Genomic DNA, 57,671 nt, shown 5'->3' with positions numbered 1-57,671 from the left:
CTCGAAGAAGCTTCGGGTGTCGGACGTGGCGACATCGCCTACGACAAAACGACCGACCAGTTTACAGTTAGCCGTGACATGATCGTTGATCGTAATACGATCGACCAATACATTGACACAGAAGAATCGGCCAATGGCAGAACAGAGCAACGCATGCACAACATTCTGTTGACAAATGCCCAGGCTACAAACTTTAAATACTACATACAGCCCGCGCTTACGCAAGGATGGCGTGATGCCGTCGTGGGCGCCATTGCACAATGGAACGGAGTAGGCGGCTCAAAGCTTCGCCTGGTACGGGTAGGCACACAGGCAGAGGCCAATATCAATGTATTCGTGGGCGCATATGACGCGGCAAACTGGGTGGCCCGGGCGACGCTGCCTTCCGGCAGCGGAAAGGGTACCCTCGAAATCAACCCACGCTTCAATGACATGGCCGCCAATCAAAAGCTGTTTGCCATGGCACACGAAATGGGTCACAATATCGGGTTCTGGCATACAGACCAAACTACCGGAACGATCGTACCCGGTACACCGGCAACTGATCCTAACTCGGTGATGAACTCATTCGTATTGCCCTGGAATGGCTTTACCAACTACGACCTTGTCGCGGTACGTTACATGTATCCCGCTGGTTCCTTCACCCGTACGATACAGGCCGAAAATTATTCAGCTATGGCTGGCATAAAGGTGGAAGCGTGTACAGATTCGGGCGGAGGCTCAAACATAGGGGCCATAGAAACGGCAGACTGGCTGGCTTACAACAGCATCAATATACCCACATCCGGCACATATCGGGTTGAATACAGAGTAGCCAGCACCAACGGCGGCGGTCGCCTCTCGCTCGACCTCAATGCCGGCACTACGGTGCTGGGAGCTATTAATATCCCTTCAACTGGTGGCTGGCAAACGTGGACAACCGTGTCACACAACGTTACCATCAACGCTGGCACATACAACGTCGGCATCTATGCGCAGGCCGGTGGTTGGAACATCAACTGGTTCCGCATTACTAAAATTTAGTCGATCCGGTACGCGAAGCATACCCAGACCCCACGTCTTCGAGGCGTGGGGTTAATTATTATATATCCCTACGATGAGCTTATGCTTTAGACGTATTTATGCTCAGTCTCTCTACCAAAAAAGAGCAGCTCGTGATTATTCTTTCGGTACTAAATAGTCAACGGGGATGTCTAAGAATTCTTGATAGCTTGCGCTATTTGCCGGACCTTCATTTATTGGAAGGTGGTCGGCTATTCTAATCGTGATGACCCCTTTGCTTTTCTTAGCGCCGACAACAACGTCGCCGATTTCAAAGCATTTGTCATCCACACCGACGACTCCTCCGACAGTTATCTGGGCACAATACTCTTTTATAAAAGTATAATCCTGCTTTTCTTTTGCGTCGTCTTTGCAGCCCCAGGTTACAGATAGTGATGCTGTAATAGCTACTGTATAGATAATTTTCATGGCTCGATTATTATGTATTTAGACACCGTTTAGTGGAGTGAAGTTGTAGCGGGGATCTGCGAAATTATTTGTGTTTAGCCTCTGGCAAGCCGATATAATAATCCGGGCCCGGGAAAATCAACGTATGAAGTTTAATTTGCCCCATCCATAGGGGTACGCCGCGCGTTCGTTGTCATACTGCAAATAGCAAGAATATGAAGAAGCATTTTACAATCATGCTGCTGTTAACGGCAGCCGGGAATCTTTTTGCGCAGCAAGAGACAACAGAACAGCAACCTCAGACCGTATTTTCATTCAAATCCATTCAGTCGTCTGGATTTTACGGCGCACTGACCAACGCCTCGACTTCGATAAACGGCGAATATGCAAACCTCGGTGGCCTTTACCTCGGCTATTTTATCAACCAAAGACTACTTATCGGCGTCGGCGGCGCAGCCACCAATACAAGCTTGCGTGTACCCGAGGCTAACAAAACTATATCCGGTGCCGATCTGCGTTACCAATACGGTCATTTCGGACTAATGACGGAATACGTTGTGAATTCCAATAAAAAAGTACACTTCGCTTTTAACCTGCTGTCGGGCGCCGGCTTTACTGCGCAATACCTGGATAATGATAGAGATGAAAAACGGTATAAAAACTACAGTCACGATACCGATTTCTTCGTGGTGCTGGAACCCGGCGCGCAGGTTGAAATAAATCTCACCAAATGGATGCGCCTTAGTCCTGGTATATCGTATCGCCAAACCATCGGCAGTAATGCAAAGGGACTCGGTGATAGCGACTTAAGTAATGTGTCAGGAAACGTTGCCCTTAAATTAGGTCGCTTCTAATGCAAATTGTGTAAATTTCAAGGTGCCTCGGCTGCCCTTAGCATCGTGAAATCATGGAAAAAGCAACGATAGAAACCTTTTGCCCGACAAGTCTTAAAGATTGGAGAGAGTGGCTGCGTAAGAACCATAAGACGAAAGAATCTGTCTGGCTTATTCTCTATAAAAAGAAAGCGAATATGCCATCCATCGATTGGGATGAAGCCGTTGAGCAGGCACTATGCTTTGGATGGATTGATGGTAAAAGACTCTCTGTCTCCGATGAGCAATTCAAACAATTCTTCAGTAAAAGAAAAGCAAAAGGCACATGGTCTAAGATAAACAAAGAAAGAGTTGAACGATTAATCCAGCAGCGGCAAATGACAAAGGCCGGGCATGAGGCAATCGAAGTGTCCAAGAAGAATGGTGCCTGGACGATTTTAGATGACGTGGAGAAACTGGTCATTCCAAAGGACCTGGAAGAGGCTTTTAAGAAAACACCTGAAGCAAAAAAGAATTTCAATTTATTGGCGAAATCGATAAAAAAGCTCCTGTTAATGAATCTAAAATTTGCCAAGCGTCCCCAAACACGCGCGGCTAGAATTGCTGATATCATTGCACGCTCCCTGCAGAAAAAGGCTTCGTAACGCTGTCGCGGTGGAGCACGTTTGCCTGCGGAATTATGAAACAACAGGCTGCTGTAAATCTGCCGGTGTTTGCGTCAGCAACGAGAAGATATCGGCGCGGGATAGTGCCGACAGATTGCCGTCCGTCAGGACAAGGCCCTTTGCAATGTCGTCTTTCGCGTGCTTCAGGGTCATGATTTTTTCTTCGATAGTGTCCTTGCAGACAAGTCGCACAGCCACTACATTTTTTGTCTGGCCAATGCGATAGAGCCGGTCGATCGCCTGGTTCTCCACGGCAGAATTCCACCAAGGGTCAACGATAAAAACATAGTCGGCAGATGTTAAATTCAGACCGGTTCCTCCCGCCTTGAGGCTGATGAGGAATACCCGGATGGAGTCGTCTGTCTGAAAGTTGCCGATAATTTTTTCGCGCTTAACGGTTTTGCCGGTGAGCATCGTGGACGTAATGTTTTCCGTTTCCAACCGTTCCCGGATGAGGTCCAGCATCGAGACGAATTGCGAAAACACTAAGATCTTATGGTTTTTATGGAGGCTCGAAATTCGCTCGATCAATGTATCAAGCTTGCCGGAGGCTTCCTCGGAGGCGCCTTCGTCTTTAGCCAGCGCGGGTGAATTGCAGATCAGGCGCAGCCGGGTTAACCCTTTCAGGATGTTTAACGCATGCTTTGGAATATCGTCGTCGGTAAATGCGGATACTCTATCCCGAAACTTCCGTTCTTCTTGACTGTATAGCGCCCGTTGTCCGGCACTCATCGTACAGTAGAGTACCATTTCGGTTTTTTCCGGGAGCTCTTGCGAAACTTCTTGCTTGGTTCTCCGGAGGATGAACGGGGCTATTTTTTTGCTGAGGGCATCGATGGCACGTTTGCTTTTAAATTTGCCAATGGGGATCGCGAAAATGTCGCGGAAGTATTGTCGGCTCCCCAGTAAGCCGGGACACGCAAACGCGAATTGGGCATAGAGGTCCCATACATTGTTTTCGAAGGGTGTTCCTGATAGCGTGATCTTATTCTTCGCGTGGAGAAGCTGCGCTGCTTTAAAGCGTTGCGAGGAGGGATTTTTGATGTTCTGCGACTCGTCCAGAAAAATATAGTCAAACGTAAAGGCTGTTAGTGAAAGTATATCCGAGACCATGTTGCCATACGATGTCAGAACGATATTATAGGCGTCGAACGCTATCGTTGAAATTTTAGAAGTGCCGTGTTGGATGTGTACAGCGAGTGTAGGTGCGAATTTGGCGCATTCGTCTTTCCAGGCCGTGAGAAGCGTCGTGGGGACGACGATCAAATGTGTCTGTTTACCTTTCTTCTTTTTCAGGAGAAGTACAAAGGCAATTACCTGGAGCGATTTACCCAGGCCCATATCGTCGGCAAGACAGCCACCAAACCCCATGTCGTCCAGAAGATTCAACCACGACAAGCCGTGCGCCTGGTACGGCCTCAGCTCGGCCAGCAGCGCAGCCGGTGCGGGGACAGCCGTAATGGATGCCAGCTGCCTGAACTTTTCTTCTATGCCGGCTATTTCGTCTTTCACCGCCGGCATCAGCTCATGTGCATGGTAGAGCTCGTCCAGGGCGGTGTAGTTCACTTTGCTGAGTCGCAGGGTGTTATCATTTTCAATTTCGCTGATGCGGAAATAGTTTTTGAATTTTTCAACCCATTCTTCCGGAAGTATCCCGGTTGTCCCATCATCCAGCGAAATGTAATGGCTCCTGTTTTTTAGCGCCCGTTGTACCTGGTGCAACGATACCGTTGTATTGCCGAAGCGAATATCGAACTGACTGTTGAACCAATGCAAGCCGCTGATCACATCCACGTGTACATGGATGCGGTGGGGTGTAAATTTGTTGCCGGTCAGCTCCCGAAACCCAAAAACCTGGATGTTGCGCCGGGTCCACTCTTCCATGAGGGCCAGGAACCAGTGGAGGTCCAGAAAGGCATGGCGTGACACATAGAAATATAAGAGAGGATTGTCAAACTGCTCCATAAAATGATTGCCTTGTCTAAGCAGCAGCCCCATAAATTCATCTTCCAATGCACCGTCTCGTGCAATGTGTATTTCCTTTCCTTTTTGGTCGCGCGTATAGACCTGCCTTTGTGAACGTATCGGTATTTCGGTGTCACCGTATTGAATTACCGGAGTGATCGTGACGTATTGCTGCAGGTCGGAGAGGTAAATTTTTAGTTGCACCTCCAGCTTCGGTTGGAGCAGACCGACAGGGGGTGTTGTGACGTGCTCGTAGATAACGGGTAGATACAGATCGATCTGTGCTAATACATGTTGTCGGAAGCTTTCAAAGTCAGGCTTGGCGACACGCATCACGGGGCCATGCGTTTTAAAATAGGCCAATACGTTGATTACCTGCGGATCGCCCGGTAAATACCATTGGTTATCGACCACCACAAAGTAGTCGAATAGAATGGTGAGGGCTTCGATGTCGTACGCATGCTCGCCGACCACGACGTTGCACGTTACCGTTGTCAACTGGCCCTCATGCCGGACGACTACAGATGCTTTCAGGTTGACGTTCATGACATTCACGCGACGAAGCGATCGTGCCGTGATCTTTTCGGACACCCGGCTGTCGTGAAAATAGAACTCGTACTGCGCAGGGTTCCGTACCAGTGCCTGGAGGCTTTCGAGATCGTGCGCGGACTTTTGGTATACGGTCTGGAACTTTGTGACGGCGAGGTAAAATTTGAGAATGTCCGGATTGGTTTTCTTCCAGGCGTGCTGCAGCGGATTGATCGGTGCAAATGGCCCTTTGAGGGTGGCACGCGACGTATTCGCGCAGCGGGTGAGTTGTACGTTGAAAAGGTTATAGTATTTGTGTTTGCCAAACACAACAATGATTTGCCCCTCACCGTTGTCCAGGTTGTCGGGCGGAAGCATGGCGAGGTTGCCGTTGGTATCGAAAGGAGGAAATGACATCGCGTCCTAAATTTTAGCCTTTTTTCTGACATTACCTGAGTTCCTTTTTAAGGACTTTTCCAGGTATCTTGCCGTTGAATCAATTGCCCCTATCGTGTTGGATTTTGACATAAATTCATGCATCCGAAATTAAAAGAACATATTGAAAAGATCGTACCGCTCACCGCTGACGAGTTCGCTTTCGTAAGCAAGCACTTCATTCGAAAAAGTTTCAAAAAGCACCAGTTCATGGTGCAACGCGGGGAGATGGTGCCGTATAATTATTTTCTTCTGTCGGGACTTACGAAACTGGTGTATACAGACGATGCCGAAAAGCAGCATATACTGGCATTCGCCATGGAGGATTGGTGGGATAGTGATCTTCAGGCCTACTACACCCGGACGAAGGCCACGTTGTCTATGGAATGTTTGGAGGATACGGAGGTACTTTGTTTGTCGCTCGAAGATTATCGTGCACTGTGTGCAGGCCTACCCAAAATAGAACATTTTTTCCTGGAGAAAACGATTTTTGGGTTCCTGGCGGCCCAACGTCGTATTCTGTCGTTGATGACCGCCAGTACACAGGAGCGTTACGAACAATTGATCCGGCAACATCCGTCGCTGCTGCAACGCGTGCCCAAGACGCAACTGGCTGCTTATTTAGGCGTTACACGAGAGACGCTAAGCCGGCTGAGCTCACAGGCGTGATCTGGCGCACACCATAAACGTGCGGTAGATCACGGTCTCGCTACAAATGCTGTTTATAGCTTTGCAGAAAATATGCCATAAATGAATATGGCGACATAAATCTAAAGCAAAGCAAAAATGGAAACAAGAGTTATCAACCCCTGGAAATGGCAAAATGGACGTCATTATGTTCAGGCTGTAGAAGTAAAACAAGTTCAAAGCACCTTGTATTGCGCCGGCCAGGCAGCCGTACACGCAGATGGCACATCAAGCTCAGCGGACATGAAAACGCAATTGCAGCTGGCCATTCAGAATCTGGAACAAGTGATTCGCGAGGCCGGGTATGAATGTAAAAACATTGTTCGCCTGAATGTCTATACTACTTCGCACGAAGAATTTTTCCCCTGTTTTGATCTGTTCGGCGAATGGATTGCTAACAATGGGATCAAGCAAGCCGCTACCTTCTTTGAGGTGAAAACACTTTTTGAAACATTGAAAATTGAGCTGGAAGCGACTGTTGTAAAGTAGAGCCGTCGGGGATAGCGTCTTTTATAAACCATGCTCAAGTTTCTTGCGCTTAAATGCAAGAACTTGAACATGGTTTGCGATATGGTATTTTCGGACTGACCGGGCGTGTCAACAACGCCGCGAAAATTTGCCTTAATTCATACTTCTAAATTCAACCGGAGTCTTCCCGGTTTTTTGCTTAAAAAGCTTATTAAAATATTGAGGATACTCGAATCCCAATGAGTAGGCTATTTCACTCACCGACTTATCGGTACTTAATAGAATGCTTTTGGCTTCTTCCATCAAATAAAAGTGTATATGGTCTTGTGCGTTTTTACCGGTTTCTTTTTTAAGAAGGTCGCTCAGATAGCTTGGTGACAGGTGTACTTGTTCCGCTAAATGCTTTACAGTCGGCAAGCCCTGTCCGTGGATGTCATTTCTTTTGAAATACTCTCGTAACATTTTTTCTATCTGTGCCACCACGGAATTATGTGTGCTTTCCCGGGTGATAAATTGTCTTCCATAAAACCGAGTGCAATAGTTCAGTAGCAATTCAATGGTTGAAACGATAATGTTCTGGCTGTGGGTGTCGATGTTCTCCTGTAATTCGTTTTCGATTTTTAGAACACAATCGCATAGCGTAGCTTTTTCCTTCTCGGATAAATGAAGGGCCTCCGACACTTCGTACGAAAAGAAATTGTAGTCGTTCATCTTGTCGTTCAACGACGTAGCCCGGATCAGATCCGGATGAAAAAACAAACCCCATCCGCGCAGCGCAGGAGTTCCTTCCGTTTCATTATCCATTTCCAGGGCCTGATTGGGCGCTAAACAGATCAAACTTCCATCTTGAAAGTCAACCGGTTTGCGACCATACTTTACGTTGGTGCGGTTGTAGTTCTTACAGATCAAGGAATAGAAATCGGTGGACACTTTAGTTTCACCGTATACTTGCTCATTCACCTGACTGAAATCGACTACGGCAATTAACGGATGCAGAATAGGACGATCCAATTGAAAGAATTTGAACAGATCGGAGATCGTCTGCATGTGGTAGTATACACTCATACAATGATAGGGTTAAGTATAGTGTCGTAGCACCTGCTACGACACTATACTTAAAGATAGATAACTTTCGTCTCGGTGGTTAAAGTCCGAACTGTGTTTTTATTCCTTTTATAAAAGATTCATCGTCAGTTTGTTGACGGCTGGCCAGTATGGCTATGGCATCTTCTCCCGCCGCGTAGCGCAGTTGATGGCTGCCATCGGTTGCAGCTTCATAGATAACCCCGGCCACCACACTGGCGGGGGAAGCGTTGGCAAAGAACGCCGGCATGCCCGTGAGTACGTTTCCGACAATGCGTTGGTATTCTGTTTGGGCCTCATCGTGGCTAAAGTCTAACGAGCGCCCCGCGAAATCGGTGGCAATAGCACCCGGCTCGATGATCTTTACTTTCCCGCCAAACTCTTCCACTTCGTAGCTTAATGCTTCGGAAATGCCCTCCACGGCAAACTTTGTTCCGTGATACAAAGCACCTAATGGAAAGGTCATCTTGCCACCAATGGAAGAAATGTTAATGATCACACCACTTTTGTTCTGACGGAAATGTGGAAGCACCTCCTTTGTAACGTCCAACAGCCCGATCACATTCGTATCGAACTGGCGAGTGATTTTTTCTCTTGAAAACGACTCTATTGTGCCGAAGGCACCATACCCTGCATTGTTCAGCAAGGCATCGATTTTTCCAAATTTCCGAATACCCTCGGCCACGGCGGTGCGAATAGAGTCCAGGTTCAGAACATCCAACGCAGTCACCAGGACATTGGGCAGTGTCCCGAGTTCCGTATCGGTTTCAGGCTTCCGCATCGTAGCGATTACATTCCATCCTTTTGATTGAAACAGTTGGGCCGTTGCTTTTCCAATACCACTGCTTGCACCGGTAATTAAAATTGTCTTGTTCATTTCTTTTGCGATTAATGATGATGCAAAGTTGGCGTGCACGGTTCGCCTGCGGATAACACGAATTCGGGGAAGTTGTATGCTTTTTCGGGATTCCGGGAATAAGCCGACAAATGTCAGGCTCCAGGCTGAGGGGTGTCATGGGCAGTCCTGCGCATGAGTAGTTTATTTAAGTATTAAATCAATTCGCCATGAAAACGATTGTAGTCGCTACCGATTATTCCGCCACCGCCAATAATGCGCTTCAATTTGGAGCCAATTTGGCCCGTACATTTAATGCTGAACTGGTGCTGTTGAATGTTTATCACCCCAGTGTTCATGTTAGTAATTCGCTCGTAACTCCCGATGCTATCGACCAGATCATTCGGAATAATGAAAATCGCCTGCGCGAGCTGGCCTTGGTGACGGCCTTCCAATACCAGGTACAGGTAAGCGGCGTGAGCAAAACAGCTGATACCGTCGAGGCACTGGCGGAATACGTAGCCAGCCGTCCCGTAGATTTGGTCGTCATGGGCATGGATAGCAGCCTCCTGGAATACAAGCTCTTTGGAAACACCACTACCGCCGCGATCCGAAGCCTGAAGTTCCCCCTGCTGGTCGTACCGAATGACATTCCGTTTCAGGGTGTCAAGCGGATCCTGTACGCATGCGAGTACAGCTACCTGAGCGAGGACAACCATCTGGAGCTACTGAAAGAGCTCACCCGGAAATTTGAAGCCAAGCTTCAGATACTTCACGTCGAGACAAAAAAGGAACCCGCGTTGGCCGCGGTCGGGGATCAGATTCTGGCTGTGGACATGCTGCTGGAAGATGTAGATCATACATATAGTGTGATCGATAACCCCAGCGTTGGGAACGGCATCATGCAAGGTGTAAAGGCTTGGAACGCGGACTTGCTGGTGATGGTGCCCCACAAGGCTGGCTTTTGGGAATTGTTCCTGAAAGGCAGTGCCACGCGTGAGATGGCATTGCGGACGCGTGTGCCGTTGCTGGTATTGCCAAATCTCCATTAAAACTCGATTTCCACTTTTATCGGTAATGAAAAAGAATCGCCTGCGCTGCGCGCGGGCTTTCTTATTTTGACCTTTCCCGTCTCAGCATCTTTGGGCCAGAGCGTGGCATCTGGTAGTAGGATTTGAACTACTACAAATGATCTACACAACCGCTAAAACACCCGGATAACGACGGTAGATGTGTAGTTTTGTATCATTGTGTATGGTTTGTAGATACTACATGCCATCGTCGTGCTCCATAAACAAACCCTTTCATTCGTATACAATGTATATACGGTCCATTTTTGTAGTTGTCGCGCTATTGGTTACTGTACTGCAACCGGCCAGCGGCCAAACCCTGCTCATAGACTCATTACGCCAGGCATTATTACGCAACGACCTTTCGCCCCAGGAGCATATTGTCACCATGGCGCTACTGGCGCGGGCCCATTCCAGGACCGACGCAGCCGAGGGGCTGGGGATTGCGCAGGACGCCGTGCAACGTGCCTGGAAATTGAAAGACCCGGCCACTACATCGTTTGCATATTCAATCCTGTCGATGTTGCGGTATTACAACGGTGACGGCGAGCCCGCCGCCTACGCCACCCTCGATAGTGCGTTTTATTATGCGCGGCAGTCCCGCCAAAAACGGCCGTTAGGAATTGCCTGGTTCCGCAAAGCCTGGCTTCAAAATATAGAAGGAAAATTTCAGGAGGCTGTAGGCGGCTTCATGGAAGCCCTGAGGAACTTGGACGGTACGAATTCTTTCAACTACGAATCCTCGATATACTATGCCCTGTCCACGGCGCACGGCAACTGGAAAGATCTGCCGCAGCAAGGTAAATATGGCAGGCTGTGCCTGGAAACTGCCCGGAAAAGCGGCGATCTGGATAACATCGCTTCAGCCCACCAGGTGCTCGCCAGCTATTACTTAAACATGTTTCAAAAGGATGAGCGGAAACTACCGTTGCTGGATACAGCGTTGCTGCATTTTCGTAAAGGCGTGGAGGTTTACCTGAAGCATGGAGACAAAATGGTATTTCAAAAGATGCTGCCGATCGTTGCGCTCCACGTCGCAGGGTTGTACCAGCAGTACCCGATCGGTCATCATGCTCAGGATTCGATCGATCGTTATGTTGGGATTGCCATGAAGTCCTCTTCGGCAACCGGGCAGTCGGCGGTAACCTCCATGTGCTATGGCATGTTGAGCGAGTATGAGCTGGGCCGGGGCAACTTCAAGAAGGCAGAGCAGATTCTACTTTCCGGTCTGACGGCCATACAAGAGGCCGACAGCGTGAAGCGGAGCAGGCTCAAGAGCAAGGTGTTGGAAAAGCTCGTGGAAGTAGCCGAGAAACAGGGCGACTATCAAAAGGCATTTCGATACTATCACGACTATCACAGGGTATACGAAGCGTTGTTCGATGCCGAACGATTGGGCATCGTAAAAAAACTGGAAACACAATACCAATCTGAAAAAGATCAGGCGGCCCTGGCATCGCTCCAGCAAGCCAATGCCCTGAATGAAAGGCTCAACCGTGTGTACATTGCATTGTCGGTTACCATAGCGCTGGTGTTGCTGCTCTTGTTGTGGTCGCTCCGCTCGCGCTTGAAGGTAACGTTGCAACAAAAGAAATTGCTGGAAGTAGAAAAGGAGGACGCCGCGCTCATGGCCCAGCTCAAGCAACAGGAAAATAAACAATTGGCCCTCGAGAAACTGGAGGCAGAATTAAAAGCCCGGCTGAAAGAAGAAGAGGCCCTGCGCTTGCAGGCTGAGCAAAAACTGATGCATGAGCGTCAGGGACGGTTACAAAAAGACCTGCTGGCCGGCAGCTTGCAGATCGAGCAGAAAGACGAGCTCTTACAGACCGTGCAAAAGAAGATCGAGGCATCGACCAAAGATCAGACCATCGTGCGGCAGATCAACAGCATCATCGATCAAAACAAAAAAACAGACGAATCCTTTGCCGCCAACCGGGCCGAGTTCGATTCGGTACGCCCGGAGTTCTTCGAGCAACTTAGACAGAAGTCCAACGACACGCTCTCCCGCCTCGATCTCAAGCATTGTGCGTACATCTCCATCGGTTTAACGAACAAAGAGATAGCGCAACGCCTGGCCGTTGCCCCAAAGAGTATATTAATGTCCCGCTATCGCATCAAAATAAAACTGGGTCTCACCAAAGAAGAAGACCTGGATGAGTTTATCGGGAAACTGGGCTGATCTTCCTGCCGGACACCTGGATGGTAATTCTGATAGAGCGATAGTTGAGGATTGATTTTATTAACTTTACCGAATGACTACAGGCACGGTATCGAAAGGTGCAGGATTGCACGCGTCGGATTTAAACGTAAAGGGATTTAAAGTCTACAGGTTTTCCGGCTCCAGCAGCCCGCAGCAGTCTCATAGCCGTCGTGATTTTTATAAGATCGTGTTCGTCACGGGCAAAATGACGATTTCCTACGGCGACCAAACGATCGAGGTGAACGACACGTGCCTGATTCTGATCAATCCGCGGGTACCCCATTCGGTCATTCACCACGCCGAGCGCAAAGGCTACGCCTGTGTTTTTTCCGAAACCTTTATGGCCGGCCGGGAACGTAAGCGATTGTTACAAAGCTCGCCGCTCATGCGCTTTGGCGCCATGCCCGTGGTACACCTGAATGCCGAGCAGGCTGCGTTTATGGCGAGCCTGTACCAACGCATGCTGACCGTTTACCGCGGCGACTATACACAAAAAGCAGAATTGCTCAAGGCCTGTATTGAGCTGGTTGTACACGAGGCATTAACGATTCAGCCACTGCCCCCCGAACCCACGCAGGAAAATGCCGTTACGCGCATCACCCATTTGTTTATGGAACTGTTAGAACGGCAGTTCCCGATTGAAAGCGCCGATGCCCCGCTCAGGCTACGCGCACCACAAGATTTTGCCGAAGGCCTGTCGATACATGTCAACTACCTGAATCGCGCTGTCAAAGCAGTAACAGGCAAACCGACCTCCGTAGTCATCGCCGAGCGGATCATAGCAGAAGCCAGGGCACTTTTGCAACACACCGACTCCAGCATAGCCGACATTGCCTACAGCCTGGGATTTGAATACCCCACCTATTTTAACAACTATTTCAAACGCATGACCGGCATCACACCCAAAGGCTACCGTATCGGCAAGGTTTGAAAATCATACTTCTTGGTTTGATTGTCTTTACCAGTGACCCTTCTTTTCGTCAGAGCTTTGTAAGCATAATCATTCTACAAAGAATATGAAGAAGAGAAAATTAAACGGGCTGGAAGTATCAGCTATTGGTTACGGCTGCATGGGCCTCAGCATGGGCTACGGCACCGCGCCGGATAAGGAAGAGGCCATCCGCCTGATCCATCGCGTCTACGATCTGGGTTGCACATTCTTTGACACTGCCGAGCTCTACGGCATGGGCGCCAACGAGCAGTTGGTGGGAGAGGCGCTGAAAGATCTTCGCGACAATGTTGTGATTGCCACTAAATTCCTACTGACAGAAAAAGGCACCGAATACAATACGACGGGACGATTGATGCAGGAATTAAGAAGTCGGCTGGAGAACTCGCTGAAGAGGCTGGGCACAGACCACGTCGAGTTGTATTATCAACACCGCGTGAACAAAGACATTCCCGTAGAAGACATCGCCTACTGCATGGGCGAGTTCATCAAAGAAGGGAAAATAGTAGGTTGGGGGCAGTCGCAGGCGACTGCGGAAGAAATACGACGCGCACATGCCGTAACGCCATTAACGGCTATACAAAGTGAGTACTCCATCATGGAGCGCAAATTTGAGAAAGACGTTATCCCGGTATGTGAAGAGCTCGGTATAGGTTTTGTGCCCTTCTCGCCTTTGGCCAACGGATTTTTATCCGGCAAGGTCGACCCCGAGACAAATTATACCGGCATGGACGCCCGCCGCGTCATCACCCGCTTTGACAAGGACAACATGATCGCCAACCAGCCGCTGCTGGACGTGATTCGTCAATACGCCGCGACCAGACATGCCACCCCGGCACAGATTTCTCTCGCGTGGATGCTGCACAAAAAAGATTTCATCGTACCCATTCCCGGCTCACGAAACGCCGCGCGCATAGAGGAGAACCTCGGTGCTGCATCCGTTACGTTGACCGATGCCGAGTATGCCGCCATCGAAGCAGAACTGGAAAAGATCGAGGTCCATGGCAACAGGACGGATGAAGATATCGCCAAGCTGAGGTCGATGAAATAAAATGTATAAAAAAGCCTGGAGTCGCGAAGACTCCAGGCTTTTTTATACTTGACTGTATTTCCTATTGCTTATCAAACCACAACCGGGTAGTCAACGCATCGGTGCCCTGTACATTCACCGCATCGCGATAACTTTTCCCATTCAGCGACTGCTCACTGCCCGGATAAATAAACCGTACGGGGATTTTTCCACTCAGCACACCATTCACCGCGGGCGTTAGCTGCGGATAATCCAAGCGTCGCCACTCGCAAAAGGCCTCGGTGCCCTGACCGAACAAGGCGATCCACTTCTGCGTGCCGATAGACTCGCGGTAATTTGCCGCGTTGTATTGTACCGCCGGTTGGTCCAGGTAATCGTTGATGACCGTTGTGTTTATAATGCCAAACTGTTGCAACGACGCGGTAATAGCCTGTTCGTACAACGCTTCGGCATCACCGGTAATAAATTCGCGTTCTACCGCTTCGGCTTGGTTGAACAATACTTCCGAATAGCTCAGCACGACTCCCGGCGCTTCCGATCGTAAGAAATAAGAACCAGGCTTCGATGTTTTGGCCAGGCCAAGGTCACTGGCGGCATCGTTCGTCAAGCCGTTCGGCACACCGATATAAACTTCGGCTGTTGCGGTCTCCGTTGGGCTGGCGAACACCGGCAGGCGCGGATCGCCCAGCGCACGCAGTGTCTCTATCATCGTGCGGCTGACGCGGTAGTCGTTACGCGTTTCAAAGTTCAGGGCGATGGGATTCTGGTTCGGCGAGCTGGAATATACCAGGCGGGCAAGTTCGTCATTGCTGCTGATGATCGGTTTACCTTGCAGGTCGGTGATCACCTCGCGTGCTTTATCTTCCGCCTGATCGGCAATGCGCAGGGCGTAACGCAGGCGTAAGGCGTTGCCGAACTTGATCCAGTTGGCAATTTTGCCGTTGTATAGAATGTCACCGGCGATAGCGTCACCCTCTGGATCGAGAAGCTCCACCGCAGTCTTCAAATCATCCAGGATTCCCGCGTATACAACGTCCTGGCCATCGTACCCCGGTGCCAGTTGATCCGTTATTTGAAGAGCTTGTCGATAGGGAACCGCGCCGTAAAGGTCGGTGAGGTTGGCGAACAGCCACGAACGCAAAATAAGCGCCACGCCTTTGTAGTTATCGTTACCGGATTCTTCCGCCAGCGTGGTAATCTCGGCCAGGTCGGCGAGGCCGACAGAATAGAAACCCTTCCAGGTCGATTCAAAGCTGGTGTTCGTGTACCGGTATCGGTCGGGGTCTGTGTACTGAATCTTGGCAAAGTGCTGCACAAAGAGCAATGTGCTGTTCATGTTGTTGTCAACGCCCCAGTAGGTGTCTACCGACGCCTTGATCGCGTTTGTTAGCAAATAGTCGGGTTGAGGGTGCAACGCCTCGTTTGGGTTAATGTTGGTGTCCGTCAGGTCGTCGCCACACGCCACGGCCAGCGCCGCGACAACAACAAGGGATATAAGGTTTTTGATATATCGGGTATTCATAGAGATCGTCAATTAAAAGTTCAACGTAATGTTAAAACCATAGCTGCGGGTAGTCGGCAGCTGTAAGTCTTCCAGGCCTTGCGCGTTGCTGGTGCTAAGCGCTGTCTCCGGATCGATGTGTGGCGCGTCTTTGTGAATGATCCACAGGTTGCGACCGACGAGCGACACCGTGGCCGACTGCAACCCCACACGGCGTGTGAGCGAAGACGGTATAGTATAGCCGAGCTTTACTTCGCGCAACTTTACAAAGGTGGCATCAAAGGTATTGTACTCACCATTGACAGCCAGCGTTTTGTAATAGAGCGGTGCCGGCGCAATAGTCGTGTTGGGGCTACCGTCGGCCGTTACGCCGTTAAACAATATACCGTCGTGATACACTGTCTCGCCATTCGGCGCCGAAGCGCTGTGATCGGGCAGCGCCACGGGCGTCGTGCCGGTATCGTCGCCTGCAAAGTAGTAGGGCAGGCCGCCGTGCTCAGCATCGCGCCCGTTCAGCGTTTCTGCCAGCACGCCGGTTTGGAGACCCGTCGAGCGTGTGCCCGAGTATATCTGGCCGCCCATGCGCACATCCACCAGGAAGCTCAGGCTAATGCCTTTATACGACACGGCGTTGTTGATGCCGCCGATCCAATTTGGTGTAAACCGGCCCAGCACTTTGTTACTCGGATCGATCGCCGGCGTGCCATCCGCGCTCACGACGATCTGACCTTTATCGTTACGCAGGAAGCCCGGGCCAAACAGCACGCCGTAAGGCTCGCCTACACCTGCGCGCACCTCTACGCCATCCGAGCCCAGACGATATGACTGTAAAAATCCTTCTTTGTCCAGCTCCACCACTTTGCTCACGTTCTTTGCCCAGTTTACATTCACCTCCCAGCGAAAGCCGCCCGACGTAATGACCGGCACACCGGTAAGCTGCAATTCCACACCGCGGTTCTCGATCTCGCCCGCGTTGATGAGTTTGGAAGTATACCCCGTGCTGGGGCTCACGTCAACGTTCAGGATCTGATTCTTACTGCGCGTGAAATAGTAGCTGGCGTCTACGGTGATGCGGTCGTCGAGGAAGCTGGCTTCAACACCGGCTTCTGTCGATGTAGTGGTCTCCGGCTTCAGGTCGGCGTTCAGGTATTTGTCCGAAACCGTCAGGCGCGGACTGCTGCCAAAGGGAACGCTAAACGGATAGGTATTCAGCAGCTGATACGGATCGGCATCCTTCCCTACTTTAGACCAGCCGGCTCGTACTTTTACAAACGACACCGTGTTGCTGGCAAAGCCCAGCGCTTCAGACAATACCACACTGGCGTTAACAGAAGGATAGAAATACGAATTGTTATTCGAAGGCAGGGTACTAGACCAGTCGTTGCGCGCCGTCAGGTTCAGGAACGCATAATTGCGGAAACCCACCTGGCCGGAAGCAAACAAGCTATAGATCTTTTGGCGGCTATAGAAGTTGGTAGACTGCAGCGGGTCGCGCGAGTTGTTCAGCGTATAGACATCTTTCACCGCCAGGCGTGGCGCGAACTGGTTGTTCTCTTCCTGGAATCGGTATTGATAGTTGGCACCGCCCAGCACATCCAGGTTAAAGTCCGGTGTAAGGTCTTTTTTATAGTTCAGGGTAAACTGCGTGTTGTTTTCATTTACCGCGTAGCCAATCTCCTGGTACGAACCAAACGGCGTACCGTTGGTGCCATAGGCTATCCGGATCTTGCGTCGGTCGTTGTAGAGGTCATTGCCCGTGCGGAAGTTGGCGGTAAGACCTTCCACAATCTTATAGTTCAGGTTCACGTTACCAAAGAACCGATCGCGGCGTTGGCCTACAGTGTTTTCATACGCTACCCAATACGGATTGCTGTAATAGCTGTTATTCCAGTTAAATGTGTTGCCATCGGCGTCTTTATAATCCTTCAGGCGGTTGATATCTACCTGCCGCCCAAACCAGGTAAACTGCAGCATCGTGCTGGTAGCCCGTCGGCCAAAGGTGCCCGGTAAGTTGTCCGACTCCGTCCGTATAAAATTCGCACTGGTGGATAACACTAACTTCGGGTGCAGCGTATAGCTGGCGTTGACGCTAAACGAGTTCTTGGTCTGATCGGTATTCGGCACAACACCTTTCTGCTTGGAGTTGTTATACGAGAATCGATAGTCGAAACCTTCTTTCGCCCCGGAAATAGCGACGCCGTTGTTGATCGTATGTCCCGTGACAAAGAAATCCTTTACGTTGTCGGGGTGCGGTAAAAATGGTACAGCCTCACCGTTGGAATAGAATTGCGGGATCAGTCTGCCGTCCATCTTCGGGCCCCAGCTTTCATCAACACCGTCGTTCACACCACCGCCTTTGCCGTCCACATACGAGAACTCGCCGCCGGCTCCCTGGCCATAGACATTCTGATAATCGGGCAATACCAGCAGGCGCTCAAACGTAACCCCCGATGTAACCGCTATACCCAGGCCACGTTTGCCGCCCCGTCCTTTTTTTGTATTGATAATGATCACGCCGTTAGCCGCACGTGAGCCATACAACGCCGCGGCATTAGGGCCCTTTAACACACTGATAGACTCGATGTCTTCCGTGTTGATATCGGAAATAGCATTCGGAAAATCACGTGAAGCGTCGGACTTCGTGAGCTGTGAGTTATCGACCGGCAGACCGTCGACCACAAACAACGGCTGGTTGTTACCGGCGATAGAGGTCTCGCCACGGATCACAATACGCGACGAACCTAAGTTCCCCTGGCTATTCGTAACACGCACCCCGGCAACTTTGCCCGACAGCGCATTCACCAGGTTGTTTTCGCGCGCCTCGCTCAGCTGGTTGGATTTTACCTCTTGCACGGTATAGCCCAGCGACTTCTTCTCCTTGCTGATGCCCAGGGCCGTCACGACGACTTCTTCGAGCTTGCCCTCGTCATCTTGTAACGTGGTGGTAATCGTCGACTGATTTCCTACCGGCACTTCGACATTTTTATAACCGATATACGAAAACAATAATACATCCGACGGGGTGACTTGAAGGACGAACTTACCATCGGCGTCCGTCTGAACACCCCGGGTAGTACCCTTCACAATAACGTTAGCACCGGGCAACGGCGTGCCGTCGGTACCAATAACAGTCCCTTCCACGGTCTTGTCCTGTGCCCAGGCAGAGGTCGTGACCAATAAAAAAAAGACAATACAAATCCTTCGTACAAATTTTTCCATTGCACTTGCTTTAAGTAATGAGTGTTACGTTTTAAAAAATAGGTTAGGAGCCCAGGTGGTGGGTAAATGGGTGGGACAAAAGTATTACATTTCTAATGCCTACCAAAATTGTGGATTAATAAATAAGGAGAAGCCAACCCCGGGGCATTGATAATCAGTAAGATGAATCATGAAAAAAAATATCAGACGTGCACGCGCACGAGTCGGGATATAAATTTGGCGCGAGTCGATCTCCCCCAGAATGGAGTAGCCATAAGACTCGCGCCAGAGAATAGATTTAAATCACCATCAACGATCCCATTCCTTCACTACTCGAATAGAATAATCTAACGCGCACAATATACTCACGCCCCTTAATCAGTCGTAAATGAAGCTTGGAGTTTAGGTTTGTTCCGCTATCGTCGTCTCCTGCGATATAAACTTCTTCGCTTCCTTGTCGTTCGAACAATACCATCACAGTATCCAGCGCGCCAAATGTTTGGATCTTATACCTCCTGTTGACCGTGGGTTTAAAAATGAAATTCTTCTGCTCACCCGGCTTGATGTCGAGCGTCGCCGATTTGCCAACCGTCAACTTCGTATAGTCCGCCGGCGCCAGGGGTGGATAAAACTTCTTGACAAATTCTTTATCCTTCGCCGACAGACCACCTGCCGGGAAAATTCCATTTTTGAAGGCAGCAGGTTCTTTGATCAGGCCCGCTTCAAAAGGATAGTGCATGACCGAGTTCGGATCGTGTGTAGACCCTTCCACTTCGTTCACCGGTAACTTTCGAATGATGTTGTGAAAGGTCGTTTCGCGGCTCCAATTATTCGGCGGCGCTGCCAGTGCGGCATAGACCGCATCTTCGTCCCATACAATGCCGGCGTTGGGGTTTTGGTGTTCGTGCGGTGCGCCCAGGGTGTGGCCAATTTCGTGAATGGCGGTGTCGATGTCGTTGGCGATGCTCCAGCCAAAGTTCATGGTTCGCTCATTCGGCGAACCGGCCACGTCAATAATGTCGCGGCCCACATACGACCACGAGCCGTCGCCGCGCATAAAGCCGATTCGGATCTCTGCATCTTCCTTGTTGCTCACCTCTTCGAACTCCAGGCCGATGCCCTGTTTCTTCCACGTAGCAAAGGCCTCTTTGACAACATTCTTTTGTGTCGCGTCGCCTTTCCACGAAGCAGGCGAGCCATCGCTGCCGGTAAAGAAATAATACCGCAGCTTGGTGCCGTTGACCCATTTCCGGTCCGACACCAGGATCATCGCCGCCCGGAAACCGCTTACGTCCGCGGCGAACGTCCGCGGCGGTGTTAATACAAGTGTACAATACTTAGGATGCGCGACCGCGCTGCCATTACTGGCTGCTGCGCTCTTAACAGAGGAGGAGGGGGAGGTTTTTTTGACCATACATGTAGGGGTTAAAAATAAAAGCCCATCCATCTGCCGGTGATGACAGATAGATGGGCTCGTCAATAAGTATATGAAATTCCAGAATTACCGTTGCAATTGCAAGTGGCCGGAAACGAAACGGGATTTTTCCTGTACTATCTCCGTGAGAAAGTATAATTATACACGTATGGTTCTGTCATTAACATCCTATCGGCACTTCAAAGACAATAAATCTTTCCACCGTAATACCCGAGGTATATGTCAGAACAACTTTCAGATTAATACGGCTGATGGAAACACCGCAAGGAATCCCCCGCGGGCCAGTACACTTCGCGGCCGACTCCGTCCACGTATTTGTCTTACCGCCAAAGGCATCTTTGACAGCCTGGACGATTTCGTCACGTGTTACATCGGGGAATTGTTCAAAGTCCGCATCGTTATACTCTACTGTTTTAAGACTGCCGTCTGCGATCTCTAACTTTTCCCAGTCGCCAACATAATGCTTCCACTCCAGAAGAGTGATGACAGGGCCCTCGCCCATCACGAAGAGGCTGGTTTCATAATTTTGAAAGACCTCTACGTGCTGAATAGAAGAGTCGGTTTTGATAGTATACGTCTGCCCGGATATCTGACTGGACAAACCGAGATCAACGACGATGGTGTCTTTATGGACTACGTCAAAATAACCTTTGTTGTTGTGGAGTCCTTCGAATGCGGCCGTCATGGAGAAGTTCTCGAACTGCAACAGAATGGTCGTGAGCGAGGGGGCGGTCCGGGGAGCTTCCGGGACAACTGCATTGTTCGGATTTCGTGCCGGCTGCTCGTTTACGCCGGTTGAGTCGGTTTGTTCCGTGGTACCACGTTCTTGCGTGTTTGTACAAGACGCCAGGATCGCAACAAAAGCAAGTATGTGGGCGGATTGGATTATACTATAAAACGCGTTGCAACGATAGGCTAGAGTACAGGCTGTAAATTTCATTGTCCAACAATAAGTAAAACACCAGCATAAATCAAGTGTTAGTGATCGCACGCAGCGACGAGGGCATTTTTTGGTGGAGTAGTTCATAGTCGGACAAACAACGTCCGCGACTGAACGTTCATTATCCGGACTACCGCTCTGGATCTACTGAAACGGTATCCGGAACTCGAGTCAGGCGATTGGTTGGGTATTTGTTACATATTTTTTACCGGGTTTGTAACCATTCCACAAATTACCGGTCTAATCATTATGGAGAATAGATACATCGGCCTGAAGAACATGGCGCAGCTGGGTTGCTGCCTGTTGCTCATTCTTATAAGTACGCGTGTTACGCTGGCCCACAATGGCGCCAGCGCCCTGGTATATCCCCTTAGGAATATAAAAATCGATGGCGACCTAAGCGACTGGACAGGAGTAAAGAGGCGCATATTGGCTCTGGCGCAATCTGATATAAAACCCCAGAATGCGGAAGACTTCTCCGGCTATTTTATGATCGGCTACAATCTGGGGGAAAAGACCCTCTATGTAGCGATCGAGATCACGGATAGCGACTATGTCGTCGATACTACCCGGCAGGTAGGCTGGAACACGCAGGATGGTGTGCAGGTATGCCTCGATGTCCGCCACCTTGTGGAGGGCTCGGGTGTTACCGCGTATAGTTATTCCGAAACACGAAAATATATCGACACCAACAAATGGGATACCGCTACCAAGCAAATCGTGTGGGACAAAGCAGACATAAAGATGGTCCGAAAAGGCAACAAGCGGACGTATGAATATAAGATCTATTTGGGCGATGCGCTTCAGCCCGGCCGCTCGATGGGGTTTGATATGCTGGTGTTCGATAAAGATGCCGACGGCTTTGGCTGGAATGCCTGGGGCGATGGCGAAGGCAAATACCAGAACTCCCATGCACTCGGTGATATTGTTTTTATGAAAGAAAATGAAAAAGAAGGCACCCTAACCGGGCAGATGAAAATTGTAAATACCCACAAGATCAAAGTACCGGCACGGCTGCGGTTCACCGCTACCGCATCGCCCCAGACATGGATCGTCACATCGGTTGACTCGCTCGGAAACTACTCCACACAACTCCCGGGTGGCAGTTATACCGTGGCACTTTCCGAAAAATACATCCCCGAAGAAGCCCACGTATACACCCTTTCGATGCCGTCACAACCCAACGTAAAAGTAAAACCCAGCGGCCTCGTAAAGATCCCGGCATTCAGCGCCACCGTTACAGAAGCACCCGACCTGGTCCCCGACAAAGGTGTTCTACCGACGTTTGACAATCAGTCGGCGCGTACCATCGATAACTTTATCGAAACCTATCAACAATACTATAAAATCCCTGGGGTGTCGCTGGCCCTGATAAAAGATGGCAAGGTGATCTATCACAAAGTATACGGTGTTAAAAACAGCATGACCCAGGCGCCGCTAAACGACAGTACCCTGTTCGAAGCGGCCTCCATTACCAAACCCGTCTTCGCCTACGCTGTACAACGTCTCGCCGAGCGCGGCCTGATCGACCTCGACAAACCACTTTACCAATACCTGCCCTTCAAAGACATCGAGTACGACGACCGGTATAAGCTTATCACCGCGCGCCATGTAATCACCCATCGCACAGGTTTTCCCAACTGGCGCGATGGAAAACTGGTGATAAACTTCACCCCCGGTACGCAGTTCGGTTATTCCGGCGAAGGATTTCAATACCTGCAGATGGTTGTGAAAAGCATCACCGGCAAAAGCACCATACAGATGTTGACAGAAGAAGTACTGGACCCGCTGGACATGCACCACACCTTCTTCGCCCGGAACGACCGCCTGATGAAGCTCGTATCCACCGGTCATTTTAACAACATCCCTTCTTCCGACGATCCGACGGAGGCACCCGGCATGGCGTTTAGCATGCATACCGAGGCCCTCGAGTTTACGCACTTCATGCTTCAGCTCTTAAATCAAAAAGGCCTGTCGCCCGCCACCTATGCAAACATGCTGAGCGAACGCTCGCCTTATCCTCCAAAGGATGGTGAAGAGAAGCCCAAATACAAAGTATACATGGGCGAGAGTCTGGAAGTCCGCGAGTCACCGTTCGGTCAGGTTTTCGGCCACGGTGGCAACAACGGCGATTTCCGTTGTCAGTTCGAAGTATATAAAGATGCCAGGATGGGATATGTGATTTTTACCAATTCCAGTACGGCGTATCCGCTGATTGAAAAGATGCGTTCGGTGCTGGTGGAAGGGATAACGCGGAAATTTTAATCACGATTGGGATTGTCCAGTATTTCGACAGTGGCATAAAATTCGCCTTCTATTAATTCCCGGAAAGATTTATACCGATGGGCCCCTGGATACCAATTGGCATATATCCAGGCCTCCCATTCCTCGCCGAATTTTACGTTCGGGTTTAATAAGATCACGGAGCCGTCAACCCATTCTGAGATTTGAAGTGTTTCCTTCAGAAACTCTGACTTTAGATTCTCGGTCTGTTGTTCTTCACCATAAACATAGTAGTCTTCATCCGACACAGGATAATCAAACTGGCTGATGATCTCGATAAACTCGGGATCTTTATCTTTTAGCCACCCCACGTCTGAGACTGGACACAGATTGCCTGCAAAAAGAGATATTTGGCGGAACCCATTGCTTGTCAGGAGAAATTCCCGGTATGAATGGGGAAAAGCCATGCCGAGCGATTTTTCCTTAGCCTCGATGGATTCCAGGGTCGCCCCCTCAAACCCCAACCAATCTTCGGCAACAGCTGCTTTGTCGTAATATGTCATATTTTCGACTACTCGGGTATAGATAGTAGCGCTCATCGTTTGCAGTAGTTTTTTCCAGTCTTGATTTTTTGCGGCATCCATGAGATTGAATTTTTCTGTGATGAAAATAGTCATTTCCAGCCCAAATCCGCACAAAAACTGTTCAACTCCGAACAATCCTGAACACCCTACCGTCTTTCCGGGCGCCTGGAAAGCCCTTTCCGCTCTGGCACGATTGTTATTCCTACATTTAGATAATATTAATGCCTTTCCATGAAGAAATATCAGCTGGGAGAGTTTGAAGAGGTAGTTATACTCACCATCGCGGTGCTAAACAACGACGCCTACAGCGTGGCCATCAAAGACGAGATCGAGTCGCGCATGGCGCGCAACGTCAGCATGGGCGCACTCCATACCGCGTTGAAGCGCATGGAAGAGAAAGGCTATCTGCGCTCGTATGCCGGCGAGGGGACGGAAGAACGCGCCGGTCGCCCCAAGCGCTATTTCGAGATCACTGCGCTGGGCAAGCGCGCAGCACAATACGCCCGGGATACACGCGAGGAGCTTTGGCGTGCCATTCCCAAGTCAGTATGGCAAGTAAGCATGGGAGGGTAATACATGAAAAAAAATACGACAACGCCGCCCGCATCGTTCCAGCGATTCTTTCGCTGGTACTGCCATCCGGACCTGCTCGACTATATCGAAGGCGACCTGCTGGAAGTCTACGGCAGGCGTGTAAAAAAACTGGGAAAACGAAAAGCGGATTTGAAATTTATCATCGATGTCTTGCTGCTCCTGCGGCCGGGCATCATCCGGTCACGAAGACGTCAACTAACAACCCCATACGGTATGTACAAAAGCTATTTTAAAATCGGGTGGCGAAACCTGCTTGGTAACAAGGCCTATACCCTCATTAATATGGCCGGACTGGCGTCGAGCGTAGTGTGCGCCATTTTTATATTTTCGTTTGTCCGGCAACACCTCGCTGTCGACAACTTCCATCCGTACCCGGAGCGTACCTATCGTGTCGTTACCGAACTTCACCGCGATGTGGTCGCTTATCAAAGCAACGTGCCCTCGCCACTCGGTGAGCACTTCCGAAATGATTATACTTATGCCGAGAAGATCGCCCGTGTCTATACCGAATCGGATGCGCTCATTACACTCCGGAAGGAAAACGAGCTTGTAAAGTTCAAAGAAACGGGCGGCATCGCGTTTACCGAAGCAGCATTTTTTGACATCTTTCATTTTCCGCTGCTAAAAGGCAGACCTGCTACTGTTCTGACGGAGCCCAACACCGCCATACTCACCGAGCGCATGGCCCGCAAATTGTTCGGCGAGAAAGACCCGGTCGGTGAGGTATTTTGGTTTCAAAACCGCTTTCCTTTTACGGTCACCGGTGTCCTCCAGGACCTGCCCGCCAATACCGACATCCGCAGTGAGATCTTCGTATCATACCCTTCGCTCCGGACATTCGACCCCTGGTTGTCCGACGACACAGATGGTTGGGGTGGTATTCGCGATGGCATGAAATGTTATGTCGTCTTGAAACCCGGCGTTCCGACGGCACAGGTAGAAGATGTATTGTCGGCGTATGTCAAGAAATTCCGTCCTACCAGCAAGAACGTGCATCACTATAAATTGCAGCCCCTGCGTGATGTACACTTTAATGCACAGTACGGCGGTCCTGTGGCAAAAAGCAAACTATGGGTAATCTTAATCATTGGCGCCTTTCTGATCATTACCGCATGCGTGAATTTTATTAACCTGGCCACGGCGCAGGTATTGCGACGGTCGAAAGATGTAGGGGTCCGAAAGACATTGGGTAGCTCCAAAAGCCAGCTCTTCGGGCAGTTCATGGTCGAGACGGCCCTGATCACCTTTGCCGCCATTGCTTTCGCGGCGATGTTGGCGTATATTCTCTTCCCATATATCAATGCCTTTTTTCAAACACACATACAAATCGACTTGTTCTCCGACCCCACATTGCTGCTCTTTATGCTGGGTGTGGGCGTCGGCGTCACGTTCCTGGCCGGGTACTATCCTGCCGCTGTGCTGGCCGGCTTCCAACCCGTCGCCGCCTTAAAGGGAAAGCTGTTACACCAACGCCGGGGTGGATTCAACACACGACGTACGTTGATCGTCGCACAGTTTGTTATTGCCCAGGTGTTGATGATCGGCATGCTGGTGATTATGAATCAAATGCGCTTTGCCCGGCAATCCGATCTCGGGTTTGATAAAGAAGCGATTGTGATGGTCGCTGTAGGAAGGGACTCCACCCGTACAATAGCCACCACGTTTAAGAATGAGATTGCGCGTATACCGGGTGTAGAAAAGGTCGCACTCTGTTATGCCGCACCTTCGTCCAACATCGACTGGGGTAACTCGATCCGGTTTGAGAACAGCACCGAGGAGGTTAACTTCCGCACGAGTATAAAATCGGCAGACGCCGACTATTTATCGACCTTCGGCCTCACCCTCGTAGCCGGCCGGAACCTCGTACCGTCAGACACCGTCAGAGAAATGCTGATAAACGAAGTCATGGTCCGCAAGCTCGGCTTATCCTCCGCCGAAGATGCACTCGGCCGGCATATCGCGGCCAACGGCGGCCGGATGAAAGGTGCCATTGTCGGCGTGCTGAAAGACTTCCACGACAAATCGTTTCACGAAGAGATCAGTCCGGTATTGATAACAACCTACACCGAAGACTATAGTAACTATGCCGTCAAGATCGACCTGGCGAGTGCACGCAGCGTGCTGGCCACCATCGAAGAGAAATGGCTTGAACTACATCCCGATCAATTGTTCGAATACGAATTCCTCGACGACAGCATTGCCGGGTTCTATACGGCTGAGGAAACAAGCCTGAAGCTAATTCAAACCTTTTCCCTCATTGCCATCTTTATCGGCTGCCTGGGACTTTACGGCTTGGTGTCGTTTATGATCGCACAAAAAACAAAAGAGATCGGCATCCGCAAGGTGCTGGGGGGTACCGTGACCCACATCACCTGGCTCTTCGGAAAAGAGTTTATACAGCTGATTGTTATTGCCTTTCTGATCGCGACGCCCATCGGGTGGTGGGGCATGCGCCAATGGTTACAAGACTATAAATTCCAGGTTCCCCTCGATGCCGCCACATTTCTCTGGGCATTTGGCGGATCCTGCTTCGTAGCGGCGTGTACCATTGGTTACCAGGTATTAAAAACCGCAGGTACCAATCCTGTAAAGTCATTGCGAACGGAATAGAAGCGTTAGCGTGGCCGCTACGCCTTATCGTAACGGTCTAAAATGCTTTTATTTCGATGACCGCGTCGGGATCTTTTCGGTTAGCACAATGTTGCCGTGGCGATCGTAGTAGGTGCAGGTTCGCAGATCCATGCGCACGATCCACTTGCTAACTCCCAACGCTGCACACTGTGTACAAAAGGTAGGGAAGTCGGTTTTACCTTGTTGGTGTGCCCGAAGATCAGCTTCGAATTGTTGAGGATCGATGACGTTGGCAATTGCCTGCGTCGCATACCGGGCCGATGCCGTAATTTCATATCCATCTGTACCGTGGTATACGGTGTGGCCATCAGCGATAAATGTCTCATACCATGCCAGCCCGAAGGCTTTGAGGTTCTCGAAATACTGCGGAAAATCCGCGCCGCTTTTGACCTTTGCATGCGCGGCCTTGATTTGTTCTAGCGTAAACATAAATGTTTGATTTTTTACGATGTAAAGGTCGCTGCAGCGAAGGACCCCGGATTGTAAAAAATCGTTTTTCTCAGCGTGACTCCGAAAAGAATGCGTCAGGTGTTTCGCCCGTAAAGAATTTGAAGGTCTTACTAAAATGAGCTTGATCGTAAAACCCCGCTTCATGCGCCAGGTGTGTAAGCGACGGCAGCTAGCGATGGGTCTTCAGAATGTGCTGGAATCGTACCAGCGCAGCAAATTTCTTTGGAGACGTGCCCACCGCCTGTCGGAAGCGCTTCTCCAACGGGCTTTGACTGATATTGAGTTGCGCTGCCAGGTCGGTCATTCGCAGATTGCCCTGGCACTGATGAATGAATGCGAGCGCTGTTAATACAAGTTTGTCGGGAGCTGTGTTGCGCATGCGTGTCAGTAGAAAACGTTCCGTCAGCGTTATACGTTCCTGATCTGTTCGTGCTTCCGCCAACTGCTGTTCAAGGACCAGTAATTCCGAGCGAAGCATAAAATTGTCCAGAGACACACTCTCGTCAAAAAGCTCATGCAGCGGCATGTTAAAAAATGGTGCAGCTCCGGCCTCTTTAAAATAGACCAGCACTGTGCCGGTATGTGCCACGTTGCGAAATACCCGTGGCGTTTCGTGCAGTCCCGTAATGCCCGCAGTAGACAGGGAATGTACATCGGCATTCTCAACACGCACCAGCCGCCCACGGTACTGAAAACCAATGACCAGGTTTGTGCTGGGTAACACCTTATATTCTTTTATCTCTGCCTCTTCGGAGATTATAAAAGAAGATACGTAGGGCTGTAATGCATCACACGGTATGTAGGTCGCGACAGGCAAATCAATGTGGGTTGTAGACAAAGATACAGCATTTTGGGTATTGTAGTTTTGCGAAGGCGCCGGAACGGCATAACAATACACACTGGCCACCGGCCACTTCGTTGGAGCTTCTTTCGCTGTGTACACATACCGTACCTCCGGATCCCGGTATCCTTGCGGCGATACGTCTGGATCCTGAACGATATTTTTCGGGATCACGTCATTCGTTATTTTTATTTTATGTTCTTCTGTTCCGTTACCACCGTTACCTTCATCAGAAGTTTTATCTTTTCCCTGCAGCGCCATGATTTTAGCCGCGCCAAACCGCGGTACTTCTTTGATTTTTCCATTTTCCCGAAGCGATCCATATTCGATTCCAATGGAGAGCATTAACGTCCAACGATCATCGGGTGGAAGCAAATCCATCGCCAGTGCCAACGTTGTACTTTTTATTCCTTCCAGTGAAGGGTTCCAGTCCGTCGATATCGCTGTCGAATGGTATAGCTTGCTGTACCAATCGGGCGGCAGATACTCCTTGGAAGGCACATCAAACGTTATGTCCGGCACTATACCGAGTGTGACCGTCAGGCGAACCATGGCATGGTTGTTCTGTGGAAAATAATTGATGTCGCGCAGCAGCTCTGGAATATCAATGAGGGCCGAACGATTGGCACGATCCATCGTATAGTATACCGGCGCGCGCACGATGGAGTCGAAGCTGGGCGCTTTGCGAACAGTCGAAAAACCTTCCAGCAAGCGTGTATGTTCGGAGAGCGTAATGCGACGACGCCCCCATTCGCCGGTGCCATCGCGCAGCTGTACCTGGCGCATCACACTGTTGATGTCGCTGCCGAAATTATAGTCTGATAGATGTCGGATTTGAAGCATGGCCATTCGTACATAGCTGCCGTGACGCGAGCAGCCACCAAATTCCGACATGGTGCGGCGTGTGTTCGCAAAGCTGGCGCCCGTCTTAATTTTTTCACGGCTCGGACCGCCTTTGCGCCGGACGACGATCTTGTCGACGCCACGCATGCGATACGCGCTTAACATGTCCAACTTGCCGGTAAAGGCGAATGGTCCTTCGAGAAAAGGCATAATTGCTTGGTTTTAGGGTAACGAGAGGGTTTTAGACAACGACCCAAATTTCAACGGTGTCTAAATCGAATGTACAAAAAAGACCAGCATCTGACTATATACTAAATAAATTAAATTTTAAAGAAAAGGTTATTTCTAATAGATATTCAATAGCTATATAGTAATTGAATATCTATTAGAATAGACTTAATGAACTATTGGATATCTATTGAATATCCGGGAGGTTGAAAGACATGGCACTGGATTTTTCGGGTTCTTTTAGCAGCATTGGCGAAAAAAACTGAATTTTTCTTGATTTCCTGCATGGGGACAACGGCAACGGCTGCTGGCGCGAGCCCTACCGGCAGGCAGGAACGCTTGTTTGCTCCCTGCTTGTCGGGACGGACGCAGACTTGCGTTAAGTCCCCATCTTATCGGGTGCCCGCCCTGGGGTCAGCCTCCAGACTGGCGGAACCCCACGTTGAAGGTCGTCGCCGTGGGGGATAACAGTTGCTCTCAGCCGAGGTCGACACATCTGTCTCTACCGTATAACGAGGTATATTGATGGGCAATAGCCGCGAAAGATACAATCTGATTTCATATTCATGCAGCCGGACTGTATATTGTTATAACTCCTGGCCTATAATTTATCACGATGACCTCCAAGACCCTCTTCGACTCAACGCTTATTCTTCGCGTTACGCTCTTTATCATTCTTATCACGCATAGTATCCCCGGTATGTTTAACGGTGGCGTACAATCTTTTGGTCAGGACTATCTGAATGCCATAGGCTTTGCCCCGCTGGGTGTTCCATTGGCGTGGGCTATCAAGCTTTCACACGTGGTGTGTGCGGTGGCTTTATTGCTTCGTCGCTACGTTCGGGTTGCTGCTATTATTACCATCGCCATTCTGGTTATGGGGATTATATTTGTCCACTACCCGGAAGGTTGGTTTGTTGTCGGTGGTGGGCGGAACGGGATGGAGTATAATGTATTGTTGATTAGTGTTCTGGTTTATCTGATGTTGATTGAACGAAAGTGAATATACGCCAGCCTGAAGACGCGCGCCGGATGCTATATTCCAGAAATCAAACCTTTCGGATCATGACATTTCTTCGTGTGCCGGCTTTCTTGACGAATTCAAAATCGACGTCCTCAAACGTCCTCGTGAAGCCCATAAACCGGTAGCTGGGTGAGCTGGGTTTTACGGGATAAGCTTCGATGTATTTTGCGCCGTTCTTTTTAGCATACTTGCGCGCGTGCTCGATCAATTGTGGTACGAGGCCTTGCTTGCGATATTCTTTTTTAATGAAGAAGCAGGTGATCGACCACACGTCTTCATCTTCCAGGTTGTCGTCTCCGCCTAAGCGTAGATGACTGTCCCGTGGCGCGATGGAGCACCAGGCTACCGGCGCTGTGCCCACGTAGCCAAGCAGGCCGATGGGTGTTTTGTCGGTGACGCGTTTCTGGATATACTTTTTGCGGTCGGCGGAGTGGTTGTTCTTTAATTCCTCTTTTGTCATACGCCAGACCATGCACCAGCACCAGCTGGGGGCGCCTTTGGATTCAAAGAGCGCTTCAAAATCCTTCCAGGTTTTTTTGTCGACAGGCTTTACCTTTAGCGTCTGTGCTTTTGTTGAAGGCATAGCGGTGGGGTTTAAGGCAAGCGTGCAATTTTCATTCCCGGGGTCCGAAAAAAATAATTGGCGCCGGGTGTCATATGAACCGCCCTGTTGGCCGACTAACAGACAAAATTGTATGGAAAAACACTTGCTTGAACAATACCTGGCCGATCACCACCGCGAAGCCTACCTGTGGGCGCGGCAGTGCTGCCGGTATGACGACGAGCAGGCCAAAGACGTACTGCAAGCAGCATGTCTGAAGATCTGGGAGGGGCGTGCGCATTATAACAACCAATCCAGCTTCCGCACCTGGCTGTTCGCGGTGATCCGCTATACAGCCCTGGACAGCCTGCGGGAGAAGCACCCGGCAATTGTCGACGAGCCCGGTGACCACCTGGGGCTACACGCCGATGAACCTCCGGAGGAGCCCGTCGACTACGAGGCGCTGTTGCAACAGCTGCCCGCGCGCCAGGCCCAGGTACTGCTGCTGGCGTTCTACCACAACATGACACTGGAAGCCATCGCCACAGTGATGGATATCAGCCTCGGGACCGTACGAACACATTACGACCGTGGTAAAAAACAACTCAAGGAACTGCTTTCACGAACCAGGGTACAAGACCATGGAAGACGATAAAATACTCGAATCCTTTTTTGACGGCATGAAACAGGCCGATGCGCAACGCCCCGTGCCGCCGCTCGAAAAGCCCACGCCGGTCAGGCGTCTGTGGTCACCGGGCATCCGCTACTCCGCTGCCGCGGCCGTAACGATCTTCCTGGTGGCTGTGCTATATACGGTACGGAAAAGGGCACAAGAACCAACCGCACAAACGAGGGATGTCGTGATCGAGGTCGGGCAGAGGAGTACCCCAACCGGCTCCCTCGTGGATATGCCCGAACAAACCTTGTCCGAGTGGACATCGCCCACCAGCTCTTTGTCAGAAGATTTTTAACAAAACTATAGATAAAAAGAAGAAGTTATGAAAAAACAAACGCTTATCCTGCTCATCCTGCTGGCGGCGACGCACGTCGTATCGGCGCAAGATATATTCCAACAAAAACTGTATGCGCCGGAGCTGGTACTAAAGTATCGCGAAGAGGCGGGCCTTTCAAACGACCAGGTCGAGAAGATCAAAACGTTATACAACAGCGAGCTCACGGTCTACAACAACAAGAAATGGGACCTCGATGCTGCCATGGTTAAGCTGGAGCAGATGATCTCCGTGCCCGCGGTAGACACCAAGGCTACCAATGCCCAGCTGGAAAAGTGCCTGACGTTGGAGACGGATATCAAGAAGATGAAGCTGTCGATGCTTATCGCGATCAAAAATCTGCTAACACCGGCGCAGCAAACCAAGCTTGATGCTCACAAGGACGAGCCCATGCCCGAGAGCTCCATCACGACATTGCTAAACGAAAATCAACGCGTAGTGGTGCGGGTGAGACCCGGTTCGGAGGCCAGTTCAAAGAAGCCATTGTATATCATCGTAAACGGTGACAATAAAAAGACGGCAGACAGTATGCCGGCCGATATCAATCCTGAGAGCATTGAAAGCATCGAAGTTTTGAAGGGAGAGTCCGCTACTTCGATTTATGGCAAGGGGGGAGAAAACGGTGTGATCATTGTTAAGCTCAAAAAGAAATAACCGGATCACGGTTGGATAGTAAAGAAAAGGCCGCCCTGCGAAGGCGGCCTTTTCTTGTGATAGTATCAGGTTTTTATTTCACGTCTTAGGACAGCGGTACGGGCGAGGCTTTCGCTGCTATAACAGAATCTTTCTCGCCGATTTGCTGACGCCACATCGCGTAATACAAACCTTTCTCTTGTAACAGCGCTTCATGTCGTCCGGATTCAATAATGTTGCCGCGCTCGAGTACAAAGATCTTGTCGGCGTGCATGATCGTCGACAGGCGATGGGCGATCAGAATGGTGATGTGGTCGCGTACGGTGGAGACGTCGCGTATTGTCTCTGTGATTTCTTCTTCGGTGATCGAATCCAGCGACGAGGTTGCTTCGTCAAATACCAGGATGTCGGGTTGACGCAGCAGGGCGCGTGCAATGGAAAGACGTTGCTTTTCGCCTCCGGAGACTTTTACGCCGCCTTCACCGATGACAGTATCCAGGCCCTTGTCGGCCCGGGCCAGCAGCGACTGGCAGGCGGCCTTCTGTAGTACGTCCATACATTCTGTGTCGGTTGCGCCCGGGCGTACGAACTGCAGGTTTTCGCGAATGGTGCCGGAGAACAGTTGTGTATCTTGTGTGACGAAGCCGATCTTCTCGCGCAACGCATCTAAATTAATATCCTTGCCGGGCACGGTGTTGTACAGAATGGTTCCTTCCTTCGGCGGGTAGAGTCCTACCAGCAATTTGACGAGTGTCGTTTTACCCGATCCCGATGGACCGACAAAGGCAATTGTCTCGCCGGCGTGTGCCGTAAACGATATATCTTTTAATGCCGCGGTGCTGGCGGAAAGATGTTGGAAACTGACGTGATCAAATCGAAGGGTGTTGATCGTTCCTACTTCTATCGGATTCACTGGTTTAGCTTCTTTCGGCAGCGTCAGGATGCGGTGGAAGTTTGCCATGGACACTTCCGCTTCGCGGTATGCCAGGATCACGTTGCCCAATTCCTGTAATGGGTTGAAAAGAAAGAACGAGTAAAACAGGAAGGTAAAATATTTACCGGCCGACAGCTCATTGTCGAAGATGAGGATGAGCAGGATCACGACCATGACACTGCGCACAAAATTTACCGTAGTGCCTTGCAAGAAACTCATGCCGCGTACAAACTTCACTTTTTTAAGCTCTAACCCGAGAATCTTGTAGGTCGTGTTGTTGAGTCGCTCAATTTCCTGCTTGGCCAGCCCGAGGCTCTTCACAAGCTCGATGTTCCGCAGCGACTCCGTGGTAGAGCCGGCCAACGCGGTGGTCTCTTTTACGATGTCTTTTTGCACCACTTTGATCTTGCGGCTCAGCGCCCAGCTGGTGAGCGCAATAATAGGAATGGCGGCGAAATATACCAGTGTCACCTTCACACTCACGGTAAGCGAATAGATGATTACAAAGACCATGGCCACCATGGACGAGAATAAGACATTGATAAACGAGGTAATAAACTTTTCCGAGTCGGTACGCACTTTTTGCAAAATGCCCAGCGTCTCGCCGCTGCGTTGGTCTTCAAAGGTCTGGTAGGGCAGCTCCAGCGAATGCTTCAAGCCGTCGGCATACATGCCGGCGCCGGACTTTTGTACAACGATGCTGGTGAAATAATCCTGCAGATTTTTGGCAATGCGCGATACCATTGCGGCGCCCATCGCCAGGGCTACCAGGTAGAGCACGCCCTGAATAAATTCCGCCCGGCCCAGGGCGGTGCGGCGCTCAATAAAGCGGTCGACGATACGCCCCGTGATGTGGGGATCGAGCAACGAAAAAACCTGGTTGACTGTAGCGAGAAGTAAAGCAATGGCAATCAGTCCCTTATAATTCCTAAGGTAGTGTAGCAGTAGTTTCATGGTGGTATGTAGGCCTAACGGGCAGACAACATGGGCAGAACGATAAAAATTTCCAAACCGGAGAAAAAATATCGCCTTCACAAGCCTTAAAACACACCAGCAGGGTGCCCGATGCCGAAAATATCCGGTAGGCGCTGCCTATTTTCAAAAAAAAGACAGATGCCCCGTATGGAATCGGCCGCCGCGGCGCATCCTGGTATAAAAAAACGATATGAAAAAAAGCGTTTCTTTATCCATCCCGCGGCCATGCGCGGAGTCCTGGAACAACTTCACCCCGACGCCCGAAGGCGGGTTTTGTGGCTCTTGCCAAAAGACCGTGATTGATTTTACCCGCATGAGCGACCGGCAGATCCTGGACTATCTGGCGAAGAAACGAGTCCATACCTGCGGCCGTTTCCGCGCGGACCAGCTGAAGACGTATACCTTTCCCGAGCCCAATAGCATTCGACCCGGATTTACGCTGCTGCGTGCGGGCGTTCTCGGCTTACTGCTGTTATTCACCGGTCGTTCCGCGAGCGCTAAGAATACTGTTCCGGTGATGCCTACTGTAGAAATGACGCAGAGCGCATCGCACCCCATTGTCGGAGTAGAGCCGATGGCGCGCGCGGAACAATGGATAAAAGGCGTTGTGCGTGATGAAACGGGAGAGCCCCTGCCGGGCGTGTCGGTCATCCGGAAAGGAACAACCCAAGGTACGAATACGGATGCCGATGGACGATTCGAATTTCCCTACGAGCTTAAGGCTGGTGATGTGTTGACGTTTAGCTTTATCGGCTATACTTCAATCGACTATGTCGTACCCGAAACTGCGCCTGACGATGTGAAAGTTTCCCTGCCGGTTGACATTTCACTGGAGATGGATGTTGTAATCATGGGTGAGCTGGTGTCGGATGCGCCCTATAGCGAGACACCCGCACCCATCGCACCGAAACGCTGACGCTATACTTTCATGTCGGTATTGATGCGCATCTTATTCCTTGTGATATGCAGCCTGCTTGTGCCCGTGGCTCTGGTGGCGCAGCAGGCGCATGTCACTCGGGTGCAGTGGGCCAGGGCCGACAGCGTCGCCGCGTGTTATTCGGGGCATCCGGTAACAGATCTAAAGGTTCTTTCCGACAAGCTAACCGTGCCGTTGGCGACGGATGACGAGAAGTTTCGCGCTATTTATACCTGGGTTTGTACCAATATTGAATATGACTACACTCTGTTTAAGACCAATCAGCATCAAACGTTTAAACTGAAGGATGACCCGGTAGCATTGGAAGCGTGGCGGCGTCCGTTTAGCCAACGGGTTTTCCGCGAGTTGGTCCGCCACCATCGAACGGTATGTACGGGCTATGCCTATTTGCTGCGAGAGCTGGCGCATCATGCCGGCATCCATTGTGTCATGGTACACGGGTATGGTCGCTCGGGGCAGGTAAACGTCCGCGGTGACGGCTATGCAAATCACTCATGGAATGCCGTGCAGCTAGGTGGGCAGTGGTACTTGTGTGATGCCACCTGGTCCAGTGGTTCGATCGACGCTTCCCTGGGTATTTTCATAAAAGACTATAATGACAAATATTTTCTGGCCGAGCCAGCCTTGTTCGCCCGGAATCATTATCCCCTCGATACTGCTTACCTTTACCTGCGTGAGAAACCTTCACTGCATGACTTTCTCTATGCGCCCATTATTTATAGCAATATTTACGATTATAAGACCATGCCGCTGATTCCATCGACCTTTGACGTCGATGTTGTGAAAGGGGAGCCTGTTATGTTTGAGTTTAGAAAAGGAGCGGGTGCGGAAATGGATCATGTTACGGTACGGAAGGGCACTTCATCGGAAGATGTTGTGGTGGTTCCTGTTGGCGGTTCTGATAACAACGATCGTTATTTTTTTGATTATACTTTCAACACACGTGGGCGGCAGATTGTTCATGTATTGATCGATGATCAGTATGCATGGACGTATACGGTGCATGTGAAGTAAGTGTTTATGATGCCGTATTGTTGTAAACATAAAAAAGAGCGGAGGGTGACTCCGCTCTTAAGAGGTCTTTTTGTGATACGTCAGCCGGATGTTACTGACCTGAAACGTTCGTGTTCTTCATGTCGAGGGCGAAGTCCTTGGCGGTTTTCGCGGTCATGATGTCCATGAAGTTCAGGGCGCCGTTAGTGGTGGTGCCACCGCCGGTTTGGAACTGAGGTACAATCGCGCCGGTATATTTACTGAAGGCATCTGCCCAGACCTTTTGTACTTCTACCTGTGCCTTTAGCTTCATCTCGAGGGCACCGTCGGCGCGCATGATCCTGGCGCGGGCGTACGCCTGGGCGTCGGCCAGCTCTTTGATCTTTTTCGCTTCCAGGATGGAGGCATCGTAGGCCACCCGCTGTTGCAGCTTTTCCTGTTCCGCTACTTTTACCTTGGTCTCAGCTTCTACGACCTGGCGGGTCTGTTCCTGCTTTTGCTGGTACTCGATCTCCACCAGGGCTTGCTCACCTTTTGCTTTCGCGGTCAGTGTTTGCTGCTGGGCGGTCATGAGCTCCTGCTTCGAGATAGACGACTTGGTTACGGCGTCGATAATCTTCTTCAGCTTTTCGTCCACCTGGTCTTCGTAGTCCACGTCGGTAATGGCGGCGTCGGCAACCGTGATACCATACTCTTTGATCGATGACTGCTTACGTTTCGGCGCGGCGCTCTTTTTGTCGTATTGGATCTGCGTCTGGTATACGCGCTTCGGTTCTCTTTCCAGCGAGTCGAATACGATGTTCTCCTCTGTCTTCAACAGGTATACACCTTCTTTCAGCTGGTCCATAAAATCCTGCGCCATTTGGGCGCGGCCACCACCGTAGTGTTTTTCGCTGCTCATGAGCTGTGCAGACGACTGCAAGCACTCCTTGGTGTAGGGCGCCAATCGTTTTACGACAAGCGACTGCGGTGTGCGGTGCGTGTTGTGGATCAGGATCATCTCCTTCTCGTCAGAAGGCAGAATGAACTGGGTGATACCTTTCACGTTGGCCGTGGTGGCATCGCTGAAGCGGACCATGATCTGGCCGACCTCAATGCCGTTGTCTGCGATATCGAGCTGGGCGTTTTGGTCCTGGTATGTCACCGAGATCTGGTTCGGCCATTCTTTTTCTTTGGCAAAGAAGCCGGCGTAGAAAATGCCGGGGGCAAACTGTACGATCTGCTCGCCCGTGGTGCGCTCAACAACGGTTCGGTTACCGGCGTCGTTCCACGAAAACGGATTGACGGTCAGGAAAAAGATGAGTGCCAGGATGGCCACTACACCGATAATAATGGTTCGTTTGGTAAAAGGATTCATGTTTGTTTTGTTCTTAATGGTTGTTGTTAGGTTTGTTTTCGTTTTCTTTTTTGTTTTGAAAATGGTTTGTCAGCAATAGGATCACAGCGTATCCTACCAGGCCGAACACAGCCAGAAAGCCGACTGCCAGCGCGAGTCTGATCATATACTACATTGATTTGTGAGGTGACAAGAATGTCGATGCGTGTTGACGATCCAACACGGTATGCCGGCTAGCGCCGGACGTAGAACGGTATACTCCGGGAATTGCCTGCTAAAGTTGAAAATGGTATCAGTTTTGTTATCATCTAATGTTGTGTATATACTTCTATTCTATACACTCCCATAAACGTTTGGGAAGTGGCGCGGGATGCGGGTTCGTCGTACTATTTTTATTTTCAACGCGTTGGTTACCTTTTAGGGCTGCCATCGGGCACGTCCGGAAGTGCACAGTTTGTTTCGCGTAAGGACAAGAAAACCCGTGAAACGGGCCAATTTGAGGCGTAGCCAGTGGGTAAAAAGCAAAAGAAGGCAGCTCATTGAGCTGCCTTCTTTTGTATCAGTCTATATTCTAATTATTTACAGTCGTATCCAAATGTCTGGACGGGCGCGCCGCCAAGGGTTCGTGTCTGTGGAAGGTTGTGGTCATTGTAGGTGTACAAAACCACTACATCCTCATCATCGCCGTCCTTATTTATTGCGCGCGTGACGTTGTTTTTGCTGAGAGTAAGATTGTTAAAATACTCATCGTCGTCGCCTGAAAAACCAACCTGTGCATACGGGTTGATTTTGTCATCGTACTCAAATGTATTGCTCCATTCCACATCCTCACCATCTCCGTAGCCGTCCATCTGTGTAATGTTGTCATTGGTGTAGGTAAATGCCGCGGAGTCAAGTCGTGCACCCCCTTCTCGCATGGAATGATAACCCCAGCTGGTGATGCGGCCGCCGTCGAGGTGGTAGAGATAGTAGTGCTCAGCTTCAAAGTCGGTGTATTGGGAGTAATACATTTCGGTAATGGTATTGGTACCATAGGTGAAAATGGTATAGCTGACCATTTCGTCACCGCTGAAATTATTTACACGGCTAGGTTTGCCGTTGGCATACACGAACTCTGACCGGTAGCCTGTCTCACCTTCTTCATCATAAGCCTGGTAGTTAACTGTAGCCACCGTGAGGTCAGTGTTGTACGTGATCTCCATCATGGCTTCATCGCCTGGCAGCAATGTGGGATAGCAACTAACCTCGCCTTCCTCTTCCACTGTGACCGTCACGGTATAAGCCTGTTTGCTGCCGTCTTCGGCTGTCACCGTATAGGTGACAGGGGTGGTGAAATTTTGCGCTATACCGGATGTGGGGGAGACGCCGGCGTCTTCTGAAATTTCAACGGTAGGAATGAGCGCCGTTAGGTTGGTGCCGGCGGGTACCGTGGCTTCAATGGTTTTAGCTGCGTCGTTGATGGTAGCCGTCACCACAGGAGTGAGGCCGGCGAATTTAAACGAAGTAATACTTTTGTCCGTGCTTTTGGGGTCCGCCGGGGCGCTGTCGTCGTCTGAACATTGAAAACTGGTAACGGCTACCGCCGCCAGTATAACATAACTAAGAAATCGTTTATGCAGGTACATACTTTTGGGATGAAAAAATAATACCCTAAAGATGCCTCAAAGGATCACGGTTTTACGTGTAAAATCCCAGTAGACCTTACATTCGTGGAAAAACAGTCTTAAAATATCAATCGCACGCGTATTCAAAATTCAAGGTCTGAATTTCGTCCGTCTACGGTGAAGGTCAAATTAGTTGCAAGCGTACGAAATGGTTTGGGCCGGATCTTCCAGGATTCCGCCCCAGGTTATTGCCCGTGTAACGGGGAGACCATCTGCATCGTACGTATAGGTGAAGTTGTCGTGATTGGTGTGGTCCCCATCATGGAACTCCATGCCGGTGACGTTATTCTTGCTGATGTTGATGGGTTTGAAGTATTCGTCGTCTTCGTCGTTTAGCCCCGCCAGCTTAAAAGGATTGGTTTTATCGTCGTATGTATAGAGGAAGTAATTCTCGATGTTCTCGCCGGGGCCATAGCTGTCCTTTCGCGTAATGTTTTCGTCGGTGTAGGTAAAGACGACTGAGTCGCGTCGCGTCAATCCGTTGTGCGGGTTGTGATCGGCCCACGCCGTGATACGGGTACCATTCAAGTAGTAAACGATACGGGAGTCTTCTTCAAAATGATTGGAGCCTTTGGTAAAGTGGGATTCTGTGATCGTGCCGTTGCCATACGTAAATGTATCATAAGCTTTTGTCGCGCCGCCCTGCATCGTGTTTATGCGTGTAATCTTGCCGTTGGCGTAGAGGTAGGACAACTGGTAGCCGGGGGTGTCGTCTTCGGCATAGTTTACGGTCGAGATCTTTTTGTCGGCGTTGTAGGAAATGGTAAGTGTCGATGTATAGCCGGGTAACGTGGTCGGTAAGCAGGGAGTTGCTTGTTGGCTCTGGTCATCATCATGGTTGCAACGAACGAATGCCACGGTGGCGGTAGCGAGCAGTATGTAACAGGTGAATTGGCTTTTCATGGTAACGTAGTTCAGTAGGGTAGAATTTTTACAATGGTGCAGTAACGCAATTACGGTTTTCTTTGTGGGTATAACGTTGATTTTGGCGAAATAATGTATGGGCGGTATATACTATAAATTAATGTATATTTCGAGTGTTCCGATTTATACAAGTTTGTTGCTGCTATGGACTTTTACTACCCCTGGCGCGACGGTGTAACCGGTGTATTTGTATGGTGCGCGACTTCCTCCACCCGAAACGGGCCTTCCGGTAGGCAAGTCCAAGCCTCGCCCGTCACCGGAATGGATACGGCGTAATTGGAGCATGGTGCGCACACGTATCCAGGCTACCTCCGCGTGACCGGGACCGGTCAGCGCCTGACGATTTTTTGGAAGGCATGCAGTCGCGCACCCGAGGTTATTACCCCGGGTGATAGAAAATAAATATGTTGCGAGGGAAAAGGGCCTGCCTACCGGAAGGAAGGTTTGCTAGTTTTCGGCAAGCTCTTTGATTTTTTGTGTAGCATTGTCGCCAAATTCTTCGGAGGAGTCGAAGTAATCCTGCCCTTTTGACAGCACCTGAAAATCGCCAATGGTTACATGCAGCTCAGTTTGTCCACCTGTTTCTTGCAGGGTGTATGTATAGGCGATGTCGTAGGCTTCTGCCGGGTTCTCCCAATCGGAATTGTATAGGTTTAGCTTCAGGCGTTTGTGCGGTTCGAAATCGGTAACGGTCAGTACCACAGACTTATCTTTCATCGTCCATTTGATCTCGGTACCGCGTTGCAGTGGGGTGTCTCCAAAGTCTTCGGGCAGGTCGTCCCAGCCGCGAATAAACACGGGGAGTGTTAGGATATCCCACACATCGGCCGCCGGTGCGTCGATGGTTATATCTCTTTCAACAATCAATTGTTTGCTCATGTATCGTTTTAGCGTTATCGACCTATTGGGTCGTTGCCCCTGGTCTGTGGCTTCGTAATGTTACGATACATTTTGAAAAAAACGTGTACGTATTTATGATTTACGTGTTTTTTTTCCGGCGGCCCAGAGGATGGCGTTGCGAACCAGCACGTTATAGGCCGGGTTCCGAAACAGGCTGGGGTGGTGGCCCATCAGAATATAAATATTTCGTGCTTTCATGGCCGGGTTGGTCCAAATGACCGGGTGGTCGCCCATGGTCGTATCAGTCCTGGGGTTGTACGTCGACTCGTCTACGCTGGCCAATACATGTACATTGGGTCGCGGATTTTTATCGTAGGTATACCACTCCTCCTTGTCGATTACAAACGTAGCCGGCAGGCCCTGCATGGCCGGGTGTTTTTTATCTTCTACCGTTACCCGTCCCGACGCGAGTTTGGCCACATAGTTCTTCCACCGGATGCCGCCCATGAACCCGGAAAACCAATTCCACATGGGGTAGCCGTCAAACTCGCCCAGCAACGTGGCGTGGTGAAAGCCCACCCAGCCGCCGCCGTTGCCTTCGGCAATATATTTTTCAAATGCTGCCGCAGCGGTTTCCGTCCAGGTATAGGGCGGGTAGTTCAGTTGGATAAAAACCTGGTATTGAGCCAGGCAGGCATCGTTGATCTTTTCGGTGTTGTTGATAACGTCGAAGGTGAAGTGATGCACGGCGGCCAGGGAGTCGAGCCAGGCGAGGCCGGCGACGACGTAGGGCTCGTGAATGCCGCCGCGCTCGGTAAGGACGAGGGCGCGGAAGGTTTGAGCGTGGGCTATGGAAAGGGTCGTGGCTAAGAGGAGGAGGCAGGTGACGTTACGGATCATGGTAACAAGAAAAACACAATTGGCTACTATTGCCAGCCTCTGGTGTAAAAACTGTTGTTCGAAGACGTTGCCGGGCACCACGCCAGTCTGAAGACTGGCACCATGCTGGGCACAAGTCTCCGCCCCGCGGCGGGGCTAAGACTTGCGCCAGATGTGCATTTGCAGGGCTTCCCAAGGTATAATCTCCAAACGCTACAGAATATAATCGGTGCTCAGGAAGTTGGACTCGTGGTTGCGGACGATGTCGTTGACGAGCTTTACGTTTGTGTCGGTCATTTTGGTGGCGACCAGGGAGCGGATCGAGAAGGAGCGGAGGGCATCGTGTACGGAGAGGGTGCCTTCGGCGCTGTCTTTGCGGCCCGTAAACGGGAAGGCGTCGGGGCCCCGTTGACTTTGGCTGTTAATGTTGACGCGGCTTACCTGGTTTACCAGCGGGTCGATGAGGCCGGCTACTTCTTTGGCATCGTTGCTAAAGATACTTACCTGCTGACCGTGGGGCGACTCGATGAGGTATTCAATGACTTCTTCCACGTCGTCGTACGGCACCACGGGAATGACGGGACCGAACTGTTCCTCGCGGTATAGCTTCATGTCTTTGTTTACCGGGTATACGACGGCCGGGAAGACAAACGACTGCGCTGTCGCGCCACCGTTCTCGTTGACCACGCGGGCGCCATGGGCTTCTGCATCCGCAATGACTTCCCGCAGGTAGTCGGGTTTGTTGGGCTCCGCTACGGGCGTGATGTTGACGCCTTTGGTCCATGGCAGGCCGATGGTCAATTTAGATACGGCGGTGCTCAGTTGAGTCAGGAATTGATCGGCGATGGCGCGCTCTACGAATACAATTTTAAGCGCGGTGCAGCGCTGACCGTTGTAGGAAAGTGTGCCGGTGATGATTTCGCTCACGGACAAAGGCAGGTCTGCATGTTTTGTGACGATGGCGGCGTTCTTGGCGTCGAGGCTGAGCACGGCGCGCAGGCGGTTGATCTTCGGGTGGCGCTTCTTGAGGTCGTTGGCTACTTTGCTGGAGCCGATGAAGGCGAGCACGTTGATCTTGCCGCTTGCCATTAGCCCCGGTGTTACGTTGGCGCCGCGACCGTATACGGTGTTGACAACGCCTTTCGGAAACGACTCCTGGAATGCCTTCAGCAACGGATAGTGTACCAGCGTGCCGTGTTTCGGTGGCTTGAACAACAGTGTGTTGCCCATGATGATGGCGGGAATGAGCGTGGTGAACGTTTCGTTGAGCGGGTAGTTGAAGGGACCCATGCACAACACCACGCCCAACGGCGAGCGCCGTACCTGCGCCACCACGCCTTCGCGGACTTCAAACTTCGACGACTGACGGTCGATATCTTTCAGCTCCTCGATGGTGGCGTTGATATACTCTACCGTGCGGTCAAATTCTTTTGCTGAGTCGGCGTGGGACTTGCCGATCTCCCACATGATGAGCTTCACTACGAGTGTGCGTTGCTCGCCCATTTTCTGTACAAACCGTTGCAGACATTTAATTCGGTCGCTTACACTCATGGTGGGCCACTCGCCGCGACCGTTGTCGTAGGCTGCCAGGGCGGCCTCGAGTGCTTCGTTGGCTTCTTTTTCACCGCCGATCGGATAGGTGCCGATCAGCTTGCGCTGAAGGCCCTCCGGGGTGGAAATGTATACCGGCGAATATACTTCGCTGACGGGGCCGTCCCACGGTATAAGCTCACCACCACTGAGGTACTCGCGCTGGTGGATCGGTTCCAGGCGGAACTCCTCGGGTATCTGCTCTTCTTTTACAAAGAGCGCCCCGATCTGTTGTTCAAAATTCATACGTTGGGGTTTATATCACGCGCAAATAACTGTCATTTCTCCTGCATTAGTTCCGACTGAATTGATTTTCATAGTTTTTTGTTTGAATTATGCTATAAATTCCCAGGCTACATGGACGCTCATGCATACATGGCATCGATCTTTTCCAGGTATTCTGCCAGCGGCAGGCTGTTACGCATCGCGATCATGGCCGCGGTATCTTGTCCTACCGGTGTACGAAATTCCTGGTTGGTGCCCGTGGCCACAGCATAGATTTGTTCTACAATCTCCTGCGGTTGTGTGAGGGAGTAGCTTTTGTTTTTTACAGCGTCAAAGACTTTGTTCAGGCGTGCATTGACAACGTCGTAATCGCGTATGGTGCCGCTTGTGGGCAGGTTGATCTTGTTCGTGAAGTCGGACGCGAAGCCACCGGGCTGCACCAGGCGCAAGTGTATGTTGTAAGGCTTCAGCTCATAATACAATCCTTCGGTGAGACCTTCCAGTGCAAACTTCGACATGTTATAGAGCGAGCCCAGCGGCACTGCCGAGAGAAAACCCATGTATGAGCTGATGTTGATAAACATGCCACCGCTGTTCGCACGGAAGTGCGGCAGAAAGGCGCGGATGACGTTGATCACGCCGCGCACGTTGACGGCATATTGATGGTCGATCGATTCTTCCGATACCAGTTCCAGCGCTCCATATATACCGTGGCCAGCATTGTTTACGACGACGTCAATCTTGCCAAAAGCCTCGATAGCGGCCGCGGCGGCCCGTTGTGCCTGGACGGGATCGGTGACGTCCAGGGGAATGACGCGGATATTGGGATTCTGTTGCAGCTCGGTTTCTTTTTCGGGAGAACGCATGGTGGCGGCTACCTGCCAACCCCGGTTTGCAAAATGAAGCGCCGCGGCGCGGCCCAGGCCAGTACTGGTACCGGTAATGAATACTGTTTTCATGATATTTTCATTTTTGTAAGGCGAAGGTACGGGGCAATTGGTATACATTTGTAACCGGTATACTGTTGTATACCGGTAGAAACTTTTTTGAACGATGCCGCGTACACTGCCAAAACACGCCACTGCCGAGGATATGAAATATGTACAAGATACACTGTACGTGATCAGCGGTAAATGGAAAATGATGATCATCCTGGCCATTTGCGCCGGGAATAATCGATTTAAAGAAATTCAACGGGCGATTCCGGATATTACGCCGCGGATGTTATCGAAGGAATTAAAAGAGCTGGAGCAGAATAAGCTTGTGGTTCGGAAGGTGTATGATGAGTCGCCTGTGTTGATTGAATATGGGACGACGCCGTATTGTAAGAGTTTTGGAGCGATTATTCACGAGATGATCCGGTGGGGGAAGGAGCATCGGAAGATTATTAAGAGATAATTTTCAGGCTACGGCCGTGGATGAGATTTATAGTGTGCTTTGAGAATTTCTTAAATATATCTTAAAAGTAGTCCCTTGCCCCGGGGTGCTTTCTATTTCGATTTTGCCGCCCATGGAGGTTACCTGAGAGCGGACGAGGTACAGGCCCAGGCCTTTGCCGTCGATTTTGCGGTGGAAACGTTTATATAGATTAAAGATGTCTTTGCCATGTTTTTCCAAGTCGACGCCCAGGCCGTTGTCCTCTACGGTGAGTACGATCATGTCGTCCTGGTGTAGCGTACGGAGGTGGATGGCGGCGGTGCGTTCGGGCGAACGGTATTTGATGGCGTTGCTGACGAGGTTGAACAGGATACTGTCAATATAGGGGGCGACGGCGTAAAGCTGGGGAGCGGCGGTGAAGTCGTAAACAAGGCGGGCCTGGGTTTGTTCGAGCTCGCGGGCGAGCATTTTTTCGGCGCGGTCGAGGGAGGTGTGAAGGTCTACGAGGGAGAAGTTGCCGGTGTTACGCCGCAGCTCAAGGATGACGTTAAGGTCTTTGATGACTTCGTCCAGGTCGTTGGCGGAAGTGAGGATCTGTTCTCGTAAGGTTTTTTGTTCTTCTTTGTCGTCGGTTAACTCTAAGAGCATAGCGATGCCCATGATGCGGGCGAGCGGCGCGCGCAGGTTGTGGGCGGCAATGAAAGAAAATTGCTCCAGCTGGTGATTCTGGTCGATGAGCTCGCGGTTGTTTTGTTCGAGTGCCTGTGTACGTGCGCGGACTTCGTCTTCGAGTTTGTCGCGGTGTGTGGCAAGCTCTTCCGTTTGTGCGATGATCTCTTCGTTCTGTGCGGCCAGCTCGCGTGTGCGTAGCATTACCTGATGCTCCAGCAACGTGTTCTGGTCTAGTAGCATGGCGTTGCGGGAGGCTTCGGTCTCGCGTAGCTTTTCCCCCAGCATAAACGACTGCCGTGTGCGCCAGGCCGTATACAGTAACGTGGGAACGCAAAGTATAAATAATAAAATCTGTAGTCGCAGGTTGCGCGTCAGCGCGGCTTCGTAGCGGTTGTGTTCGCGTGCGTGCACCAGGTCGGCAAAGGCTTTGATATTTTTTTCACATTGCTCGTATTGAAACCACAGTGTGGCACCACGGTCTTCGAGAAACAATTTTGTGAACTCGTCGCGCCGGCCCTCGTCTACCAACTGGCGCATGTAGAAGGTAAAGGCGACGTAAGCGTTGATGGAGTCGCGCAGCGCATGAAACTGCGTCATATCGTAGTGCATTTTTTTCAACGGTACCTCCACGTTATCGAAAATGCTGTCTTTCCAGGCGAGGGCGTGGCTCATGGGGGTGCCCAGCCGATCTTCGGGCACCAACGCGTAGCCGCGCAGTCCCAGGTCTGCAGCCTGAATGATCATCCGGCCGATGTGATCGTAATAGAGCTTGACGTGCTCGGTTTCAGCCTGCAGCGCGAGGGACTCGTGTAAAATGGTGTTATTATGTTGCGTGAACGTAATGTCCAGCACCAGCAGCAGTGAAATGGTGGCCACTGCCAGATATATCCTTGTGTTAACTCCCATCGGACAGGTCTTTCCAATAAACGTATTTTAAGTTACGAGATTTTGGGAAAGTACCATGCGGAGATTTTGGCCCCCGAGCCCGGCGGCGACAAAAGATGTGCTAATTGGCGGAGGATCAAGCGTCTACATGCAGGGAAGAACGGATATAAATAGCCAGCCCGGATCAGGGTTTTACAATGAACGAGGACGGCGCCTCGGAGATCCACTTGCTTTCTTGTTCTACGGCGGTCGTCCAGCTGTCGAGGCTGATCACGAGCAGGTCGCAGGAGGCCATGAATTCTTCGCTCAACGCGCTGTCATCGTACACCGCGATGTGATTTGGCGCGGTTTGTTCGATGAGCCTGATCGTTTCGCGCAGCTCGTGGTGTTGTTTGACGAGGCCTTGTTTGTCGAGAATGACGACTGAGGCATCGCTGTTGTGTATAAACTTCTGCGCATAAAAGATCAGGAAGCTGTCCGATGTGGTGAAGATCGGGATCAATACTTTGCTGATCTTTTCAAACCCTTTGTCTACAAAAATGCCCACGGGCAATTTGCTGGCGCGCAGGATGCGGCGGTTGCGTTCTTCGAGGATGGCCTTTTCAAAAAAGCGCTCGCGGCCGGCCAGCGTACCGATGAGCCGCTCAGGGTTGATGATGCGCGTGGTGAAGCCAAAGACGGTACCCAGGAAGCTGCCTTCGAATACAGAATGGCTGATGCCGATGATGAGCAGATCGAAGTTACCGAGGTTGGCGGTTTCGACGATCTCGCGGTCGATGTCGGCGGTGGGCTTGAACCAGGTGATGACGGGCATGTTCAACTTGCCGGCTTCGGCGTTGATGGGCTGGAAGCTTTCCTGTTCATATTCCTCGACGTTGTATTGGTTCAATTCGTTGGCGGGGGAAAGGTGCAGCGCCGTGACGGATGCGTTCGAGACCGAGCGTTTGATCAACCCATGCACCAGGCGCAGCATGGAAGCGCCGCGGTGTGGATTGCCAAACGATAACAGGATTTTATACTTACCGGCTTTGTCGGTGCTGCCGGGTATAGGCGGTGTCGGGTCGGGATAGAATTTGTTGATGAGATCCAGCGCCGGGCCTGTCATGCAGGTCGTGACCAGCGCCATGATGACCAGCATGGCAAATACTTCCGGTGTGAGGATGCCGAGGTCGTAGCCGATGTTAAGCACGACCAGCTCCATGAGTCCGCGCGTATTCATGAGTGCGCCGATGCCGAGGCTGTCGTGCCACGACTGCCCCACAAATTTTGCGGCCAGTGTGCTGCCCAGGAACTTACCGGTGACGGCCAGCAGAATGATGATGCCACACAGCTGCCAGGCAGCGGCGTCGTTGAGCAAGCCGATCTGTGTACGTAACCCGGTGAAGACAAAGAACAGCGGCAGTAACAATACGAGTGCTACATCTTCTACTTTTTCGATAAAGATCGTGCGGAAGTTGAGGTTCGGCGGCATGATCACGCCGGCGAGAAAGGCGCCGAACAAGGCATGGATGCCGATGATCTCCGCGACGTAGGCGGATAACAGCAATGTCAGGAAGAACACGGCAACGATGGGTTTGCTCAGACCCTCTTTGGTCGAGTATACATCGCCGATCTTTTTCAGGAACGGCCGTACGAGCTTGAGCATGGCGATGACATATACCACGGAAATGAGTAAGGTATAAACAGTGCCAATGAAGTTGCCTGCCTTTACGATGGCGATGACGGTCGCCAGGATACACCAGGCGGTTACGTCGTCGGCCGCGGCGCAGGTGATGGCGAGCGAGCCAAGTTTGGTTTTACTCAACGATCGTTCCTGGATGATCCGTGCCAACACCGGAAAGGCGGTAATGCTCATGGCAATGCCCATGAACAACGCAAAGGAAACGAACGGTATGTCTTCCGGCGCATAGCCTGTATAGATAAAATAGGCCAGGCCCAATCCGAGTGCAAACGGCAGAATGATGCTGACGTGGCTGACGACGACCGCCTCGTGTGCTTTATTTTTCAGTACGTCTACGTCGAGCTCCATGCCGATTACAAACATAAACAGGATCAGACCGATCTGGCTGAGGAATTGCAGGTTGGGCAGTGACTGCGCGGGAAAAAGAAGGGCAGAGACTTCGGGAAAATACATACCAACCACCGAAGGCCCAAGAAAGATACCGGCGGCAATTTCGCCGATCACCATGGGTTGTCCGATCCGTTTACAGATATATCCAAAGAAGCGTGCTACGAGAATGATGGTAATGATCTGCAGGAGCAGAATGGCCAGGGGGTGGGTGATGTTATGATGTCCTGCGTCGAGAAATTGTTGCCAGCCTGACGGCGCCGGCGTGGTGACTTCGGTCTTGACGATGGAGGCGGGCTCTTGTTTTTTGCCCTGTTCCATGACGACGTACAGAAATGCGGAGAAGGCGCCTGTGATGATGACGTAGAAGATGATGTTGCGTAAATTCTTCATGGCGCCAAAAGTACACGCGTTGCCGGGCATGAGCGTTGTCGCCGGCAGAGAAATGTAATGACCGGGCCGAAATTTGTACCGACAGACCGGCAGTTGCGGGCAGGCACGATATTAGGAACGGAAAGGGTATGCACTACATGCCAAAAGATGATGCTGTTTTTCCTGAGAGAACTGCGGACGACCTGCCGAAAGGCGATGATTTGCGCGGTTTGCAAGGGGAAGAGCTGACGTGGGAAGAGACACCCGAGGAAGAGGACCTCGATGCCAGCGAGACCGACGACGATGAGGACGAAGGTGTTGGCGATGGCAACCTGGGCAAGAGCTCACCGGATCTATTGGAGAAATGATGAGCCGCCAGTGCGGCGCAGGAAAGCGGGGCGGAAATTTTCCGACAGGGAAAAGCGTCGAGGTTTGCCGTTGGGATCCGTGATCGTGGTCGTGATCTCGTCGTGCGTAAAGAACTGTACGAGCTTCATGGCGATGATCTCTTTTTTGTTGATCTGGCAGAAGCCTGCTTCGGGTAGCGCCTGCAATAATTTTTCAAACGATATGTTCTTGACCAGCATCTCTTCGCCGGTGTCGAGCAATACCAGTTTGTCGCGTTTGTCCAGTCCCGTGGTGATGTATTGCACCTGATCGAAGAATAACAGGCCTTTGCCTTTACTGGTGTTGAGTTGGATGTATTGTCGCTCGGCGGTATGGCTGGCGAGCTGTGTCTGAGCTTTGGCGATGGCCTTGGCGAAGCGGTCTTGCTGAATGGGCTTGCGCAGGTAGTCGATGGCGTCGAGGTCGAACGCTTCGGCGGCATACTCGCGGTAGGCGGTGGTGAAGATTACGAGCTTGCCCGTGAGCTGACGGGCGACGTCCAGGCCGTTCAAGCCGGGCATCTCGATGTCGAGAATGCAAAGATCGAAGGTGAGAGTGGTGCTTTCCTGTAAAAATTTTATCGGGTCGTTGAAGGCGCGTACAACGTCTACGTCGGGCACCTGCCCGCAGAGCACGCGCAGATAGGCAAGCGCGGGCAGCTCATCATCCAGCAGTATGCATCGCAGCTTTGTGGGCACGCAGGTCTATTTTCAAGTGAGCAATATAGACATCGTTCTCCACAAACTGATCGAGTGTAAAGTGTGTGCCGTATAAGATCTCCAGTCGCTTTTGCAGTGCTTCTTTGCCAAAACCGCCGCGCGCCTGTCGCAGGGGTGGTTTCGGGCTGATCTTGTTAGAGACGGTCAGGAGGAACTGGTGGTCGCGCAGCTCGAAGACAATGGCGATGAACGCATCTTCGCGTTGCAGGTCGGCATGTTTAAATGCGTTTTCGATCAGGTCGACGGTGATGAGCGGGGCGACGAGCTTTTGTTCGTATACCGGGTCGGTGGTGTCGATCGATTGTTTTACGCGCAGGTCGAACAGCGGGCTGAGTTTAAGCCGGTTGATATCGATGAGGCTGCTGGCAAAGTTGAGCTCTTCTTTGAGCGAGACAAAACGCTGGCCGCTGTCGTAGAGAATATAGTCGAGGACGTTGGCCAGTTTGTCCAGGGCAAAGTAGGTCTGGTACGCGTGCGACTGAATGGTGTTGAGGGTATTCTTAAACAGGTGCGGGTTGAGCTTGTACTGCAGGGAGCCGAGCTCGAGCTCGCGCAGCTTGGCTTCCATTTGCTGGTGGCGCAGCGCGCGGTCTTCAGGGTTCGGGTCGCCCCGGTGCAGCTGGGAGGATAACCGGTATACCGTCAGTCCCAGCACGGCCACCGCCGCGAGCAGGAGTACGAGTACTCCATACAATACGCCTGGTGCTATGGCCATGCCGGTGTTCACGACGGTAGGTGCGCTAGCCATGCGCACGTTGTTTTACTTCGTAGCCTTTCCATCCATAGTATGCAATAAAGAGATATGCCACGATCGGGAAGGCGAAGGCATGCTGGTAGCCGACGGCACCGATGATGATGCCCATGACCGGGGTCATGACGGCGCCGCCTACGATGGCCATGATGAGCAGGGACGAGCCCTGGCTGGTATATTTACCAAGGTCTTTGATGGCCAGGGTAAAGATGGTCGGGAACATGATGGAGTTAAAGAGGCCGATGGCCAGCACGGACCACATCGCTACCTGGGCGTCGCTGAAGATGGTTAACAGTAACAAGGCCACTACGAACAGAGAGAACACCACCAGAGTACGGGCAGGTGCCGAACGGCCAATCAGGAACGCCACGCAGTTGCCGACAATCAGGCCAAGCGTAATAAAGGCGACAGTGAGATCTTGTCTCCAATAAAACACTGCGGATACTGCGAGGATGGTGACAAGCCCCATGAAACTAAGCTTCTGGCCGATCGGTCGATCGGTCAGTGACACAGCACCGATAAAGCGGCCGACCATCGCACCGCCCCAATAGAACGATACATATGGACCACCGACTATTTCGTTGTAGCCCATCAGCTCGCCAAAGTATTTGATCAGGTAACTACCGATGGCCACTTCGCCGCCTACATACAGGAAGATGCCGATCACGCCGAGGTTGAGGTGTCTGAATTTTAACACGCCCAAACCTTTCTCGATGGTCTCGCCGGTAAACTTCGGCAGTTTCGAAAAGGCGATCAGCACGGCAATGGCCAGGAGGGTGCCCGCCAGAAATAGGTAAGGCGTTTTTACGGCGTCGGCCGTCATATGTTCTTTACCGCCCATGCTTTCGAAGATCAGCTTGGTGCCGATGATGGGGGCGATGGTTGTGCCGAACGAATTGAATGCCTGGGTGAGGTTCAGACGGCTGGACGATGTGGCGGCGGTGCCGAGCAACGCCACGTAGGGGTTCGCAGCCATTTGCAGGATGGTGATGCCGCTGGCCAGTACGAAGAGCGCCAGGAGGAAGACACCGTAGAGTTTTGATTCGGCGGCCGGATAGAACAGCGCGCACCCGATGGCGGCAGTGACCAGACCCATGATGATACCGTTTTTATACCCGATGCGCGCGAGCGGATCCCCCAGGTTTACAGAGATGAGGAAGTATGCAAGGGAGATAAAGAAGTAGGCACCAAAGAATGCCGACTGGATGAACCCGGCCTGCGCGGGCGTGAGCTTAAAGATGCCTTGCAGGTAAGGGATCAGAATGTCGTTCATGCACGTGATAAACCCCCACATAAAGAACAGCGTGGTGAGGATGATCAGGGGAATGGTGTAGTTGCCTTTGTTGTCGGAAAGCGTCGTCGTGGAGGTCGGTGCGATAGATGCCATAGTATTAAATCGTATTCGGAATCGATAATCCGGCCGACAATTTGCACTTTCTCCCGGTTTAAAAAAAATGACGGGGTGTTTCGGGAGGCTGGTTGCGATGTGAAAAGGGCCTTCTAAAAGGGCTGCTAAACCGATTAACGACCTAACCTATATTGTGGACGCGGTCGGCGACGGTTGGGCGAGCAGTGGGCCGGTTAATTGGCTGACATGCTGTATATTCGGTTACTCAATTGGCCCCGGGAACGTCTTCCCGAACAGCTGCGGCTGGTTGCATGACGTTGTGGTATTTATGCGATGGATAGGAGCGGGCGGAATTTTTTTTGATTGTTTAAGCGTCGGCCGGTGTGGTTGGCGTGGTTTGGATACGGCCGGAATGCGTGTGCGCATACACGGCATGATAAGGGACAAAATCGTTAGTTTAGGTTTAGTGAAAGGCTGGTGCGCGCCGTGCGCATCAGCTCTTTTTTTTGCCAGGGCAGGGGGGATGAGTGGAAAATAATTCGTTTGGGCTCTTTGCTAAATCGATTTATCAATTATTTTTGTAGTCCCTGCTTTATAACCCAAACCAGTAAACGAACGAAACGTGAAAAACATCAAAACGGTGAACGTAGAAAGAGCAGCCATCTTCCAGGAAGTGAACAAGTACCTGGAAAAGTCGGGCTTCAAGGTAGTAACAGAAGATCAAAGCCGGCCCTGGGGCGGTTTTTTTGTGATCGATGAAACACAGGCAGATTCATTCCGGCAGCTGTTTTTCCCGGAGGTAAATCTTCAAGATCTCATCATCAGTGGTAAGCTGAGCCCGAAAATTTTGCTGGTGGAGCCGCACAAGCGCCTCTCGTGGCAGTATCATTTCCGCCGCGCCGAGATCTGGACGGTAGTTGCCGGTACGGTGGGTGTCGTGACGAGCGAGACCGACGAGGAAAAAGAGAATCAAAGCCTGCCGACAGGGTCTATGATCCGCCTGAAACAAGGCCAGCGTCACCGCCTGATCGGCCTGGATGGCTGGGGCATTATTGCCGAGATCTGGCAGCATACGGATGCCGCCAATCCTTCGGATGAGCAAGACATCGTGCGTTTACAAGATGACTTTGGCCGCTAAGCGGGTAGTCCATTCCTGTAATCACCGATCAAGCAGACACTACGCATGAATATTTTCCACGACGATAGAATCGTACTGACGCTGGATGCCGGCGGAACCAATTTTGTGTTCTCGGCGATGCAGCGTGGCCAGGAGATTGTACCACCGATCACCCGGCCTTCGCAGGCACATGACCTCGACCTTTGCCTGAAGAATATACTCGAGGGTTTTCAAGCTATCAAAGATCAACTTCCTGCCGACCCGGTGGCGATCAGCTTTTCCTTTCCCGGTCCGGCTGACTATAAAAACGGGGTCATTGGCAGCCTGCCCAACTTGCCTGCCTTCCGCCATGCAGGTGGCGTAGCGCTGGGACCGATGCTCGAGGACTATTTTCAGTTGCCGACTTTTATTGCTAACGACGGCGACCTCTTTACCTATGGCGAGTCGATCGCCGGCATTCTGCCGCGCGTCAATGACAAGTTGCAGGCGCGGGGCGTTGCCAAAACCTATAGTAACTTGCTCGGCGTAACGCTCGGCACCGGCTTTGGTGGCGGCGTTGTGGTGAACGGCCAGCTGTGCCAGGGCGACAACTCTTCGGGCGGCGAGATCTGGTTGACACGCAACTTCCGCGACACGCGGTTGATTGCGGAAGAAGGTGCTTGTATTCGCGGGCTCATGCGTTTTTATTCTGATTTGACGGGGGCACCCACCACGCTCTCGCCGAAGGATATTTACGAAGTGGCCCAGGGACAGCAGGAGGGGAACCGGGCAGCGGCGCTGCAAGCGTTTGACAACATGGCGGCGGTTATTGCCGAGTCGCTGTGCAACGCCATCACGCTCATTGACGGGATCATTGTGATTGGCGGCGGTCTTTCGGGTGCTTACCCGCTGCTGGCGCCGCGCATCGTCTCTTATATGAGTGGCACGATCGCCATGGCTGACGGGACGGTATTGCCGCGGCTGGTGTCGAAGGTTTATGACCTCGAAAATCCGGAATCGTGCGAGGCTTTCCTGGATTATTCGCAAAATGAGGTGACAGTGCCCTTTTCGGGCCGTAAGGTTCGCCACAACCTGGACAAGCGGATCGCAATCGGTACCACCCATGTGGGGACGAATACGGCAATCGCCCTGGGGGCTTATGCCATTGCGCTTAAAAATTTATCGACAAATTCTGAACAGAATATTTTGCTAAATCGATTTATTTAGCTTATTTCGAGCATTGGGTTAATTGATTGGTATGCCGGCAGTCATTTTTTAAATGATTGCCGGTTTTTTTTCTGGCCTTACGTGCGCGGCCACGCTATTTTTTCCTCTCGCGCACTTGCTTGTTGCTCTTGCACTCTTCGTCGCGACGACTCACTTTGCATCAACATGCTATAAAAATAATCCCTGCAACGTGCAGCCTGCTGGTAGCAACACGATTCTGTGATAGTAACGTGATGAATTTCCGCGCCCGCAGCGTGGTGGGCGGGTACTATATAGATCAGGCTTTGCGCGCCGACGAGTCGCGTATGAGCAGCTGTGTCGGGAGAAATACGCCGGTGGGCTCTGTGCCTACTGGGGGCTCGCCCGAGGCGATGCGCTCGAGCAGGGTAGTGATGATCTGCTCGGAGATTTTTTCGATGGGCTGGCTGATGGCGGTGATAGAGGGCGAGTTCACGCGAAACAGGTCGTTGTCGTCGAACGCTACAACGGCCAGGTCATGCGGTATTTTCTTGCCCATTTTGGATATAGCCTCCAGCCCACGTATACCCAGGTAGTTGGTTCCGAAAAGAACGGCGTCTAGTCCGTTTTCCTGCGCCAGGTATTCTTTTACGCGGTCTACCAGAATGTCGTAGTCTTTGTGAAATGGTATAAAGTGCACGTGCTCTTGCAGGCCGTGGTCTTCTGTGGCCCGCAGGTATCCGCGCAGGCGGCCCTGCATTTGGGGCTGTTCGGATGCCAGGGTTATAAAGGCGATGTTGCGATAGCCCTGGGAGACCAGGTGCGACGTGCCGTCGTAGGTGCCCCCTTCGTTGTCGACCATAACAAACCCGGTAGGGATGTTGGCAAAATAACGGTCGAATAAAATGATCTGTGCGTCCTGGTTTACCAGTGCCTGGATGTCTTCTTCGATGCCGCTGGGCGCCGTGATGATATAACCGTCTACACCCAGGTTGTGGAACATTTTCAGAAACTCGCGTGCGCGCTTTTTGCTGTTTTCGGTGCTGCAGTATATGATCTTACAGCCGTGCTCATAGGCTTTGTCTTCGATGTGTTTGGCGATGGTGGCGAAAAAGGGGTTGGAGATATCTTCGACCATCAGTCCCAGAATGCGGGTTTTACCGGTGCGGAGGCTTTGGGCGAACTGGTTGGGAATATAGCCGACTTCGTCTACGAATTTTAGCACGGATTGCACGAGCTGGTCGCTGATGCGCTTTTCCTTTGCCTTGCCGTTGAGGATAAACGACACAGTCGTCTTCGAAATGCCCAACTGGGTGGCGATATCGTTGATCGAAATCTTATTCTTTTTCATGAAATGTAAACGGTTGTCGGTCGGTAAAAACGTCGTGTCGGGGCACGACGTCCTATATACATAGATCGTGAAAAGATACACAATTAAAAACTTCGGTGGGTAGTAATGCGAATGGGGGCTTTAAAGGCGGCCTTTCTTCGTTATTTAAACTATTTTTAGGTAGATCTACGTTACTATAGCATGAACTGGTCAGACGTACTCAACTATGCCGCCAAAGGCAACCTTACCCCCGACCGGCGGGTAGAGAAAACCAATGAAGAATGGAAAAAACTGCTCACGCCCGAGCAGTTCCGCATTACGCGGCAGAAAGGAACCGAGTTTGCCTTTACGGGCGAATATTGCGAGGCGCACGATCCGGGCCTGTACGCCTGCCGTTGCTGTGACACTCCGCTGTTTGACTCTCGGCGCAAGTTCGAGTCGGGTACCGGCTGGCCGAGCTTTGACGAGCCGGTGAAAGACAATGTCATAAAATACGAGGCTGACCGCAGCCACAGTATGGTGCGCGTGGAAGTGATGTGCAACGTCTGTGACGGCCATCTGGGCCACGTTTTTCCCGACGGCCCGCCGCCGACCGGCCTGCGCTATTGCATCAACTCGGCTTCGGTCAAGCTGGTAGAAGAGCAGGATTAGCAGAATAAGTGTTGACGGTGCGTTGTATAGCCTGTATATTGTACGGACTAAACAACGCACTATGAAACTCTTTCTCTCCGGCGTAGCCATGATTCTTGTCCTGGGCGCTTTTATGTCTATTCAGAAAACAAAACGCGTCATCTTTTTTGGTGATTCCATCACGCAAGCCGGCGTTCAGCCCGGCGGCTATATCACGCGCATTGGTCAACTGGCGACCCAGGCGGGCAGTGCGGCAGCTTTTGACTTTGTGGGGGCCGGTATCGGCGGTAATAAAGTATATGATCTTTATCTGCGGCTGGAAGACGACGTGCTGGCAAAGAGTCCGGACGTAGTGGTGATCTATGTAGGGGTGAATGATGTTTGGCATAAACGTTCTTATGGCACGGGCACGGATCCGGATAAGTTTGTGAGGTTTTATGAGGCACTTATTAAGAAGATCCAGGCGAAGGGGGCGAAGATCGTGCTATGTACGCCGGCGGTTATTGGTGAGCGGACAGATTCCAGTAATGAGCTGGATGGTGATTTGAATTTATACAGCCAGATGATTCGCGATTTGGCGAGTAAGAATGGGTTGCCGTTGGTGGATTTGCGAAAATCGTTTTTGGAGTATAATAAACAGAATAATGCAGGGAATAAGGAGTCGGGGATTTTGACTTCAGA

At 51.2% G+C, this 57,671-nt stretch carries 52 protein-coding genes (2 of these 52 only partly in view); 24 read left to right on the top strand and 28 right to left on the bottom strand.

Annotated elements, in window-relative coordinates; all coding sequences use genetic code 11:
• Positions 1-1,023: the 3' portion of a M57 family metalloprotease gene (locus K7P01_RS08830; RefSeq protein WP_267291959.1), read on the top strand. 153 nt of this gene lie to the left of the window's left edge; the window shows 1,023 of its 1,176 coding nt (coding positions 154-1,176); its start codon lies beyond the left edge, outside the window; the stop codon is at positions 1,021-1,023.
• Between the two features lie 135 nt (positions 1,024-1,158).
• Here K7P01_RS08830 and K7P01_RS08825 read toward each other — a convergent pair whose 3' ends face one another.
• Positions 1,159-1,470, bottom strand: a complete 312-nt coding sequence (locus K7P01_RS08825; protein WP_267291957.1) for a hypothetical protein — start codon at positions 1,468-1,470, stop codon at positions 1,159-1,161.
• Positions 1,471-1,664: 194 nt separating this feature from the next.
• Between K7P01_RS08825 and K7P01_RS08820 the strand changes: the two genes are divergently transcribed.
• Together K7P01_RS08820 and K7P01_RS08815 are read left to right on the top strand one after the other, a co-directional pair.
• Positions 1,665-2,303, top strand: a complete 639-nt coding sequence (locus tag K7P01_RS08820; protein WP_267291955.1) for a hypothetical protein — start codon at positions 1,665-1,667, stop codon at positions 2,301-2,303.
• A 53-nt stretch (positions 2,304-2,356) separates the two neighbouring features.
• Positions 2,357-2,926: a YdeI/OmpD-associated family protein gene (locus tag K7P01_RS08815; RefSeq protein WP_267291953.1), complete on the top strand. Its 570-nt coding sequence runs from the start codon at positions 2,357-2,359 to the stop codon at positions 2,924-2,926.
• 33 nt (positions 2,927-2,959) lie between these two features.
• Here the strand turns inward: K7P01_RS08815 and K7P01_RS08810 are convergent, their stop codons facing one another.
• A complete protein-coding gene (locus tag K7P01_RS08810; protein WP_267291951.1) occupies positions 2,960-5,857 on the bottom strand; it encodes a DEAD/DEAH box helicase in 2,898 nt (965 codons plus the stop codon).
• Positions 5,858-5,974: 117 nt separating this feature from the next.
• On the opposite strand from K7P01_RS08810, the gene K7P01_RS08805 reads away from it, so the two are divergent.
• Positions 5,975-6,544, top strand: coding sequence for a Crp/Fnr family transcriptional regulator (locus K7P01_RS08805; protein ID WP_267291949.1), 570 nt, complete (start codon positions 5,975-5,977; stop codon positions 6,542-6,544).
• Positions 6,545-6,661: 117 nt separating this feature from the next.
• Positions 6,662-7,051 (top strand): RidA family protein, encoded by a 390-nt coding sequence (locus K7P01_RS08800; RefSeq protein WP_267291947.1) that lies wholly within the window; start codon positions 6,662-6,664, stop codon positions 7,049-7,051.
• Between the two features lie 132 nt (positions 7,052-7,183).
• Here the strand turns inward: K7P01_RS08800 and K7P01_RS08795 are convergent, their stop codons facing one another.
• Both K7P01_RS08795 and K7P01_RS08790 read right to left on the bottom strand, forming a co-directional pair.
• Entirely contained in the window at positions 7,184-8,095 is a 912-nt protein-coding gene (locus K7P01_RS08795) for a helix-turn-helix domain-containing protein (RefSeq protein WP_267291945.1), read from the bottom strand.
• Between the two features lie 79 nt (positions 8,096-8,174).
• Positions 8,175-8,990, bottom strand: coding sequence for an SDR family oxidoreductase (locus K7P01_RS08790; protein WP_267291943.1), 816 nt, complete (start codon positions 8,988-8,990; stop codon positions 8,175-8,177).
• Positions 8,991-9,178: 188 nt separating this feature from the next.
• On the opposite strand from K7P01_RS08790, the gene K7P01_RS08785 reads away from it, so the two are divergent.
• From K7P01_RS08785 to K7P01_RS08770, 4 genes are all read left to right on the top strand, one after another.
• Positions 9,179-10,000, top strand: a complete 822-nt coding sequence (locus K7P01_RS08785) for a universal stress protein (RefSeq protein ID WP_267291941.1) — start codon at positions 9,179-9,181, stop codon at positions 9,998-10,000.
• Positions 10,001-10,265: 265 nt separating this feature from the next.
• Entirely contained in the window at positions 10,266-12,197 is a 1,932-nt protein-coding gene (locus K7P01_RS08780; protein ID WP_267291939.1) for a hypothetical protein, read from the top strand.
• A gap of 73 nt (positions 12,198-12,270) precedes the next feature.
• Entirely contained in the window at positions 12,271-13,149 is an 879-nt protein-coding gene (locus K7P01_RS08775; protein WP_267291937.1) for a helix-turn-helix domain-containing protein, read from the top strand.
• A gap of 85 nt (positions 13,150-13,234) precedes the next feature.
• Positions 13,235-14,218, top strand: a complete 984-nt coding sequence (locus tag K7P01_RS08770) for an aldo/keto reductase (RefSeq protein WP_267291935.1) — start codon at positions 13,235-13,237, stop codon at positions 14,216-14,218.
• 61 nt (positions 14,219-14,279) lie between these two features.
• Here the strand turns inward: K7P01_RS08770 and K7P01_RS08765 are convergent, their stop codons facing one another.
• The 4 genes from K7P01_RS08765 to K7P01_RS08750 form a co-directional block, all read right to left on the bottom strand.
• The gene (locus K7P01_RS08765) at positions 14,280-15,719 is read right to left on the bottom strand and encodes a SusD/RagB family nutrient-binding outer membrane lipoprotein (protein WP_267291933.1); all 1,440 of its coding nucleotides are present in this window, start codon (positions 15,717-15,719) and stop codon (positions 14,280-14,282) included.
• A 12-nt stretch (positions 15,720-15,731) separates the two neighbouring features.
• Positions 15,732-18,917 carry a SusC/RagA family TonB-linked outer membrane protein gene (locus K7P01_RS08760; protein WP_267291931.1) on the bottom strand — a complete coding sequence of 1,062 codons (3,186 nt, stop codon included), beginning with the start codon at positions 18,915-18,917 and terminating at the stop codon, positions 15,732-15,734.
• 277 nt (positions 18,918-19,194) lie between these two features.
• Positions 19,195-20,310, bottom strand: a complete 1,116-nt coding sequence (locus K7P01_RS08755) for a M12 family metallopeptidase (RefSeq protein ID WP_267291929.1) — start codon at positions 20,308-20,310, stop codon at positions 19,195-19,197.
• Positions 20,311-20,491: 181 nt separating this feature from the next.
• Positions 20,492-21,271 carry a hypothetical protein gene (locus K7P01_RS08750; RefSeq protein ID WP_267291927.1) on the bottom strand — a complete coding sequence of 260 codons (780 nt, stop codon included), beginning with the start codon at positions 21,269-21,271 and terminating at the stop codon, positions 20,492-20,494.
• 249 nt (positions 21,272-21,520) lie between these two features.
• Between K7P01_RS08750 and K7P01_RS08745 the strand changes: the two genes are divergently transcribed.
• Entirely contained in the window at positions 21,521-23,536 is a 2,016-nt protein-coding gene (locus tag K7P01_RS08745; RefSeq protein WP_267291925.1) for a serine hydrolase, read from the top strand.
• Here K7P01_RS08745 and K7P01_RS08740 read toward each other — a convergent pair.
• On the bottom strand, positions 23,533-24,138 hold the full coding sequence (locus K7P01_RS08740) for an SMI1/KNR4 family protein (RefSeq protein ID WP_267291923.1): 606 nt from the start codon (positions 24,136-24,138) through the stop codon (positions 23,533-23,535). The two genes, K7P01_RS08745 and K7P01_RS08740, sit on opposite strands and share 4 nt — an antisense overlap.
• A 171-nt stretch (positions 24,139-24,309) precedes the next feature.
• Here K7P01_RS08740 and K7P01_RS08735 point away from each other — a divergent pair, with 171 nt between their 5' ends.
• Together K7P01_RS08735 and K7P01_RS08730 are read left to right on the top strand one after the other, a co-directional pair.
• Positions 24,310-24,651, top strand: a complete 342-nt coding sequence (locus K7P01_RS08735) for a PadR family transcriptional regulator (protein WP_267291921.1) — start codon at positions 24,310-24,312, stop codon at positions 24,649-24,651.
• 3 nt (positions 24,652-24,654) lie between these two features.
• Positions 24,655-27,282 carry an ABC transporter permease gene (locus K7P01_RS08730; protein ID WP_267291918.1) on the top strand — a complete coding sequence of 876 codons (2,628 nt, stop codon included), beginning with the start codon at positions 24,655-24,657 and terminating at the stop codon, positions 27,280-27,282.
• Positions 27,283-27,330: 48 nt separating this feature from the next.
• Here the strand turns inward: K7P01_RS08730 and K7P01_RS08725 are convergent, their stop codons facing one another.
• From K7P01_RS08725 to K7P01_RS08715, 3 genes are all read right to left on the bottom strand, one after another.
• The gene (locus tag K7P01_RS08725) at positions 27,331-27,732 is read right to left on the bottom strand and encodes a DUF1398 domain-containing protein (RefSeq protein ID WP_267291916.1); all 402 of its coding nucleotides are present in this window, start codon (positions 27,730-27,732) and stop codon (positions 27,331-27,333) included.
• Positions 27,733-27,802: 70 nt separating this feature from the next.
• On the bottom strand, positions 27,803-27,904 hold the full coding sequence (locus K7P01_RS08720; protein WP_267292376.1) for an AraC family transcriptional regulator: 102 nt from the start codon (positions 27,902-27,904) through the stop codon (positions 27,803-27,805).
• An 18-nt stretch (positions 27,905-27,922) separates the two neighbouring features.
• Positions 27,923-29,647, bottom strand: a complete 1,725-nt coding sequence (locus tag K7P01_RS08715; protein ID WP_267291914.1) for a DUF6597 domain-containing transcriptional factor — start codon at positions 29,645-29,647, stop codon at positions 27,923-27,925.
• Between the two features lie 634 nt (positions 29,648-30,281).
• On the opposite strand from K7P01_RS08715, the gene K7P01_RS08710 reads away from it, so the two are divergent.
• Positions 30,282-30,668 (top strand): DoxX family protein, encoded by a 387-nt coding sequence (locus tag K7P01_RS08710; protein WP_267291912.1) that lies wholly within the window; start codon positions 30,282-30,284, stop codon positions 30,666-30,668.
• 46 nt (positions 30,669-30,714) lie between these two features.
• Here the strand turns inward: K7P01_RS08710 and K7P01_RS08705 are convergent, their stop codons facing one another.
• A complete protein-coding gene (locus K7P01_RS08705; RefSeq protein WP_267291909.1) occupies positions 30,715-31,272 on the bottom strand; it encodes a GNAT family N-acetyltransferase in 558 nt (185 codons plus the stop codon).
• A gap of 112 nt (positions 31,273-31,384) precedes the next feature.
• Here K7P01_RS08705 and K7P01_RS08700 point away from each other — a divergent pair, with 112 nt between their 5' ends.
• From K7P01_RS08700 to K7P01_RS08690, 3 genes are read left to right on the top strand one after another with little or no spacing between them, the layout of a single operon-like run.
• On the top strand, positions 31,385-31,885 hold the full coding sequence (locus tag K7P01_RS08700; protein WP_267291907.1) for an RNA polymerase sigma factor: 501 nt from the start codon (positions 31,385-31,387) through the stop codon (positions 31,883-31,885).
• Positions 31,872-32,201, top strand: a complete 330-nt coding sequence (locus K7P01_RS08695) for a hypothetical protein (RefSeq protein ID WP_267291905.1) — start codon at positions 31,872-31,874, stop codon at positions 32,199-32,201. Before K7P01_RS08700 ends, K7P01_RS08695 begins: the two co-directional genes overlap by 14 nt.
• A gap of 27 nt (positions 32,202-32,228) precedes the next feature.
• A complete protein-coding gene (locus K7P01_RS08690; RefSeq protein WP_267291903.1) occupies positions 32,229-32,894 on the top strand; it encodes a Spy/CpxP family protein refolding chaperone in 666 nt (221 codons plus the stop codon).
• Positions 32,895-32,979: 85 nt separating this feature from the next.
• On the opposite strand, the gene K7P01_RS08685 is transcribed toward K7P01_RS08690, so the two are convergent.
• Positions 32,980-34,761, bottom strand: coding sequence for an ABC transporter ATP-binding protein (locus K7P01_RS08685; RefSeq protein WP_267291901.1), 1,782 nt, complete (start codon positions 34,759-34,761; stop codon positions 32,980-32,982).
• Between the two features lie 211 nt (positions 34,762-34,972).
• Here K7P01_RS08685 and K7P01_RS08680 point away from each other — a divergent pair, with 211 nt between their 5' ends.
• The gene (locus K7P01_RS08680; protein ID WP_267291899.1) at positions 34,973-35,698 is read left to right on the top strand and encodes a carboxypeptidase-like regulatory domain-containing protein; all 726 of its coding nucleotides are present in this window, start codon (positions 34,973-34,975) and stop codon (positions 35,696-35,698) included.
• Between the two features lie 12 nt (positions 35,699-35,710).
• A complete protein-coding gene (locus K7P01_RS08675) occupies positions 35,711-36,733 on the top strand; it encodes a transglutaminase domain-containing protein (RefSeq protein ID WP_267291897.1) in 1,023 nt (340 codons plus the stop codon).
• A 91-nt stretch (positions 36,734-36,824) separates the two neighbouring features.
• On the opposite strand, the gene K7P01_RS08670 is transcribed toward K7P01_RS08675, so the two are convergent.
• From K7P01_RS08670 to K7P01_RS08635, 8 genes are all read right to left on the bottom strand, one after another.
• Positions 36,825-38,069, bottom strand: coding sequence for an SPFH domain-containing protein (locus K7P01_RS08670; protein ID WP_267291895.1), 1,245 nt, complete (start codon positions 38,067-38,069; stop codon positions 36,825-36,827).
• Positions 38,070-38,082: 13 nt separating this feature from the next.
• Entirely contained in the window at positions 38,083-38,214 is a 132-nt protein-coding gene (locus tag K7P01_RS08665) for a hypothetical protein (RefSeq protein WP_262899258.1), read from the bottom strand.
• Positions 38,215-38,623: 409 nt separating this feature from the next.
• The gene (locus K7P01_RS08660) at positions 38,624-39,673 is read right to left on the bottom strand and encodes a DUF5018 domain-containing protein (RefSeq protein WP_267291891.1); all 1,050 of its coding nucleotides are present in this window, start codon (positions 39,671-39,673) and stop codon (positions 38,624-38,626) included.
• A 168-nt stretch (positions 39,674-39,841) separates the two neighbouring features.
• On the bottom strand, positions 39,842-40,615 hold the full coding sequence (locus K7P01_RS08655) for a hypothetical protein (RefSeq protein WP_267291889.1): 774 nt from the start codon (positions 40,613-40,615) through the stop codon (positions 39,842-39,844).
• 468 nt (positions 40,616-41,083) lie between these two features.
• Entirely contained in the window at positions 41,084-41,515 is a 432-nt protein-coding gene (locus K7P01_RS08650; protein ID WP_254085921.1) for an SRPBCC family protein, read from the bottom strand.
• A gap of 93 nt (positions 41,516-41,608) precedes the next feature.
• Positions 41,609-42,376 carry a ThuA domain-containing protein gene (locus K7P01_RS08645; RefSeq protein WP_267291886.1) on the bottom strand — a complete coding sequence of 256 codons (768 nt, stop codon included), beginning with the start codon at positions 42,374-42,376 and terminating at the stop codon, positions 41,609-41,611.
• Between the two features lie 192 nt (positions 42,377-42,568).
• Complete coding sequence (locus K7P01_RS08640; RefSeq protein ID WP_267291884.1) at positions 42,569-44,191, bottom strand: NADP-dependent glyceraldehyde-3-phosphate dehydrogenase; 1,623 nt, start codon at positions 44,189-44,191, stop codon at positions 42,569-42,571.
• A 119-nt stretch (positions 44,192-44,310) separates the two neighbouring features.
• The gene (locus K7P01_RS08635; protein WP_267291882.1) at positions 44,311-45,129 is read right to left on the bottom strand and encodes an SDR family oxidoreductase; all 819 of its coding nucleotides are present in this window, start codon (positions 45,127-45,129) and stop codon (positions 44,311-44,313) included.
• Positions 45,130-45,223: 94 nt separating this feature from the next.
• Here K7P01_RS08635 and K7P01_RS08630 point away from each other — a divergent pair, with 94 nt between their 5' ends.
• A complete protein-coding gene (locus tag K7P01_RS08630) occupies positions 45,224-45,568 on the top strand; it encodes a winged helix-turn-helix transcriptional regulator (protein WP_267291880.1) in 345 nt (114 codons plus the stop codon).
• A 27-nt stretch (positions 45,569-45,595) separates the two neighbouring features.
• On the opposite strand, the gene K7P01_RS08625 is transcribed toward K7P01_RS08630, so the two are convergent.
• Both K7P01_RS08625 and K7P01_RS08620 read right to left on the bottom strand, forming a co-directional pair.
• Positions 45,596-47,125 carry a sensor histidine kinase gene (locus K7P01_RS08625; RefSeq protein ID WP_267291878.1) on the bottom strand — a complete coding sequence of 510 codons (1,530 nt, stop codon included), beginning with the start codon at positions 47,123-47,125 and terminating at the stop codon, positions 45,596-45,598.
• A 163-nt stretch (positions 47,126-47,288) separates the two neighbouring features.
• Entirely contained in the window at positions 47,289-49,565 is a 2,277-nt protein-coding gene (locus tag K7P01_RS08620) for a cation:proton antiporter domain-containing protein (protein WP_267291876.1), read from the bottom strand.
• Positions 49,566-49,693: 128 nt separating this feature from the next.
• On the opposite strand from K7P01_RS08620, the gene K7P01_RS08615 reads away from it, so the two are divergent.
• On the top strand, positions 49,694-49,912 hold the full coding sequence (locus K7P01_RS08615; protein ID WP_267291874.1) for a hypothetical protein: 219 nt from the start codon (positions 49,694-49,696) through the stop codon (positions 49,910-49,912).
• Here the strand turns inward: K7P01_RS08615 and K7P01_RS08610 are convergent.
• Genes K7P01_RS08610 through K7P01_RS08600 form a run of 3 tightly spaced genes read right to left on the bottom strand, consistent with a single transcriptional unit; the run spans position 49,898 to position 52,788 of the window.
• Positions 49,898-50,629, bottom strand: a complete 732-nt coding sequence (locus tag K7P01_RS08610; protein ID WP_267291872.1) for a LytR/AlgR family response regulator transcription factor — start codon at positions 50,627-50,629, stop codon at positions 49,898-49,900. The genes K7P01_RS08615 and K7P01_RS08610 overlap by 15 nt on opposite strands.
• Complete coding sequence (locus K7P01_RS08605; protein WP_267291870.1) at positions 50,595-51,398, bottom strand: sensor histidine kinase; 804 nt, start codon at positions 51,396-51,398, stop codon at positions 50,595-50,597. Before K7P01_RS08605 ends, K7P01_RS08610 begins: the two co-directional genes overlap by 35 nt.
• Positions 51,391-52,788 (bottom strand): sugar MFS transporter, encoded by a 1,398-nt coding sequence (locus K7P01_RS08600; RefSeq protein WP_267291868.1) that lies wholly within the window; start codon positions 52,786-52,788, stop codon positions 51,391-51,393. The genes K7P01_RS08605 and K7P01_RS08600 overlap by 8 nt, the downstream gene beginning before the upstream one ends.
• Positions 52,789-53,380: 592 nt before the next feature.
• Here K7P01_RS08600 and K7P01_RS08595 point away from each other — a divergent pair.
• Positions 53,381-53,887: a phosphoheptose isomerase gene (locus tag K7P01_RS08595; protein ID WP_397311098.1), complete on the top strand. Its 507-nt coding sequence runs from the start codon at positions 53,381-53,383 to the stop codon at positions 53,885-53,887.
• A gap of 45 nt (positions 53,888-53,932) precedes the next feature.
• Positions 53,933-55,072, top strand: coding sequence for an ROK family protein (locus tag K7P01_RS08590; RefSeq protein WP_267291864.1), 1,140 nt, complete (start codon positions 53,933-53,935; stop codon positions 55,070-55,072).
• Positions 55,073-55,349: 277 nt separating this feature from the next.
• Here K7P01_RS08590 and K7P01_RS08585 read toward each other — a convergent pair whose 3' ends face one another.
• Positions 55,350-56,381, bottom strand: coding sequence for a LacI family DNA-binding transcriptional regulator (locus K7P01_RS08585; RefSeq protein ID WP_267291862.1), 1,032 nt, complete (start codon positions 56,379-56,381; stop codon positions 55,350-55,352).
• A gap of 180 nt (positions 56,382-56,561) precedes the next feature.
• Between K7P01_RS08585 and msrB the strand changes: the two genes are divergently transcribed.
• Entirely contained in the window at positions 56,562-57,011 is a 450-nt protein-coding gene (gene msrB / locus K7P01_RS08580) for a peptide-methionine (R)-S-oxide reductase MsrB (protein WP_267291860.1), read from the top strand.
• A gap of 61 nt (positions 57,012-57,072) precedes the next feature.
• Positions 57,073-57,671, top strand: partial view of an SGNH/GDSL hydrolase family protein gene (locus K7P01_RS08575; RefSeq protein WP_267291858.1) — the 5' portion only. It continues 73 nt past the right edge of the window; the window shows 599 of its 672 coding nt (coding positions 1-599); the start codon lies at positions 57,073-57,075; the stop codon falls past the right edge of the window.

Origin of the sequence: Parachryseolinea silvisoli, assembly GCF_021190955.1 — a bacterium.
GTDB classification, from domain to species: Bacteria; Bacteroidota; Bacteroidia; order Cytophagales; family Cyclobacteriaceae; genus Ohtaekwangia; species Ohtaekwangia silvisoli.
Note: the sequence above shows the minus strand (reverse complement) of the source record. Positions and strands in the feature narration are given on the sequence as shown.

Excerpts from the sequence above, each read along its gene's own strand:
- K7P01_RS08825 (WP_267291957.1), bottom strand. The coding sequence starts at position 1,470 with ATGAAAATTATCTATACAGTAGCTATTACAGCATCACTATCTGTAACC.
- K7P01_RS08820 (WP_267291955.1), top strand. The coding sequence starts at position 1,665 with ATGAAGAAGCATTTTACAATCATGCTGCTGTTAACGGCAGCCGGGAAT.
- K7P01_RS08815 (WP_267291953.1), top strand. The coding sequence starts at position 2,357 with ATGGAAAAAGCAACGATAGAAACCTTTTGCCCGACAAGTCTTAAAGAT.
- K7P01_RS08810 (WP_267291951.1), bottom strand. The coding sequence starts at position 5,857 with ATGTCATTTCCTCCTTTCGATACCAACGGCAACCTCGCCATGCTTCCG.
- K7P01_RS08805 (WP_267291949.1), top strand. The coding sequence starts at position 5,975 with ATGCATCCGAAATTAAAAGAACATATTGAAAAGATCGTACCGCTCACC.
- K7P01_RS08800 (WP_267291947.1), top strand. The coding sequence starts at position 6,662 with ATGGAAACAAGAGTTATCAACCCCTGGAAATGGCAAAATGGACGTCAT.
- K7P01_RS08795 (WP_267291945.1), bottom strand. The coding sequence starts at position 8,095 with ATGAGTGTATACTACCACATGCAGACGATCTCCGATCTGTTCAAATTC.
- K7P01_RS08790 (WP_267291943.1), bottom strand. The coding sequence starts at position 8,990 with ATGAACAAGACAATTTTAATTACCGGTGCAAGCAGTGGTATTGGAAAA.
- K7P01_RS08785 (WP_267291941.1), top strand. The coding sequence starts at position 9,179 with ATGAAAACGATTGTAGTCGCTACCGATTATTCCGCCACCGCCAATAAT.
- K7P01_RS08780 (WP_267291939.1), top strand. The coding sequence starts at position 10,266 with ATGTATATACGGTCCATTTTTGTAGTTGTCGCGCTATTGGTTACTGTA.
- K7P01_RS08775 (WP_267291937.1), top strand. The coding sequence starts at position 12,271 with ATGACTACAGGCACGGTATCGAAAGGTGCAGGATTGCACGCGTCGGAT.
- K7P01_RS08770 (WP_267291935.1), top strand. The coding sequence starts at position 13,235 with ATGAAGAAGAGAAAATTAAACGGGCTGGAAGTATCAGCTATTGGTTAC.
- K7P01_RS08765 (WP_267291933.1), bottom strand. The coding sequence starts at position 15,719 with ATGAATACCCGATATATCAAAAACCTTATATCCCTTGTTGTTGTCGCG.
- K7P01_RS08760 (WP_267291931.1), bottom strand. The coding sequence starts at position 18,917 with ATGGAAAAATTTGTACGAAGGATTTGTATTGTCTTTTTTTTATTGGTC.
- K7P01_RS08755 (WP_267291929.1), bottom strand. The coding sequence starts at position 20,310 with ATGGTCAAAAAAACCTCCCCCTCCTCCTCTGTTAAGAGCGCAGCAGCC.
- K7P01_RS08750 (WP_267291927.1), bottom strand. The coding sequence starts at position 21,271 with ATGAAATTTACAGCCTGTACTCTAGCCTATCGTTGCAACGCGTTTTAT.
- K7P01_RS08745 (WP_267291925.1), top strand. The coding sequence starts at position 21,521 with ATGGAGAATAGATACATCGGCCTGAAGAACATGGCGCAGCTGGGTTGC.
- K7P01_RS08740 (WP_267291923.1), bottom strand. The coding sequence starts at position 24,138 with ATGGATGCCGCAAAAAATCAAGACTGGAAAAAACTACTGCAAACGATG.
- K7P01_RS08735 (WP_267291921.1), top strand. The coding sequence starts at position 24,310 with ATGAAGAAATATCAGCTGGGAGAGTTTGAAGAGGTAGTTATACTCACC.
- K7P01_RS08730 (WP_267291918.1), top strand. The coding sequence starts at position 24,655 with ATGAAAAAAAATACGACAACGCCGCCCGCATCGTTCCAGCGATTCTTT.
- K7P01_RS08725 (WP_267291916.1), bottom strand. The coding sequence starts at position 27,732 with ATGTTTACGCTAGAACAAATCAAGGCCGCGCATGCAAAGGTCAAAAGC.
- K7P01_RS08715 (WP_267291914.1), bottom strand. The coding sequence starts at position 29,647 with ATGCCTTTTCTCGAAGGACCATTCGCCTTTACCGGCAAGTTGGACATG.
- K7P01_RS08710 (WP_267291912.1), top strand. The coding sequence starts at position 30,282 with ATGACCTCCAAGACCCTCTTCGACTCAACGCTTATTCTTCGCGTTACG.
- K7P01_RS08705 (WP_267291909.1), bottom strand. The coding sequence starts at position 31,272 with ATGCCTTCAACAAAAGCACAGACGCTAAAGGTAAAGCCTGTCGACAAA.
- K7P01_RS08700 (WP_267291907.1), top strand. The coding sequence starts at position 31,385 with ATGGAAAAACACTTGCTTGAACAATACCTGGCCGATCACCACCGCGAA.
- K7P01_RS08695 (WP_267291905.1), top strand. The coding sequence starts at position 31,872 with ATGGAAGACGATAAAATACTCGAATCCTTTTTTGACGGCATGAAACAG.
- K7P01_RS08690 (WP_267291903.1), top strand. The coding sequence starts at position 32,229 with ATGAAAAAACAAACGCTTATCCTGCTCATCCTGCTGGCGGCGACGCAC.
- K7P01_RS08685 (WP_267291901.1), bottom strand. The coding sequence starts at position 34,761 with ATGAAACTACTGCTACACTACCTTAGGAATTATAAGGGACTGATTGCC.
- K7P01_RS08680 (WP_267291899.1), top strand. The coding sequence starts at position 34,973 with ATGAAAAAAAGCGTTTCTTTATCCATCCCGCGGCCATGCGCGGAGTCC.
- K7P01_RS08675 (WP_267291897.1), top strand. The coding sequence starts at position 35,711 with ATGTCGGTATTGATGCGCATCTTATTCCTTGTGATATGCAGCCTGCTT.
- K7P01_RS08670 (WP_267291895.1), bottom strand. The coding sequence starts at position 38,069 with ATGAATCCTTTTACCAAACGAACCATTATTATCGGTGTAGTGGCCATC.
- K7P01_RS08665 (WP_262899258.1), bottom strand. The coding sequence starts at position 38,214 with ATGATCAGACTCGCGCTGGCAGTCGGCTTTCTGGCTGTGTTCGGCCTG.
- K7P01_RS08660 (WP_267291891.1), bottom strand. The coding sequence starts at position 39,673 with ATGTACCTGCATAAACGATTTCTTAGTTATGTTATACTGGCGGCGGTA.
- K7P01_RS08655 (WP_267291889.1), bottom strand. The coding sequence starts at position 40,615 with ATGAAAAGCCAATTCACCTGTTACATACTGCTCGCTACCGCCACCGTG.
- K7P01_RS08650 (WP_254085921.1), bottom strand. The coding sequence starts at position 41,515 with ATGAGCAAACAATTGATTGTTGAAAGAGATATAACCATCGACGCACCG.
- K7P01_RS08645 (WP_267291886.1), bottom strand. The coding sequence starts at position 42,376 with ATGATCCGTAACGTCACCTGCCTCCTCCTCTTAGCCACGACCCTTTCC.
- K7P01_RS08640 (WP_267291884.1), bottom strand. The coding sequence starts at position 44,191 with ATGAATTTTGAACAACAGATCGGGGCGCTCTTTGTAAAAGAAGAGCAG.
- K7P01_RS08635 (WP_267291882.1), bottom strand. The coding sequence starts at position 45,129 with ATGAAAACAGTATTCATTACCGGTACCAGTACTGGCCTGGGCCGCGCC.
- K7P01_RS08630 (WP_267291880.1), top strand. The coding sequence starts at position 45,224 with ATGCCGCGTACACTGCCAAAACACGCCACTGCCGAGGATATGAAATAT.
- K7P01_RS08625 (WP_267291878.1), bottom strand. The coding sequence starts at position 47,125 with ATGGGAGTTAACACAAGGATATATCTGGCAGTGGCCACCATTTCACTG.
- K7P01_RS08620 (WP_267291876.1), bottom strand. The coding sequence starts at position 49,565 with ATGAAGAATTTACGCAACATCATCTTCTACGTCATCATCACAGGCGCC.
- K7P01_RS08615 (WP_267291874.1), top strand. The coding sequence starts at position 49,694 with ATGCACTACATGCCAAAAGATGATGCTGTTTTTCCTGAGAGAACTGCG.
- K7P01_RS08605 (WP_267291870.1), bottom strand. The coding sequence starts at position 51,398 with ATGGCTAGCGCACCTACCGTCGTGAACACCGGCATGGCCATAGCACCA.
- K7P01_RS08600 (WP_267291868.1), bottom strand. The coding sequence starts at position 52,788 with ATGGCATCTATCGCACCGACCTCCACGACGACGCTTTCCGACAACAAA.
- K7P01_RS08590 (WP_267291864.1), top strand. The coding sequence starts at position 53,933 with ATGAATATTTTCCACGACGATAGAATCGTACTGACGCTGGATGCCGGC.
- K7P01_RS08585 (WP_267291862.1), bottom strand. The coding sequence starts at position 56,381 with ATGAAAAAGAATAAGATTTCGATCAACGATATCGCCACCCAGTTGGGC.
- msrB (WP_267291860.1), top strand. The coding sequence starts at position 56,562 with ATGAACTGGTCAGACGTACTCAACTATGCCGCCAAAGGCAACCTTACC.